This window comes from Saccharopolyspora sp. MMCC62 (assembly GCF_057736575.1).
The window spans coordinates 113,355-160,957 of the sequence record NZ_JBYKCM010000012.1 but is presented as its reverse complement, the minus strand read 5'-3'; the positions used below and the strand labels follow the sequence as shown (position 1 = coordinate 160,957).

The window sequence follows — 47,603 nt, the reverse complement described above, 5'->3', positions numbered from 1 at the left end:
AATACTCATGTGGGGCCGACCGGGCCTGGCCAGCCGGACGGGCCCGGTCGGCCCCTTTTTTGTGCTGCGCCTCGACTGGGAGCGCTGCGGCATCGCACACTCGGACGGCACCGGTAGACCGGTGGCGCCGAGGTCTACGCTGGTACTTAACCGAGTTTGCACGTCCAGGAGGTCTGGTGTCCGGGTCCGATGACACACGTGGCGGCGGCGACCGCCGCGGAGCCGATTCCGGCCGAAGCGGCCAGGCCGGCAAGAACGGATCGGCCGGGCGCGGGTTCGGCGGCCGGAACGACCGGGGCCGGGACAGTGGCCCCCGCGGCGGTTCCGGTAGCGACCGCGGCAAGCCGGCCCGTGGCGGCGACCGGTTCTCGAACAACCGCGACCGCAGCGGTGACCGTCGCGGCCCGCGCATCGAAGATCGCCGCGCGGACGGTGGACACCGCCAGCGCGCCTTCGGTCAGGGACGCGATGAGCAGACCTGGGGTCGGCCGGGGGACAAGGACGACTCCAAGTTCCGCAAGGACGGGCGTGGTCGCCCCGCGGACAAGGGCGGATTCCGCCGGGACTCCAAGTTCGACGACCGCAAGGGCGGACGCCCGGGTGAGCAGCGCCGGGGCGGGTTCCGCGACGATCGACGTGGGGACGATCGGCGCAACGACGGTGGTCGTGGCGGGTTCCGCGATGATCGGCGCGGAGACGACCGGCGCAACGACGGTGGCCGTGGTGGCCAAGGTGGTCCTCGGCGCTTCGACCGGCAGGACGACCGCGGGCGCAGCTTCAACCGGGACGACCGGCCCAATCGCCCGCACCGGGACGACCGGCGGCGGGACGACGACCGGCGCGGTGGCGATGACCGGAACCGTGGTGACTTCCGCGGCGGCGACCGGCGCGACAAGCCGCGGTTCGACGACCGCCGGGGCTCCCACTCCAACCGCGATGACCGACGCCCGGACAACGGGCGTCCCGAGCGGCGGGACGACGACCGGCGCAGTGGTGACCGCCAGGACGGCAACCGCTCCCAGGGTGGCAACCGCTTCCAGGGTGGTGGGCACCGCTCCGACGACCGTCCGCGGAACGACCGCCCGTGGCAGGACCGGAAGAACGACGGCCGGGATCGCGGCGACCGTCCCTGGGCGGACAAGCGCGACGATCGCGGGGGCGACCGGCGGCAGCGGGACGATCGCCGCGACGACCGTGGTGGCAAGCCCTCGTACGGCCGTCCGAAGGACGACCGCAGGGGCGGCGACCGTCCGCAGGGCAAGCGGGAGCGTTACGACAACGACCGTCCGCAGGGCAAGCGGGACCGCTATGACAACGACCGTCCGCGGCGCGATGACCGTCAGCGGGCGCACTCGGACAACCGCGGCGACAACCGCGGCCCGCGCCGCAACGACCGGGACGCGGGACCGCGTTTCGGTGCCGCGGCCGAGGAGAACGTCGACGCGAAGCCCGTAGAGATCGCCCCGGAACTGCCGGACGACGTCGACGCCTCCGAACTGCACGGCGAGATCCGCCGGGACATGCGCTCCCTGCCGAAGGGCCTCGCGGACAAGGTCGCTCTGCACTTGGTCGCGGCCGGGAAGCTGATGGACACCGATCCGGAGCAGGCCCTGGTGCACGCGCGCTACGCGCGGCACCGCGCCTCCCGCATCGGTGCCGCGCGCGAGGCGAACGGGCTGTGCGCCTACCAGATGGGCGAGTGGACCGAGGCCCTGTCCGAGCTTCGCGCCGCGCGCCGCATGGGCGGCGGGCCCGGGCACATCGCGATCATGGCGGACTGCGAGCGGGCGCTGGGCCGCGCGGAGCGGGCGCTGGAGCTGAGCCGGAGCGCCGAAGCCGCGGAGCTGACCGGGGGGGAAGCCGTGGAACTCCGCATCGTCGCCGCCGGTGCTCGCCGGGACCTCGGTGAGGTCGAAGCATCCGTGGTGAGCCTGCAGATCCCCGAGCTGGACCCGAAGGTCCAGGAACCGTGGAGCGCGCGGCTGTTCTACGCCTACGCGGACAACCTGCTCGCCGCCGACCGGGTGCAGGAGGCGTTCACGTGGTTCGTGCACGCCGCCCACGCCGACGACGACGGTGAAACCGACGCCCCGGAGCGCCTCGACGAACTGGTGGCGCTGCTCGGCGGTGACGCCGAAGCCGAAGAGCTCGTGGCCGAAGCCACCGCCGCCGGACCCGCCGTGCTCGATGAGGCGGACGACGTCGAAGTCACGCTGGAGGCGGAGGTGGACGCGGCAGACGTGGCGGCGGAAGCATCCGTGGACGCGGGCGACTCCGCCGTGGAACCGGACCCGGCCGACGAGGTCTCCGCGACTGACGAGGTCAGCAGCACCGAATCGGGCGTCACCGGATCCGACGAGGCTGCCGAAGCCGAACCGAAGCCGGAAGCGAACGAGCAGGCGGCCGCCCGAGCGGTGAAGGCGAGCGACCCGCGAGGGGACGAATCGCAGTGACCGAGACGCTGCTCGACCACCACGACGCGGTGCTGCTCGACCTCGACGGCACCGTGTACCGCGGCGGTCGGCTCGCCCCCGGGGCGGATGAGGCCATCGCCGAAGTGCGCCGCAACGGCGTGCAGGCGCGGTACGTGACGAACAACGCGTCCAAACCGGCGCAGGCCGTCGCCGACCACCTCAACGCGCTCGGCCTGCAGGCCACCGCGGACGAGGTCAGCACCAGCGCTCAAGCCGGGGCCGCACTGCTCGCCGAGCAGTTGCCCGCAGGTGCGAAAGTGCTGGTCGTCGGGTCGGAGGCCCTCGCGGCGGAGGTCGAGCAGCTCGGACTCACCCCGGTCCGGGAGAACGCGGACGAACCGGTCGCCGTGGTGCAGGGGCACTCGCCGGACACCGGGTGGTGGAACCTGGCGGAAGCGTGCCTGGCCATCCGGGCCGGAGCGACGTGGGTCGCCTGCAACGCGGACGCGACCTTGCCCACCGAACGCGGTGAACTGCCCGGCAACGGCTCGATGGTCGCGGCGCTGCGCGCGGCGACCGGGCAGGAGCCGCAGGTCGCGGGCAAACCGGAGCGTCCGCTGCTGGATCGTGCGGTGTCCTCGGCGCGGGCGAGCCGTCCGTTGATGGTCGGCGACCGGCTGGACACCGACATCAGCGGTGCCGTGCGGTCCGGGATGTCCTCGCTGATGGTGCTGACCGGGGTGAGCACTCCGGCGGACGCGCTGTTCGCACCGGTCGAACTCCGGCCCGAGCACATCGCGGACGACCTCCGCGGCCTGCACCTGCCGCATGCGGTGACCGCGGTCGGCGACCAGCCCGGCTGGAAGGTCCGCGTCGAAGATGGCGTCCTCGAACTGTCGGCCGCGTCGGACCAGGCGGCATCGGACCAGGCGGAGTCGGCTCGGGTGCGCGAGCGCGCGCTCGGTGCGCTGCGGGCGTTGTGCGCCGCGTGGTGGCCGGTCGGTACCGGCCAGGTCGCGGTCCGCCCGGCTGATTCCGCGTCCGCCGATGCGTTGCGCGAACTGGGCATCGCCTGAAGCGACCGGCTCCGCACGTCCGAGGTTCAGGTCGGATAGCGTTGATGTAGTCGCCGCGAGACGTCCGGCGATGTGGGCGAGAGAAGCGGGAGACGATGACCTCTCCAGGGCAGGACGGCTCGTTCGCACCGAACCCGTCGATGCTGGCGAAGCCCTCGGACGACGGCTCGGCGGCCGAGCACGCCATCGGTGAAGCCCTCGCGCGTCTCGACGAGGTGCGCGAGCTGCCGGTGGCCGAGCACGTCCAGCGGTTCGAGGCGGTGCACACGGCGTTGTCCGAAGCGTTGAGCAGAGCCGAGAACATGCTGTCCGGCTCGACCGGCGGCGGGTGATCGGTGTGCCGCGCAAAGCGCGTTTGGACGCCGAACTCGTGCGCCGCGGCCTCGCCAGGTCGCGGGAACAAGCCGCAGAACTGATCGCCGCCGGCCGGGTGACCGTGCGGGGCATGGTCGCCGGAAAACCAGCGACCGCCGTCGAGATCGATGCCCCGATCGTGGTGGCCGAAGACGTGGACGACCCGAAGTGGGCCTCCCGCGGAGCGCACAAGCTGCTGGGCGCCCTGGAGACCTTCGGGCCGGACGGGCTGACCGTCGACGGTCGCCGGTGCCTCGATGCCGGCGCGTCGACCGGTGGCTTCACCGACGTGCTGTTGCGGCAGGGTGCTCGCGAAGTGGTCGCCGTTGACGTCGGGTACGGCCAGCTGGTGTGGGCGTTGCAGACCGACGAGCGCGTGCGGGTGCACGACCGCACCAACGTGCGCGCCCTGGAACCCACCGACATCGGCGGGCCGGTCGACCTCGTGGTCGCCGACCTGTCGTTCATCTCGCTGAAGCTCGTGCTGCCCGCGCTGCTGGCGTGTTCCGGGCCGGAAGCCGACCTCGTCCCGATGATCAAACCGCAGTTCGAGGTCGGCAAGGAACGACTGGGTTCCGGTGGCGTGGTGCGCGACCCGGAGCTGCGTGCCGAAGCGGTCCTGGACGTGGTCCGCTTCGCCGCCGAATCCGGACTCGGGCTGCGCGGTGTCACCGCCAGCCCGCTGCCGGGCCCGTCCGGGAACGTCGAGTTCTTCGCCTGGCTGCGAGCCGGGGCGAGCACCGACCCGGCGGAAGCGGCGGAGCTCGTCGCGGAGGCGGTGCGCACCGGGCCGCAGACGACGGACAAGGGCAGCGGGAGCCAGAAGGCGACCGCAGGCACGACCGGACACCGACGAGGGGGCCGCAGTTGACCCGAGAGGTGCTGCTGGTGGTCCACACCGGTAAACAGCACAACCTGCGCACCGCGGAGAAGGTCGCCGGCCAGCTGGTGGGAGCCGGCGTGCGAGTCCGGGTGCTGGAGGACGAGGCACGCGACCTCAGCCCCGGTTGCTACACGCAGGCCGTCCCGTCCGGGCCGCACTCCGCCGCGGGCACCGAGCTGGTGTTCGTGCTCGGCGGCGATGGCACGCTGCTGCGCGCCGCCGAACTGGCCCGGCTGCCGGGGGTCCCCGTGTTCGGGGTCAACCTGGGACGGGTCGGATTCCTCGCCGGTGCCGACTCGGACGCGTTGGACCAAGCGGTGCTGGCCGTGGTCGAAGGCCGCTACCACGTCGAGGAGCGGATGACCGTCGACATCACCGCGATGCTCGACGGGCGGGTGCTCGCGACCACGTGGGCGCTGAACGAGGCCAGCGTGGAGAAGAGCAGCCGGGAACGCATCCTCGACGTGGTCGTCGAGGTCGACGGGCATCCGGTGTCCGCCTTCGGTTGCGACGGGGTGCTGTGCTCCACCCCGACGGGATCGACGGCCTACGCGTTCTCCGCGGGCGGCCCCGTGGTCTGGCCCGAGGTGGAGGCGCTGCTGGTGGTGCCGAGCAACGCGCACGCGCTGTTCGCCCGCCCGCTGGTGGTGTCGCGGAACTCCACGGTCGCGCTGGAGATCGATCACGGCGGGCACGACGCGGTGCTCTGCTGCGACGGGCAGCGGCATTTCGACCTGCCCGCGGGCGCCCGGGTCGAGGTCGTGGCCGGGGCGAACCCGCTGCGCCTGGTGCGGTTGTACGACGCCTCCTTCACCGACCGCCTGGTGCAGAAGTTCGAGCTCCCGGTCCAGGGCTGGCGCGGCCCGGCCGCCGACTGACCGGCCGGGAACCGGGCCGAGGCGCGGTCGCGCGTCCAAGGTGTGCGCGAATCGGCGGGATTGATCGGACTGGCGGGGGCCGAGCGGTCGGGGCCGCCCGCTAGGGTGCTGGATGTGTTGGCTGAGATGCGCATCCAGGGACTGGGAGTCATCGACGATGCCACGCTCGAGCTGCACCCAGGCCTGACCGTGGTGACCGGTGAGACCGGAGCTGGCAAGACGATGGTGGTCACGGGGCTGCACCTGCTCAGCGGTGGTCGCGCCGATGCTTCGCGAGTCCGATCGAACACTCCGCGGGCTCTGGTGGAGGGGCGGTTCGAGGTCGCCCCCGAATCTGGGGCGGCGCGGGTCGCGGGCGAAGCCGGTGCCGAACCGGACGACGACGGTAGCCTGATCGCGCTGCGCAGCGTGAACAGCGATGGCCGTTCGCGCGCGCACCTGGGCGGCCGGGCGGTGCCGAACGCGGTGCTCTCCGAGCTGTCGGAGCAGCTGCTCGCGGTGCACGGGCAGAACGACCAGCTGCGGCTGCTGCGCTCCGGCGAGCAGCGCGCGGTGCTGGACCGCTTCGCGGGTGAGTCGGTGGCCACCGTTCTCGAGCAGTACCAGCGGGTTCGCACCGAGTGGGCCGCCGTGGTGCGGGAGCTGGCGGAGCGCACCGACCGGGCCCGCGAGTGGGCCCGCGAGGCGGAGCTGCTCAAGCACGGCCTGGACGAGATCGAGGCCGTGGCGCCGGAGCAGGGCGAGGACACGGCCCTCGTCGACGAGGCGCGACGGCTGTCCGACGTCGACCAGCTGCGCGAGATCGCGGCCGGTGCCCAGCACGCGGTGAGCGGTGCGGCCGACGGCGACCCGGAATCCCCCGGCGCGATGGGGCTGCTCGGCGATGCCAGGCGCCGGCTCGGCGCCGCCGAGGACCCGGTACTGCTCGAGCTGGATTCGCGGGTCGCGGAGGCGACCGCGGTACTCTCCGACGTGGGCGCCGAACTGGGCGGATACCTGGATCGGCTGGACGCCGACCCCGGACGGCTGGAGCAGGTGCTCGCCAGGCAGGCCGAGCTGAAGAACCTCACCAAGAAGTACGCCGCGGACATCGACGGCGTGCTGGCGTGGGCCGCGGACGCGCGGGAGCGTCTGGCCGGGATGGACACCTCCGAGGAGGCGCTGTCCGCGCTGGCGCAGCAGCGGGACGAGCTCGCCGCCGAACTGGCTGAGCACGCCCAGGCACTCACCAAGGAACGGCAGGAGGCCGCCGTCGGGCTCGCCGCCGCGGTCTCCGAGGAACTCGCCGGACTGGCGATGGCCCAGGCCAAGCTGGAAGTCGTGGTCGAGCCCAAGCAGACCGACGAGGCGGACGGTTCGGCGCTGGTGGTGGGGGACCGGACGCTGTCCGCCGGCCCTGACGGCACCGACGAGGTGGAACTGCGGCTCATCGCGCACTCCGGTGCCCCGTCGCTGCCGATCCACAAGGGCGCGTCGGGCGGTGAGCTCTCGCGGGTGATGCTGGGCCTGGAAGTGGTGCTCGCCGACGCCGACACGGTGCCGACGCTGGTGTTCGACGAGGTCGACGCCGGTGTGGGCGGTCGGGCCGCCGTGGAGATCGGCCGCCGGCTCGCGCGGCTCGCCCGAACCCACCAGGTGATCGTGGTGACCCACCTGGCGCAGGTCGCCGCGTACGCGGACCGGCACCTCGTGGTGGACAAGGGCGCGAACGACACCGGGCTCACCCGGAGCGACGTGCGCACCGTCGCGGACGGCAAGCGGGTGGCGGAACTGGCCCGCATGCTCGCCGGGCTGGACTCCACCGCCACCGGTCGGGCGCACGCCGAGGAGCTGCTGGAGACCGCCGCGTCCGACAAGTCGAAGGCGGAACCGGCGAAGGGCGGGCGCGGTGGGAAGAACGCGGCTGCGGGGTCCCGCTGACCCGAATGATCCATTTGGATCAATCAAGTAGGTCCGATCGGGCGCAGGCGTACGGCGTGGCGACCTCGCGGGCGTTGATCCGTTTGCAACCATCGATGCATGAAGCTCAGTGGTCTGCTCACACGTCAGGAGGAGGAGCTGCCGGGAGTGACCGGTACGGCGCGCGTCCCGCGCCGCACCGGCGAGCTGCCGCCGCGGCTCGGCCCCGGTGACATCGTCCTGCTGGACCAGGTCGACCTCGATCGCCGGACGGCGGACGCCCTGGTGGCTGCGGGGGTCATCGCGGTGGTCAACGCCGCACCGTCGATCTCGGGGCGGTTCCCCAACCTGGGGCCGGAGGTGCTGTCCGCGGCCGGCGTCACCCTGATCGACCGCGTCGGCCGGGACGCGCTGCGCGCGGTCAAGGACGGCGCCAAGGTGCGGCTGCACCAGGGCACGATCTACTCGGGTGATCGCGAGATCGCCGCCGGTGTGGAGCAGGACGCCGACTCGATCGCGGATCAGCTGATCGAGGCCAAGACGGGCATGACCTCGCAGCTCGAAGCGTTCTCGGCGAACACCATCGAGTTCCTGCGCACCGAGCGGATGCTCATCCTCGACGGCGTCGGGGTGCCGGCCGTGACCGTGCCCATCGAGGATCGCCACGTCCTGGTGCTGGTGCCCGGTTACGGGCACGCCGACGACCTGAAGCGCCTGAAGCGCTACATCAAGCACTACCGGCCGGTGCTGATCGGCGTGGACGCCGGTGCGGACACCCTGCTGCGGGCCGGATACCACCCCGACGTGATCGTCGGTGACCCGAACGGCATCGAGAAGGACACCTTGAAGCGGGCCACCGAGGTCGTGGTGCCGGCGCACCTGGACGGGCACGCACCGGGGATCGAGCGCATCCAGGACCTCGGCATCGGCGCGCTGACCTTCCCGGCCTCCGGGAACCCGGAAGACCTGGCACTGCTGATCGCGGACGCTCACAACGCCCGCCTCGTGGTGACGGTGGGCTTCCAAGCGACCCTGCACGAGTTCCTGGACCGCGGCCGGTCCGGTTCGAACCCCTCCACGTTCCTGACCCGGCTGCGGCTGGGCAGCAGGCTCGTCGACGGGGCCGCGGTGTCCGCACTGCAGCGCAACGCCGGGTCGAACTGGGCGGTGGTCCTGCTGCTCGTGGCCGCGCTGCTGGTGCTGGGCGTGGCCTTGGCCGTGTCCGGGTTCGGGTCGTCCTTCCTCGCGGCGCTCGCCGACTTCGGCCGGTCCGCGTTCGGGAGCGTGCAGGAGTGGTTCGCATGATCTCGATGCGCCAACACGTGATCTCGCTGGCGGCGGTCCTGCTGGCCCTGGGGGTGGGGATCGTGCTCGGTTCGACCTCGCTCAGCGAGCGCGTGCTCTCGCACGTCGGCGAAGAGCGCGACTCGCTGAGCAACCAGGTCGACGAGCTCGGCGCGGAGCGCACCGCGCTCCGCAGCGAACTGGACGGGGTCAACCGGTTCAGCGCGGCGACGGCCCCGCTGACCGTGCGCGGGAGCCTGGCCGACCGCGGTGTCGTCCTCTACAGCACCTGGGACGTGTCGGAGCAGGACCGCGCCGGGATGCGCCGGCTGCTCGAGGAGTCCGGCGCGCAGGTGGCCGGTGAGGTGCAGCTGGACCGGGCGGTCGCCGAACCGGACCGGGCCGACCAGGTGCGGAAGCTGGTCACCCGGCTGCTCCCCGCCGGGGTGCAGCTGCCCACCGCCACCGACGTCGGGACGCTCACCGGTGGGCTGCTGGGGCCGCTGACCATGGCCGACCAGGGGGCCGGGGCGCCGCAGATCGCGCCCGAGGAACGCGCGGCCGCGCTGACCGGCCTGTCCGAAGGCGGTTTCGCCACAGTGGTGGGCGAGGTGCGCCCCGCCCCGCTCGCGCTGGTGATGACCGGTGGCGACCAGGCCGGGGGCGGCGCCGAGGCCGGTGGGGCGGCCGATCGGGCCGCCTTCCTGGCCCGCTTCGCCTCGCAGCTGGACCGTTCCGGAAGCGGCGCCGTCCTCGCGGGTGCGCGTGGTTCTGCCGACGGCGACGGCCCGGTCGGCGTCGCCCGAGCCGACCGGGCGGTGTCCTCGGTGCTCTCCACCGTGGACAACGCGGACACCCCGCAGGGCCGGGTGGCCGCGGTGCTGGCGCTGCGGGAACAGCTCGACGGCCGGGCCGGGCACTACGGCACGGCCAGCAGCGCGCAGGGAGCGGTTCCCGGCGTGCGCGACTGACCGGCGCGTCGCCCGGCCCGGCGGTGCGGCCATGCCGGGCGGCGCGGACGCGGGGGCGCCGCCCGGCTGGGCGGCTCGGCACGCGGTACCTCCGGGCCGCGCCTCGGGACGGGGGTGGACGCGGCGGTTCGGAGCGGTGCCGAGCCGGGTTCGGAGAGCCATGCCATCGATGATGTTCGAGAATTATTCGATCCGCGATAATTCGATGGGGTGATATTCCTGTGCTGCGCGCCGAAGCGCGGCCAGAATCGGAGCCATGGACGAGATGCGAAGCGCGAACCCCGCCCCGGCCGAGCCGGCGTCCCGGGAGCGAGCCGCCGAACCCAGCCCCGTGGTCCGGCGCCACCTGCTCGCGGGTGAACTCCGGCAGCTGCGGCACGCGGCGCGGCTGACCCACGCCGACGTCGCGCAGCGGTTGGGCTGGCCGCAGGCGAAGGTGAGCAAGATCGAAGGCGCCCGCCAGCAGGTCGGCGTGGAAGCGGTGATCGCGCTCGCCGACATCTGCCACGCCGGTTCCGAGCGGCGCGACCGGCTGGTCGAGCTGGCGCACTCCGCGCGCGGCCGCGGGTGGTGGGAGTCGTACCGGGACGTGCTGCCCGCCGACGTCCGCGCGCACGTGGGGTTCGAGGCCGAAGCGGCCGAAGTGCGGGAGTTCGCCGTCGAAGAGCTCCCCGACCTGGTGCGGACCGACGAGTACGCCGCAGCCGTCGACGCGGCTCGCGAGCCGGAGCGCTCGCCGGAGGAGGCCGCGCGCTCGCTGGAGGTGCTGCGCCGCAGGCGGCAGCGGGTCGAGGACGGCGCGATGCGGCTGGACCTGGTCCTGGCGGAATCGGCGCTGCGCCGCGAGGTGGGCGGTCCGGCGGTGCTGGCGCGCCAGCTGGCAGGGCTGCGCGACCTCGCGGAACGGCCGACGGTGACGGTGCGCGTGCTGCCGTTCAGCGCCGGTGCGGCGGCGGCCCGAACGCCGTTCGCGGTGCTGTCGTTCGAGCTCGACGTGCCGGAGGTCGTGGTGAGCTCGAACGCCGGGCTCGTCGACCTGGTCGACGACCCGCCGGTCGCGCGGACGCACCACGCATTGCTGGAACGCCTGCGCGCGGCGGCGCTGCCACCCGAGGACTCGGTCCGGCTGCTGCATCCAGCGGGGAGGCTCACGATGTCCGGGTGACCCGGCGGGACAGGTGCGGCGGGCGGGCGACCCGTCCGGATCGTGCCCCAACGGCGGTTGACCTGGAGCTCCGGGCCGTGTTCGAGGCCATGCGGGTCGCCGTGTACCCCCGGTTCATCGTGCGTTAGGCTGAAATCCCGTGGGAGCGACGGATTCAGCCGTCCTGCCAGCGCAGATTCACTCAGCCCGGCGACGGCTTGACCACGGGGAGCCTTCTTGGTGCCGCAAACACGCACGATCAAGCACGTGTTCGTCACGGGAGGTGTCGCCTCCTCACTCGGCAAGGGCCTGACCGCGTCGAGCCTCGGCGAACTCCTGACCTCCCGCGGCCTGCGGGTGACGATGCAGAAGCTCGATCCTTATCTCAACGTCGACCCCGGAACGATGAACCCGTTCCAGCACGGCGAGGTGTTCGTCACCGAAGACGGGGCGGAGACCGACCTCGACATCGGGCACTACGAGAGGTTCCTGGACCGGGACCTCACCAAGAACGCGAACGTCACCACCGGCCAGGTGTACTCGGCGGTCATCGCGAAGGAACGCCGCGGTGAGTACCTGGGCGACACCGTGCAGGTCATCCCGCACATCACCGACCAGATCATCGCCCGCATCCGCGCGATGTCCGAACCGGACGAGGACGGGCGCACGCCCGACGTCGTGATCACCGAGGTCGGCGGCACGGTCGGCGACATCGAGTCGCTGCCGTTCCTGGAGGCCTGCCGCCAGATGCGGCACGACGTGGGCCGGGACAACTGCTTCTTCCTGCACGTGTCGCTGGTGCCGTACCTGGCACCGTCGGGCGAGCTCAAGACGAAGCCGACCCAGCACTCGGTGGCCGCGCTGCGCAACATCGGCATCCAGCCCGACGCGCTGGTCTGCCGGGCCGACCGCGAGCTCCCCGAGGACCTCAAGCGCAAGATCGCGCTGATGTGCGATGTGGACTCCGACGGCGTCGTCGCCTGCCCGGACGCCCCGTCGATCTACGACATCCCGCGGGTGCTGCACGGCGAAGGACTGGACGCGTACCTGGTGCGGCGGCTCGGCCTGCCGTTCCGGGACGTCGACTGGACCGTGTGGGGCGACCTGCTCGACCGGGTGCACAAGCCGACCGAGCGGGTGCGGATCGCACTGGTCGGCAAGTACGTCGACCTGCCGGACGCGTACCTGTCGGTCACCGAGGCACTGCGCGCGGGCGGGTTCGCGCACCGCGCGAAGGTCGAGATCGCCTGGGTGCCCTCCGACGAGTGCGACACCGACGCGGGGGCGGCGCACGCGCTGGCCGGCATGGACGGCGTGCTGATCCCCGGAGGCTTCGGCGTGCGCGGCATCGAGGGCAAGCTGGGGGCGATCCGCTACGCCCGCACGCACGGGATCCCCACCCTCGGGCTGTGCCTCGGCCTGCAGTGCATGGTGATCGAGGCGGCCCGGTCGCTCGCCGACCTGAAGCGGGCGAACTCCGCCGAGTTCGAGGAGCCCTGCCAGCACCCGGTGATCAGCACCATGGCCGATCAGCGGGACGTGCTCTCCGGCGACCGGGACATGGGCGGCACGATGCGGCTCGGTTCCTACCCGGCGAAGCTGCTGGAGGGGTCGGTGGTCGCCGAGGCCTACGGCGAGACCGAGATCGCCGAACGCCACCGGCACCGCTACGAGGTGAACAACGCCTACCGCGACCGGCTGACCAAGGCCGGCCTGGTGTTCTCGGGAACCTCGCCCGACGACCGCCTGGTGGAGTTCGTGGAGCTGCCGCGCGAGCAGCACCCGTTCTTCGTCGGCACGCAGGCGCACCCGGAGCTCAAGAGCAGGCCGACGCGCCCGCACCCGCTGTTCGCCGCCTTCGTCCGGGCCGCCGTCGACTACCGCGCGGCGGAGCGGCTCCCGGTCGAGCTGCCGGACAACGTGGAAGCCGGCGTCTGAACCGGACCGTAGGGTGGCGCCGTGAGCGCAGCGAATACGAACGACACGGGTAGCGGCGAGGACGTCCAGCGGACCGACGGAACGCACGAGTTCAGCACCGTTGCGTCCCAGGACGTCTACGTGGGCAAGATCCTGGCGTTGCGGGCCGACGAGGTCGCGATGCCGGGCGGCGGGCAGGCGCGGCGCGAAGTCGTCGAGCACCTCGGCGCGGTGTCGATCGTCGCGCTCGACGCGGACGACCGGGTCGTGCTGATCCACCAGTACCGATACCCGGTGGGGCGGCGGCTCTGGGAGCTGCCCGCGGGACTGCTCGACGTCGCGGGGGAGGACCCGGTGCGCACTGCGCAGCGGGAACTCGCCGAAGAGGTCGGGCTCGCCGCCGAGGACTGGTCGGTGCTGGTGGACATCGCCTCGTCCCCGGGTTTCACCGACCAGAGCGAGCGCGTGTTCTTGGCGCGGTCGCTGACCGAGGTGGGACGGCCGCCCGCCGTGGGCGACGAGGAGGCGGACCTGGTGGTGCGCCGCGTCCCGTTCGACGAAGCACTGCGGATGGTGTTCGCGGGGGAGATCGTGAACGCCCCTGCGGTGTCCGGCCTGCTGGCGGCGGCCGCGGTGCGCTCGGGCCGCGCCGAGCCGCGGCCCGCGTCGGCGGAGTGGCTGGACCGCCCGCACCGGTTGGCCGAGCGCTTGCACGGCTGAACCGGAGCGCACCGGCATCCCCGGGCGGGGAGCGGAGGTACGAACGCCCCATCCGATCATCTGATCGGATGGGGCGTTCGGCTGTGCGCGGTCGAATTCGCGTCGAGCGGCCGGGAGCGGGAGACGGCCGCGCGTCGATCCGACCGCTGGGAGCGGTGAACCGGCCGCGCCGCGCAGATCACCAGGTCAGGACCTCAGCACGCGCCCGTTCGCATCGGTGCTCTCGGTGCTGAGCAGGACGATGCCGTCGACCACGCACCAGATGAGGGCGGCGAGGGTGCCCAGCCCGCAGGAGATCAACCCCCCGAAGGTGAACAGCAGCAGCTGCACGACCGCGATCCCGGTGTGCCCGGTGTAGAACCGCCCGATCCCGAACGGCAGCAGGATCTGCAGCAGTCCCGCCGCGAGCTTCGACTTGTCGGACGCCACGCCGTCCTCGTAGGGGTTCCGCGGCATCCCGTACGGCGTCGGCGTGCCCGGACCCCAGCCGGGCCCCGGTGGGGGCGGCGCCGTCGGGTAGGTGACCGGGCCTCCCGCGGGGCGCGGGGCGGGCAGGTCGGTGAACAGGGCGGTCAGGTCGTCGCCGGTGACCGCGCGGGTCGCCCGGTCGACGCGTTCCTCGTATTCGCCGAGGCTCAGCCTGCTCACGGAGTAGTGCTCGCCGAGCGCTTCGATCGCCTGCGCGCGCTCGTGGTCGCCGATGCGCATCCGGCCGGGTTCGTACGGGAAGTCCACGGTGCGCAGATTAGTCGAACCGGATCGCTCCGGAGGGGAATTCAGGGGTATGTGGCATGCTTTCGGACTAATCGTTCTTGCTCCGTTCTCTCGCTGGGGGATACGCACTGCCGGTCGCCGGAAGTCCTTCGGCACCATGGCGGGTGGCCGGAGTTCCGGCGGCGCGGCATCGAGGCTGCGACCTGTTCGTTTTCGCGCAGAGGAGTTCGGCCCGTGAAAGCCTTCGAGGACCTTCCCGAGGGATTGCGCACCGCCTGCTCCGGTTTCCTGGACCACTTGGCGGTGGAGCGGGGCAGCGCCCGCAGCACCCTGGATTCGTATTCGCGGGATCTGCGTCGGTACGGCGGGCACCTGGCCGAATCGGGAGTGCGGGTGCTGCGCGAGGTGACCTCGGCGCACTTGGCGGCGTTCGCCGCGGAATTGCGCGAGGGGACCGACGAGCACCCGCCGCTCGCCCCGTCGTCGGCGGCGCGGGCGCTGGTCGCGGTGCGCGGCCTGCACCGGTTCGCGCACGCCGAGGGCTGGGTCGACGCGGACGTGGCGCGGGAGGTGTCACCGCCCAGCCCGGCGCGCCGGTTGCCGAAAGCGCTGCCGGTGTCCGACGTGCTGCGGCTGCTGGACGGGGCGAACAGCCGGGACGTGCGCGGACTGCGGGATCGGGCGCTGCTGGAGCTGCTGTACTCCTCGGGGGCCCGCATCTCGGAGGCCGTGGGGTTGGACGTCGACGACCTGGACTCGGCGGAGCGCACGGTGCTGCTCAACGGCAAGGGCGGCCGGCAGCGGCTGGTCCCGATCGGGCGTCCCGCGTTGGAGGCGCTGGACGCCTACCTGGTGCGGGCGCGACCGGTGCTGGCGGCGCGCGGCAAGGGCGATGCGGCGGTGTTCCTGAATTCGCACGGCGGCAGGTTGTCCCGGCAGAGCGCGTGGAACGCGTTGAAATCCGCGGCGGACCGGGCGGGCATCACCAGTGCGGTATCGCCGCACGTGCTGCGCCATTCGTTCGCCACCCACCTGCTGGAAGGCGGCGCGGACGTGCGGGTGGTGCAGGAATTGCTCGGGCATGCCTCGGTGACGACCACGCAGGTGTACACGCTGGTCACGGTGAACACGTTGCGCGAGGTGTACGCCACCGCCCATCCGAGGGCGTTGCAGCGGGACGCGTGAACCCGATGGAGTGGGGTGGGACGCATTTCGCCGGTGCTCGGCGAGGCGCGTTGCCGCTGGTCGCGAATGCCACTTAGGCTGCGTTCGATCGGTATGATCGTCGCCGGCAGACAAGGAGTCCTAGCGCCATGTCGACACCGCAGCCCTCCGCCGATGGGCGGTCCCGGGGCGCGGTCGACCTGAGCATCGCCCCGCACAAGCCCTCGGCTTCGGGTGGTGAGGCCGAGTTGTCACCGGACGCGAACGTCGGCCCGACCGGCCGCCCGCGCAGGCACATCCCGGAACCGCCGCTGCTGGACCGGCACGGTCCGGCCTCGGTGCTGGCCATGTGCAACCAGAAGGGCGGCGTCGGCAAGACGACGTCGACGATCAACCTGGGCGCCGCGCTCGCCGAGTACGGGCGCCGGGTGCTGCTGGTGGACTTCGATCCGCAGGGTGCGCTCTCGGTCGGCCTGGGGGTGCAGCCGCACCAGCTGGACCAGACGATCTACAACGTGATCATGGAGCGGTCCGTCGACGTCCGGGACGTGGTGATGTCCACGACCGTCGAGGGCATGGACCTGCTGCCGAGCAACATCGACCTGTCGGCCGCCGAAGTGCAGCTGGTCGCCGAGGTCGGTCGCGAGCAGACCCTGCAGCGCGTGCTGTTCCCGGCGATGAAGGAGTACGACTTCATCCTGGTGGACTGCCAGCCGTCGCTGGGCCTGCTGACGGTGAACGCGCTCGCCGCCGCCGACGGCGTGATCATCCCGCTGGAGTGCGAGTTCTTCAGCCTGCGCGGGGTGGCGCTGCTGATCGACACGATCGAGAAGGTGCAGGAGCGGCTGAACCCGAAGCTGGAGATCAGCGGCATCCTGGCGACCATGTTCGACCCGCGGACGCTGCACTCCCGCGAGGTGATGGCGCGCGTGGTGGAGGCGTTCGGCGACGTCGTCTTCGACAGCGTGATCAACCGGACGGTGCGCTTCCCGGAGACGACGGTGGCCGGTGAGCCGATCACCCGCTGGGCACCGCGGTCCGCCGGTGCGCAGGCCTACCGCTCGCTGGCGCGCGAGGTGATCGCGCGGTGACGGTTCCCGTGCGGCCCGGTGTCGGGGAGGGCGCGTGAGGCGTCGTGCCGAGCTGCCCGGTGCGTCCGAGCTGTTCCGGACCACGACGCGCGGCTCCGAGCCGCCGGAACCGCCCGCCGCACCGCGGTCCGTGGATTCCGCTGGTCAGCGAACTGCCGAGCCTGCCGCCGAGGGGGTGCAGGGCAGGTCGGGGTCGGGACGTCGCAAGCACGATGCGAAAATCACCGTGTACGTCTCCGATGAGGAGTTGCTGGCGTTGGAACAGGCCCGGCTCGCGCTGCGCGCTGAGCACGGCATCGCGGTGGATCGCGGCAGGGTCGTGCGTGAAGGGGTGGCGATGCTGCTCGCTGATCTTGAGGCGCGGGGCGCGGATTCGGTGCTGGTGCGCGAATTGCGGCGGGAGTCCGGCGAGTGACCGACTCCGTTCCCGGCGGGGTCGATGCTGTTGAGGTGCAGGACCGGGCCGATGCCGAGGCCCCGGGCGGCGACGCCCAGGGGGAGTCCTCCTCGACGGGCCGCTTCACGGTGCGGCTGGACAACTTCGAGGGCCCGTTCGACCTGCTGCTGCAGCTGATCTCGCAGCACCAGCTGGACGTCACCGAGGTGGCGCTGCACAAGGTCACCGACGAGTTCATCGCCTACACCAAGGCGCTGGGCGAGCACTGGAACCTGGACGAGACCACCGAGTTCCTGGTGGTCGCCGCGACGCTGCTCGACCTGAAGGCGGCCCGGTTGCTGCCCGCCGCCGACGTGGAGGACGAGGACGACCTGGCGCTGCTGGAGGCGCGGGACCTGCTGTTCGCGCGGCTGTTGCAGTACCGGGCGTACAAGCAGGTCGCGGCGCTGTTCGGCGAGCTGGAGGCGGGGGCGCTGCGCCGCTACCCGCGATCGGTGGCCGTCGAACCGCGCTACGAGAACCTGCTGCCCGAGGTGATGATCGGGGTCGGACCGCAGCGGCTCGCGGAGATCGCGGCCGCGGTGTTCCGGCCGAAGCCGCCGCCATCGGTGTCGCTGGACCACATCCACCAGCACCAGGTGTCGGTGCGCGAGCACGCGGCGCTGCTGCGGGTGCGGCTGGCCGAGTGGGGGGCCGCGGACTTCTCGGCGCTGGTCGCCGACTGCGAGCACACCGTGGAGATCGTCGCCCGGTTCTTGGCCCTGCTGGAGCTGTTCCGGGAGAAGGTGCTCGTGTTCGAGCAGGAGGATCCGCTGGGGGACCTGGTGGTGCGCTGGGTCGGCGGCAGCCTGGAGGACGCGCGGGTGGCGGCCGATGCCGACCGGCGCAGCGCGAACGAAGAGGAATACGGGTGAGCGCAGTGCACGACGATGCGTCCGGTGCGGGCGAGGCCGAGCAGGTGGCGGACGCGGTGGCGCCGGAGGCCGTGGCGGGCGGGCCGGATCGGCTCGCCGAGCGGGGCGACGGGCGGGCCGGTGCCGAGTCCTCGGCCGGGGCTCGCGTTGCGAGCGGCGAGCCGGCGGCGGGGACGGCCACCGACGGCTCGCTTGCCGACGGTGAACCCGTCGGTGCCGAGCTCCCTGAGGCTGAGCCCGCCGGTGCCGAGTCCGCCTCTGTGGAGCCGACGGCTGCTGGGCCGACCGCTGTCGAGGCCGCTGATGACGAGCCGGTCGCCGTCGAGTCGACTGCTGTCGAGAAGACTGCGGCTGAGACGGCCCACGAGGAGCCGACCGCTGTCGAGCCGGGCGCTGTCGAGCCGGGCGACGATGAGACGGCCGACGAGACGGCTGACGAGACGGCCGACGAGCCGAACGACGACGAATCGACTGAGGGGTCCGCGGCCGACGAGCCTCCCGCCGTCGAGTCCGCTAGCGACGAGCAGCCCGGCACCGACCCCCTCGACGCCCTGCTCGCCGGAACCGAAGTTCCGGGTGAGGATCCGCCCGAGGCCGAGGCCGAGGCCGAGGCCGAGCCCGGACCCGGCCGGACCGACGACGGACGATCCGCGGATCCCGACCCCGCGGACTCCGACCCGCAAGGCTCCGGCCTCGGAGACTCCGACCCGAGAGGCCCCGACCCCGCGAATTCCGACCCCGCGGACGACTCCCCGTCCCAGTCCGACGCCGCCGTCCCCGTTTCGCGCACCCCGCCGGACCTGACCGAGGACGACGCCCTGGATTCCGCGCTGGAGGCGCTGCTGCTGGTGGTGGACGTCCCGGCGGGGGAGGAGCTGCTGGCCGACACCCTGGACCAGCCGGTCGCCCGCATCCGGTCCGCGTTGCAGCGGCTGGCCCGCGGTTACGAGGAGGCCGGGCGCGGCATCGACCTGCGGCGGGTCGGCGAGGGCTGGCGGTTCTACACCCGGGAGACCTACGCGCCGTACGTGGAGCGCTACCTGCTCGACGGGCAGCGCGCGAAGCTGACCAGAGCCGCGCTGGAGACGCTCGCGGTCATCTCCTACCGGCAGCCGGTGACCCGCGCGCGGGTGGCGGCGGTACGCGGTGTCAACGTCGATGGCGTCATCCGTACCCTGGTGGGGCGCGGCCTTGTCGAGGAGGCCGGTACCGACCCGGAGACCGGCGGGTTCCTGTACTGCACGACGGAGCTGTTCCTGGAACGGCTCGGCCTGTCGTCGCTGAAGGACCTTCCGCCGCTGGCTCCCCTGCTGCCTGAAGTGGATACGATCGACGATGTCTGAACACCGTGCCCCGGCTTCTTCCTCCGCTGCGGAGTCGCAGCCGGAGGGAATCCGCCTGCAGAAGGTGCTGTCCCGCGCGGGGGTGGCTTCGCGCCGCGCCGCCGAGGGCATGATCACCGAGGGCCGCATCGAGGTGGACGGCGAGGTCGTCACCGAGCTCGGCAGGCGGGTGGACCCGGAGAACTCGGTGATCCACGTGGACGGCACCCGCGTGAACGTGAACGAGGACGTGCAGCACCTGCTGCTGAACAAGCCCCAGGGCATCCTCTGCTCGATGTCCGACGACCAGGGGCGCCCGTGCATCGGTGACTACCTGCGGGAGCGGGACGGCAAGCTGTTCCACGTGGGCCGGCTGGACGTGGACACCGAGGGCCTGCTGCTGATCACGAACGACGGCGAGCTGGCGCACCGGTTGATGCACCCGTCCTACCAGGTGCTCAAGACGTACCTGGCCGAGGTGCCGGGGCCGATCGCGAAGGACCTGGGCAAGCGGCTGCGCGCCGGGGTGACCCTGGACGACGGCCCGGTGAAGCTGGACAAGTTCCGGCTGGTCGACGTGAACGAGGGGCGCGCGCTGGTCGAGGTCGTGCTGCACGAGGGCCGCAAGCACGTGGTCCGCCGGATGCTGGAGCACGTGGGGCACCCGGTGAAGCGGCTGGTGCGCACCGCGATCGACGAAGTGCGGCTGGGCAACGAGCGCCCGGGCGCGATCCGGAAGCTGGACCGCAAGGAGGTCGGCGCGCTCTACCGGGCCGTCGGCATGTGATCTTCTCGGCGGGACCCGCCTCGTTCGTCGGGGCGGGTTCTTCTTCGCTCCACCTGTTCGGTAGCTGCGATCGTCTCAGTGTCAGGTGAAATTAATCCGATGAACCGCGAAGACGAAACAGGCCGGGGAGGCGTGGCGACCACGTGGTCGTCCTGCCTCCCCGGCCTGAACCGCGCGGCGGCGTCCTGCCGCCCCGGAGATCTCAGCGCGCCGAGCTCACGCCGTCGCGTCCTTCTTCCGCGAGACGAACTTCCGCGCCACGGGCTCCACCACGCGCGCCGCGACCGGCCCGAGGATCGCCATCAGCAGCACGTAGGCGGTGGCCAGCGCGGCCAGCTCGCCCGAGACCGCGCCCGAAGCGACCGCGAGCCCGGCAATGACGATGGAGAACTCGCCGCGAGCCACCAGCGCGGCGCCCGCGCGCGCCCGGCCCATCTTGCCGATGCCCTGCGAACGGGCCGCGAACCAGCCCGTGCCGATCTTCGTGACCGCGGTGACCACCGCCAGCAGCAGCGCGAAGCCCAGCACCGGCGGGATCTTCGACGGATCGGTGTTCAGCCCGAACACCACGAAGAACACCGCGGCGAACAGGTCGCGCAGCGGCTCCAGCATCCGCGTCGCGTTCTGCGCCGTGGAGCCGGAGATCGCGATGCCCAGCAAGAACGACCCGACCGCCGCCGACACCTGCAGTTCCGAGGCGATCCCGGCGACGAGCAGGGCCGAACCCAGCAGCCGCAGCAGGAAGACCTCGGGATCCGGGCTGTCGATCAGCGCCGAGACGTAGCGCCCGAACTTCAGCGCCACCACCAGCACGATCGAGATCACGATCAGCGACACGCCCACGGCGGTCAACCCGCCCAGCAGGCTCACCCCGCCGAGCACCGCCGTGAGGATCGGCAGGTACAGCGCCATCGCCAGGTCTTCGAAGACCAGGATCGACAGCACCACCGGTGTTTCGCGGTTACCGAGTCTGCCCAGGTCGCCGAGGACCTTCGCGATGATGCCGGAGGAGGAGATGTACGTGACGCCTGCCATCGTCAGCGCGCCGATCGGGCCCCAGCCCAGCAGCAGCGCGACGATCGCGCCGGGGGCCGAATTGAGCACCAGGTCCACCAGACCTGCCAGCCAGGAACGCCGGAGCCCCGTGACGAGTTCGCCAGCCGAGTACTCCAGCCCGAGTAGGAGCAAGAGCAGCACCACGCCTATTTCGGAGGCTAGATGCGTGAACGGCTCGATCCCGTGCAGCGGGATTAAGCCGCCGGTTCCGAAAGCGATTCCGCCGATGAGGTAAAGCGGGATCGGTGAAATGCCGATCTTCCAGGCGAGGCGGCCGAGAACTCCGAGACCGAAGAACACCGCTCCCAGTTCGATGAGGGAGATCGCCGTGTCGTGCACCAGTTTCCTCTCGCCCTGTCCGAGTACCTGTTCAGTTGTCCCGTGCCCAGAGCGCACGGGGTTCCCGCCCGAGAGCGCGGTGCTCTCGGGCGGTGCGGACGACCTTCACCTCTCGGCGATCGGCGCTGGAGCGCCTAGCCGCGTTCGAGGATCTCGCCTGCGGCCCGCAGGCCGTCGGCGGTGCCGACCACGACCACGAGGTCGCCGGCACTGAATTCGAAATCGGGACGCGGTGACGGGTGCACGGTTCCGCCGCGTACTACGGCGACGATCGAGGCCGAGGTGCGGGTGCGCATCTCGGTCTCGCCGAGGGTGCGCCCGTCGTAGGGCGAGCCTTGATCGACAGCGAGCTGCCAGGTGTTGATCCCGGCGACTTCGCGCTGCTGCTCGCTCAGGCGGGCCACCAGCTGGGGGGCGCCGAGCAAGTTGGCGAGGGTGTTGGTCTCCTCGGCGGTCAGACCGGCCGAGGCGGCTACCTTGTCCGGGTCGTCATGACCGGAGACGATCAGCTCGAAGCGTCCGTCTCGATACGTGATCACACCGATCCTGTGCCCGGAACGAGTAACGAAGTCCTGCTGGGTCCCGAGTCCCGGAAGCGGGGTCACTGTGACGTCCACGTGTTCGATCCTAGTACAGGAACCTGCGCGTTCGTGCGTCCCCCACGCGGAACCGGGGCGAAACGGACCGCGCGAACGGGCGGTGGGCGTGGCGGGCGTCCGATCCGGACGCAAGTGGGGAACGGCTCGGACCAGCGGGCACAATGGGTGGTTGGTCCGGCGTTTCCTCGGCCGGCGGCGATGAAGGAGGAGACTCGACGTGGCACACGCCGAGCTTCGTGGGGTGGTGGCCCTCGACGGTCCCTCGGGCACTGGGAAGTCCACGGTGGCCCGCAAGCTGGCCGCGGCGCTGTCGGCGTCGTACCTCGACACGGGCGCGATGTACCGGGCGGTGACGCTCGCGGTGCTGCGCGCCGGGGTCCCGGTCGCGGACGGGGACGCGGTGGCGGAGGTCGCGGCGGCCTCGCTGCCCGCGATGGGCTCCGACCCGCGCGACCCGGCGGTCTCGCTGGCCGGGGAGGACGTGGCGCTGGAGATCCGCGGTGCGGAGGTCACCGGCGCGGTCTCCGCGGTCTCGGCGGTCGCGCGGGTGCGCGACCTGCTCGTCGCCGAGCAGCGCCGGATCATCGCGGACGCGCTGGTCGCGCCGGGCGGTGTGGTGGTGGAAGGCCGCGACATCGGCACGGTGGTCGCGCGCGACGCCGCGCTGAAGGTGTACCTGACCGCGTCCTCGCAGGCCAGGGCGCGCCGCCGCAGCGACCAGGACGTGGCGGCCGGGCGGCTCGCCGACCTGGAGCGCACCCACGCGGACGTGCAGCGCCGGGACGCGTTCGACTCCGGCCGCGCCGTGTCGCCGCTGCGGATGGCGGAGGACGCGGTGGAGCTGGACACCACCGAGCTGGACGTGGCCGGGGTGCTGGACCGGTTGCTGGGGTTGGCGGAGGCCCGCGGGCTGTTCGCCGGAGTGGGGACGATCCGATGAGCGAGCAGGCCGGAGCGGACCTGCCGGAGGGCACGTCGCGGCGGATGCACCGCTTCGGGCGGTGGATCGGCCGGACCTTCGTGCCGCTGCCGTATCGCATGCGCGTCCACCACCTGGAGCGGGTGCCGCGGACCGGTCCGCTGGTGCTGGTGGCGAACCACAGCTCGCTGATCGACGGTCCGCTGCTGTTCGGAATGCTGCCCCGCGATTCGGTGTTCCTGGTCAAGCACGAGATGTTCAAGGGCCCGCTGGGCTGGTTCCTCCGCCGCATCGGGCAGATCCCGGTGCGCCGCGGGGAACCGGACCGCACCCCGCTGCTGGCGGCGGTGCGGGTGCTGCGCGCGGGCGGGCTCGTCGCGGTGTTCCCGGAGGGGACCCGCAGCGGCGGTGGCGACGTGGCCAACGCCGAGCACGGGGCGGCGTGGCTGGCGCGGACCTCCGGGGCGCGGATGCTGCCGGTGGCCTGCCGGGGCACGCGCCGTCCGGAGGGACGGGGCCGTAGGCTGCTGCCCAGGGTGGATGTGCTGTTCGGCGAGCCGGTCACGTTGCCGGTAGCCAAGGGGCGCGCCGGGTTGACGGCAGCGACCGAGCAGGTCCGCGACGAACTGGTCGGGCTGATCGCCGAATTGGACGGGCTGATCGCCGGGACCTCCGACAGCGACGATGCGAGAGGGAAACAAGCGTGACCGAAGAGTCGGTGGGCGGCCCGGACGTGGGTGCGCCGCTCGACGGCGGCCTGGACGGGACGTGGTCGGACGAGGCCGAGTGGGCCGAGTTCGACGGAGTCGAAGGCGCCGAGGACGACGCCGAAGGTGGACCGCAGCCGGTGCTGGCGGTGGTCGGCAGGCCCAACGTGGGCAAGTCGACGCTGGTGAACCGGTTGCTGGGCCGCCGCGAGGCGGTGGTGCAGGACAAGCCGGGCGTGACCAGGGACCGGGTGTCCTACGACGCGCTGTGGAACGGCAGGCGCTTCACCGTGGTCGACACGGGCGGCTGGGAGCCGGGTGCGAAGGGCTTGCAGGCCGCCGTGGCCCAGCAGGCCGAGATGGCGATGTCGACGGCGGACGCGGTGCTGCTCGTGGTGGACGCCCAGGTCGGGGCGACCGCGACGGAAGAGGCGGTGGCGCGGGTGCTGCGGCGTTCCAAGCGGCCGGTGCTGGTGGCGGCGAACAAGGTCGACGACGAGCGGACCGCGGCGGACGCGGCGTCGCTGTGGTCGCTGGGCCTGGGCGAGCCGCGGCCGATCAGCGGGTTGCACGGGCGCGGTTCCGGTGACCTGCTGGACGCGATCCTGGACGTGTTCCCGGACGTGCCGCACGAGCAGTTCGGCGCCACCGGTGGCCCGCGGCGGATCGCGCTGGTGGGCAAGCCGAACGTGGGCAAGTCGAGCCTGCTGAACCGGCTCACCGGTGAGCAGCGCGCGGTCGTCGACGACGTCGCGGGCACCACGGTGGACCCGGTGGACTCGCTGGTGCAGCTGGACGGCGAGGTGTGGCGGTTCGTCGACACCGCCGGGCTGCGCAAGCGGGTCCGCACCGCCAGCGGTACCGAGTACTACGCGTCGCTGCGCACCAAGGCCGCGATCGAGGCGGCGGAGGTGGCGGTCGTGCTGATCGACGCCTCGGAGCCGCTGACCGAGCAGGACCTGCGGGTGATCGGCATGGTCATCGAGGCGGGCCGGGCGCTGGTGCTGGTGTGCAACAAGTGGGACCTGGTCGACGAGGACCGCAGGCACCGGCTGGACAAGGAGCTGGACCGCGAGATGGTGCGCGCCCGCTGGGCGGAGCGCGTGAACGTCTCGGCGGAGACGGGGCGTTCGGTGGCGAAGCTGGCGCCCGCGCTGCGCACGGCGCTGGAGTCCTGGGACACCCGGATTCCGACCGGGCGGCTCAACTCGTGGCTGTCGGACCTGGTGGCGGCGAGCCCGCCGCCGGTGCGCGGCGGCAAGCAGCCGAAGATCCTGTTCGCGACGCAGGCGCACCCGCGGCCGCCGACACTGGTGCTGTTCACCACCGGGTTCCTGGAGGCCGGTTACCGGCGGTTCGTGGAGCGCAGGTTCCGCGAGGAGTTCGGCTTCACCGGCAGCCCGATCCGGATCTCGGTGCGGGTGCGGGAACGCCGGGACGGACGCAAGGCGCGCGGCTGATCGGACCAGTGGTCGGGTACTGCACGCAGACCAAGATTGCCTTGCCGATAACCTTCGGTCGGCCCTTTGTACCGGGGAGGTGACCCAGGGTGCGTGCTGATTCCGCCGCGGACGGTTCCGCGGCGCGGCCGATCCGCTTGGTCCTGGCCGACGACGAGGTGATGTTGCGGCGCGGCCTGCGGGTCCTGCTGGAGCACGACGGCCTGATCCGGGTCGTCGCCGAGGCCGGTACCGGTGATGAGCTGTTGTCGATGGCGCGGACGCACCAGCCGGACGTGGCGCTGATCGACGTGCAGATGCCGGGCAAGGACGGGCTGGCGGCGTTGCGGGAGCTGCGCGGCCTGCCCCGTCCTCCGGTGTGCGCGATGTTGACGACCTTCGACCTGGACGATTACGTCGCGGAGGCGTTGCGGCTGGGAGCGCACGGGTTCCTGCTGAAGGACGCGGAACCGGATGCGCTGGTGCGGGCGGTGCAGGACCTGGCCGCGGGTGGTGCGGTGCTCGATCCGCGGATCGTGGTGCGGTTGCTGCCGCGGTTCCGCTCGCTGGGGGATTCGGCGCACGAGGTGCGGTTGGTGCGGAGCCTGTCCGCGCGGGAGCGGCAGGTGCTGGAGCTGCTCGGCGCGGGTCGTTCCAATGCGCACATCGGCGACCGGCTGGGGTTGACCGAGGCGACCGTGAAGAGCTATGTCTCCACGGTGTTGAGCAAGCTGGGTGCGGAGAACCGGGTGCAGGCGGCGCTGATCGCGCAGCGCGTCGCGGGGACGGGTGAGGGCGAGCTGCGTTGAGCGGGCCGGCCGGGCTCGGCCGCAAGCGCCTGCTGTGGGACGTGCTCGCGGTGCTGCTGCCGGTGGCGGTGGTGCTGCTGTCGGAGTCCGGCAAGCCGTGGGCCTTGCCCGCGGCGCTGGTCGCGTGCGCCGGTCTGGTGCTGCGGCACCGCTTCCCGCTGGTGTCGTTGCTGCTGTGCCTGCCGGGATTGGCGGGCGGGCTCGCGTGGGCGCCGACGTGCGTGGCGCTGTTCCGGTTGGGCCGCGCCCGCTCGAACACGTGGTGGTTGCTCTGCTGGGCGCTGCTGGCGGCGTCGTCCGCGTTCGTGCCGGTGGCGGTCGAGCAGTGGCGGTGGTTGTCCGCGTCGAGCCTGACGATGGCGGCGGTGGCGGTGCTGGTGTGCGCGGGCGTGCCGACGGTGATGGGCACGTTGCTGGCGACGCGGGCGCAGTTGACGGCGAGCCTGGACCGGTTGCGGGCGGCGATCGAGTCGGAGCTGCTGGCCAAGGAGGGTGCGGCGCGCGCGGAGGAGCGGTCCCGGATCGCCCGCGAGATCCACGACGCGGTCGGGCACCACGTCACGTTGATCGCGGTGGAGGCCGCGGCGCTGGGTGCGAGCAGCGAGCAGGCCGAGGTGCGTGCGTCGGCGACCCGGGTGCGGGCGCTGGCGAAGGAGGCGATGGGCGAGATGCGCTCGACGCTGGGCTTGGCGGCCGATGAGCGGGACACCCCGGGGGCGTCGGCGGTGCCGGATCTGGTGGCGCGGGCGCGGGAATCCGGCATCCGGGTGCGGTTCAGCGACGGGTGCGCGGCCATGCCCGCCGCGGGTGTGGGGCGCGCGGTGTACCGGGTGGTGCAGGAGGCGTTGACGAACGCGTCGAAGCACGCGCCGGGCGCGGAGGTCGTGGTGGACCTGTCGGGCGACGAGGAACGGCTGCGGATCGAGGTGCGCAACGGTCCGCCGCGCGAGCAGCCGGTCGTCGACGGCGCGCCGGACGTGGGGTGCGGCGGTGCGGGGCTGGCCGGGCTGGCCGAGCGGGTGCGGATGCTGGGCGGTTCGCTGGAGGCGGCGCCGGTCGACGGCGGTTTCCTGCTGCGCGCGGAACTTCCGCTGGACCCGGCCTAGCCGGTTGCGGGAGGAGGCCGCGCGACCTCCTCCCGCCCGATCAGTTCCGCCGGTCGCCGCCGAGGGCGGCGCGGAGGAATTCGACCTGGATGAGCAGCAGGTTCTCCGAGGTGGTCTCGTCGGTCGGCATGTGGCTGACGCCGGGCAGCGACAGCATGGTGTGCGGCCGGGCCGCGGCCTGCAGGGCCGCGGACAGCCGCAGCGAGTGCGCCGGGAACACGTTGTCGTCGACCGTGCCGTGCAGCAGCAGCAACGGCCTGCGCAGGCCGGGGGCGTCGTCGGCGAGGGAGCTCGCCGCGTAGGCCGCCGGGTTCCGCGCGGGGTCGCCGAGGTAGCGCTCGGTGTAGTGGGTGTCGTAGAGGCGCCAGTCGGTGACGGGTGCGCCGGCGATGGCGGCGTGGAACACATCGGGGCGGCGGAGCACGGCGAGCGCGGCGAGGTAGCCGCCGAAGGACCAGCCGCGGATCGCGACCCGGCCCAGGTCGATCTCGGGGTGCTCGTCGGCGAGCGCGTGCAGCGCGTCCACCTGGTCCTGCAGCGGCGGTCCGGCGAGGTCGCCGCTGATCGCGCGGTCCCAGGCGGGGCCGCGGCCGGTCATGCCGCGGCCGTCGACGACGACGACCGCGTAGCCCTGGTCGGCGAACCACTGCGAGGTGAGGAAGCCCTGGCGCCGGGCCAGCACGCGCTGCGCCTGCGGACCGCCGTAGGGGTCGAGCAGCACCGGCAGCGGCCCGTCGTCCGGGGTGTGGCCGGTGGGCAGCAGCAGCGCGGTCCGCAGCCGCCGTGCGCCGAGGCGCAGCAGCTGCACGTTCGGCACGATCGACGGGTCCTCGGGGTGGCCGGCGATCTCGCCGAGGCTGCGGTGCCCGTCGGTGACCTGGAACCGGGTGTGCTGGGCGTCGAGCCCGGAGTGCGCGTGCACCAGGGTGCCGCCGGTGCGGGTCGCGCCGTGCACGCCGGGTTCGGTGCTGAGGCGTTCGGCGCCGTCGGCGGTGCACCGGTAGAGGTGGACTTCGGCGGGGTCGTCGGCGGAGGCGGTGATGAGCACGTCCTCGTCGATGTCGACGAGGGAGCGCACCTGCAGGCCTTCGGGGGTCCACGGGGTGTCGCCGACGAACAGCCGGTAGCTGTCGCCGTCGACGCCGATGCGCACCAGGTCGCCGCCGGGATGCCAGGCGGGCCAGCCGGGTTTGATCTCGATCCAGTGCTCGTCGGTGTCGCGGTGCACTTCGCGGGTGGCGCCGGTGGCGGGGTCGACGGCGAGCACCAGCTGTTCGCGCTGGTCCCGGGTCTGCACCGCGATCAGCGGCGGGCCGTGCGGCGTCCAGTGCGCGGTGACCAGGTAGGGGTGGGTGGTGCGGTCCCAGCGGACTTCCACGGGTGCGGTGTCGATGCCGAGCACGGTGAGCCCGACGTCGGCGTTCGCGGTGCCCGCGGCGGGGTAGCGGAGTTCGCGCGGCGGGGTGGCCGGGTCGGCGGGGTCGGCGAGGTACCAGTGCTGCACGGGTTCTTCATCGACGTGGGCGGCGAGCACGGCGGTGCCTTCGGGGGACCACCAGTAGCCGCGGTAGCGGGCCATCTCCTCGGCGGCGATGAACTCGGCGGCGCCCCAGGTGGTGGTGCCGTCGCCGGGTTCGGCGAGGGCCCGGTCACCGGTGCCGTCGGTGCCGATCAGCCGCAGGGCGCCGCCGGCGAGGTAGGCGATCCAGCGCCCGTGCGGGTCCGGCCGCGGGTCGGCGGCGGGTTCGAGCGCGGGCAGCTGCTGCACGGCGCCGGTGCCGAGGTCGGCGTGGAACAGCTTGCCGGACAGGGTGAACGCGACGTGGGTGCCCGCCCCGTCGGTGGCGTAGCCGGTGATGCCGGTGGCGCGTTCCCGGGACCGCTCCCGCCGGGCCTGCTCTTCGGCGGAGACCTCGTCGTCGACCAGCAGCGCGGCCGGGTCGGCGATGCACGTCTCGGTGCCGGCGTCCCAGCGCCACAGGGCGTTGCTGCGATCGGTTCCGCTGCCGGAACGCAGGAACAGCACGGTCTTCCCATCGGGGGTGATGGTGAAGGTGCGCGGCACGCCGAGGGTGAAGCCCTGGGTGCGCGCGCTGTGGCGGGGGAACGAGGGAACGGTGGGCATACCTGCACTTTGCCAGCTTCGGCGGTGCGCGCGGCAGCCAGGTGGCGCGGGCGTGTCGGCCCTTGACAACCGGTGTTGATCAGAGGAAGTGTTCACCGCTGGTGTCCGGTCGGGGCCGGTGCGTGACGAGGAGGACCTACGTGTCCGTCAGGTGGTCTCGAGTTCGCGGCATCCTGTTCGCGTTGCCGATCCTGCTGGCGTGGGCCGCGCACGGCGCGGCCGCGGAGCCGCGTCCGGTGAGCGACGCGACCTACTTCAACGATGCGGCGCTGCCCGCCGCCGACCCGTTCGTGCTGCGCGACGAGGGCAGCGGCGACTACTTCGCCTACTCGACCGATGGGGCCGATCCGGGGTTCGCGTTCGCGATCTACCGCTCGCCGGACCTGGTGACGTGGCAGCGGATTCCGGGCGGGGCGCTGGACCTGGGCGACGGCACCCAGTGGGGGCGGGACTGGTTCTGGGCGCCGGAGGTCTACCACAACCCGGTGACCGGCCGGTACTTCCTGTTCTACTCGGCGCGGTTGCGGGACGGGATCGCCGAGCAGTTCGGGTTCGCGGACTTCGAGGAACCCAGCAAGGTCGGCGTGGCGGTGGCCGACTCGCCCGCGGGGCCGTTCCGCAACATCGCGCCGGGGCCGATCGACTACCACCCGTACGACCCGGACTACCACGACGTGAACCTGCTGATGGACGCCGAGCAGAAGAAACCGCCGGAGACCCTGGAGGAGGGGTTGACGGCGCCGCTGGGCACCTACATCCCGTTCATCGATCCGAACGTGTTCTTCGACGACGGGCGGATCATCCTGTTCTACTCCCGCAACGCCTACCGGAACTGGGTGTGGGACCACGACCTCGGCAAGTACGTGGAGGAGTCCAACGTGCTCGCCGTGGAGCTCACCTCGGAGTGGTGGGACGACCCGGCCGGGAGCACGATGCCGCGGGTCGCTCCGGGGTACGTGGACGCGAACCGCGATCCGGCCGATCCGCCGGGAGTGCGCAAGGACGGCTACCGCTCGATCATCGACTACGGCTCGGACCCGCAGCAGTGGGAGAACGCGCACGTCGACGACTACGCGAAGACCCGGGGCAGGGAGAAGAACCGGCGCTGGTCGGAGGGTTCCACGGTGGTGCGCGCGACCACGCGGGAGGGGAAGGCGCGGTACTTCCTGACGTATTCGGCGAACAACTTCGCGAACTCGTTCTACGGGGTCGGTTACGCGGTGGCGGACGATCCGCTGGGGCCGTGGCGCAAGAGCCCGGCGAACCCGGTGCTGGCGCAGGACGCGACGCAGGGGCTGTTCTCCACGGGGCACGGCAGCGTGATCGCCTCGCCGGATTCGTCCGAGCTGTACTACGTGCACCACGGGCGGCCGTCGCCGGAGGTGGAGCGCAGGCTCTACACCTCGCGGCTGCGCCTCGACGCGGACCGGGATGCGCTGCGCATCGACGGGACGACCGCGGACCGGCCGGTGCCGTCCGGGGTGGCGCCGTACGCGGTGCGCGCGGATCGCCCGGTGGTGGAGGTGCGCGACGGGGTGGGCGAGGTCGGCTGGCGGGTGGACACCGCGTCGGGTTCGCCGATGCCGCTTGGGAATCCGCTGAACCGGGTGCTGCCGCAGCCGGACCCGGGCAGCGCGTTGCAGGTGGAGGCGTCCGCGGACGGCGCGGTGCTGCGCGGCGCGCCGCGCGGGGTGGAGGCGCTGCGACTGACCTACCAGCGGGCGCGGGCCGGTGCGGGCCAGGTGGACGTGCACCAGGGCGGTGTTCCGGTGCGGGCGGTGGTGCCGGTGGCGGCGTGCACGCGGACGCTGTCCGGGCCGCAGGACGAGCTGGTGGTCTCGGAGGGCGTGACCTGCCTGCGCGGCGCCCAGGTGCGGGGTTCGGTGCGGGTGGCGCCCGGGGCGTCGTTGCTGGTGCTGGATTCGGCCGTGGAGGGTGCGGTGCTGGCGGACGCGCCGGGTTCGGTGTGGGTGTCCGGCGGCCGGATCGCCGGTTCGGTGCGGGTGCGCGGCTCGGCCGGGGTGGTGCGGCTGGACGGGACCGAGGTGGGCGCGTCGGTGGTGCTGCTCGGCAACGCCGCGCCGGTAGTGGCGGGCACGTCGATCGGTGGCGGGGTGCGGTGCCGCGGCAACGCGGTGGCGCCGGTGGACGAGGGCCGGGCGAACTCGGTGACCGGGTCGAAGCTGGGGGAGTGCGGCGAGCTGTAGCCCGGCGATATCAACACCGGTGTTAAACCGACCAGGAAGCCTGTGATATCGGAGGGCGGCGGGTCAGCCGACCGGGACCAGCTGCACCTCGGAGTGCTCGCGCATCGAGTCGACCAGCGCGGCGTCGAGGTCCCCGGCCAGCAGCACGTGGTCGAAGTCGGCGACCGGCGCGAGCCGGTGCAGCGCGGCGCGCCCGACCTTGCTGGCGTCCATCATGAGCACCCGCGTCGTCGCGCAGTGGATCATCGCGCGCTTCACCAGCACGATCTCCTGCTCCTGGTGGAAGGTCATCTGCGCGTTCATCGCCGAGGTGGACAGGAACATCAGGTCCACCGACAGCCCGTTGATCATCTCCTGGCAGGGCAGGCCGATGTAGGAGTCGTGGGTCCGGGAGTACTCGCCGCCGATGCAGATCAGCCGCACGTCCGGGGCTTCGCGCAGCACTTCGTGCACCTGCCGGTAGTTGCTGACCACGGTCAGCGGGCCGACGTCCGGCAGCAGCCGGGCGAGGGTGAGCGCGGTGGTCGAGTCGTCGAGCAGCACCGACATGCCGGGCGCGATCAGCGGGAGCGCGGCGGCGGCCAGTGCCTCCTTCTCCCGGGTGTGGGTGTGCAGCCGGAAGTCGGAGCTGCTCTCGAACACGGTGGACGGTTGGGCGGAGACGCCGCCGTGGAACTTGCGCAGCAGCCCGCGGGCGGCGAGGTCGTCGATGTCGCGGTGCACCGTCATGAGGCTGACGCCGGTGAGCGTGGCGAGTTCCGCCGCGCTGGCGAAGCCGCCCTGCACGACGTGGTCGATGATCCGCTGCTGGCGCAGGAGCCGGGGGGACTGCTTCTTCGGTGCGGACGCCATGACCGACATCTTGCCTCCTCGAGGTGCGCGGCCGAGCGTGGCGGGGCCGGGAACGAGCACTTCATATCACCGCAGTGGTGACATTTAACTATCTCACTGTTAATTTGAACGTCAACGTTGCACAGGTGGGAGGTACACCGATGACGCAGCCCGACGGTTCGCCGGGTGCGCACCGCGCAGTCGTGTTCGACATGGACGGGGTCCTGGTCGAGAGCGAACACCTGTGGGAGCGGATGTGGGCGCGGTTCGCGGCCGCCCGCGGCCGGGGCTGGACCGCCGCGGAGACCGCCCAGGTGCAGGGCATGAGCGCCCCGGAGTGGGCCGCGTTCCTCGCCGCGCACAGCGGTGCCGCGGAATCCGTCGCGGAGACCGAGCGGATCGTCGTCGACGACATGATCGCCGCCCTCGACGCGGGCGAGGTCCAACTTCTGCCCGGCGCCGAGCGGATGGTGCTGGAGATCTCGGCCCGGGCACCCGTCGGGCTGGCCTCGTCCGCGCCGCGCCGGGTCATCGACGCCGTGCTCGACCGGCACGCGCTCGTCGAGCACTTCGCCGCCACCGTCTCCAGCGCCGAGGTTCCCCGCGGCAAACCCAGCCCCGACGTGTACCAGCAGGCCGCGCGCGAGCTGGGCATCGACCCGGCGCTGTGCCTGGCGGTGGAGGACTCCAGCAACGGGCTGCGCGCCGCCGCGGCCGCCGGGATGACCGTGCTGGCCATCCCCAGCCCCGACTACCCGCCGGCCGCCGATGCGCTGGCCGCGGCGTCGTTCGTGGCATCGGACCTCGACGAGGTGCGGGTCCGGCTGCTCGAATCGTTGACGACGCCCGTAGCGGGCTGACCGCCTCGGACAAAGGAGTCTGCAGCAATGACCAAGGTCCTGGCCGCGGGGGACCGCTTCGTCGACCCGCAGCTGTTCGTCGACGCGCTGACCGCGCAGGCGCCCGGGCACGACCTGAGCTTCCGCACCCTCGCCACCGGCTGGCCGGTGGAACCGTTCGGCCCGGTCGGCGGGGTGCGTGAGGCCAGCGGGACCGAGCAGCAGGTGCTCGAGGCCCTCGGTGACGCCGAAGTGCTGCTGACCCAGATGGCGCCGGTGACGGCCGGGGTGCTGGCGAAGAGCCCGGACCTGCGGTTCGTGGGCGTCGCCCGCGGCGGACCGGTGAACGTGGACCTGGCCGCGGCCACCGAGGCCGGGGTCATCGTCGGTTTCACCCCGGCCCGCAACGCGGCCGCCGCCGCCGAGTTCGCCGTCGGGCTGATCCTGGCTTCGATGCGCCGCATCGTCGACTCGGACGCGGAGTTGAAGAGCGGCCACTGGCGCGGCGACTACTACGCCTACGAGAACGCGGGGCTCGAACTGGAAGGCGCCACCGCCGGACTGGTCGGCTACGGCGCGATCGGGCGGATCGTGGCGCGGGTGCTGGCCGCGTTCGGTGCGGACGTGCTGGTCGCCGATCCGTTCGCGGATCCGGTGCAGGCGACCGCGGACGGCGTGCGGCTGGTCGAGCTGGACGAGCTGCTGCGCGCCAGTTCGGTGGTGAGCCTGCACGCCCGGCTCACCCCGGAGACCGAGCACCTGCTCAACGCGGAGAACCTGGCGCTGCTGCCGAAGGGCGCGGTGCTGGTGAACTCGGCGCGCGGCGGGCTGCTGGACTACGCGCCGCTGCCGGAGATGCTGCGCTCCGGGCATCTGGCCGGGCTGGCGCTGGACGTCTACGACGAGGAGCCGCCGCCGGCGGACTGGCCGCTGTTCGACGCGCCCAACGTGATCACCACGCCGCACCTGGCGGGCGCGACCCGGCAGACCGCGGACCGGGCGGCATCGATCGTGGCCGCCGACGCGGCCCGCTACCTCGCGGGCAGGCGGCCGCGGCACGTGGCGAACCCGGAGGTGCTGGATCGGCTGGAGGAGCTGGGTCGGCTGGAGGGCCCGGACCGTCCGGAAGAGCCGGGCAGTCCGGAAGAGCCGGGGCGGCCGGCGGAGTCGGGGCGGCTGGAGGACCTGCGGCCATGATCGTCGGAGTCGATGTCGGCACCTCGGTGACGAAGGCGTCGCTGCTGGGCCGGGACGGCTCCGCGCGAGTCACCCGCAGCACCCGCAGCACCCTGCACCGCTCGCCCGGCGGGCGGGTGGAGCAGGACCTCGACGAGGTCGTGGACTCGGTCATCACCGTGGTGCGCTCGGTCGCCGCCGAAGCGGACGTACCGGTGCAGGCGCTGGCGATCACCGGTCAGGGCGACGGGTTGTGGCTGCGCGACGCGGCCGGACGGCAGGTCGGACCCGGGCTGTCCTGGTTGGACGCGCGGGCGGCACCGGTGCTGGACCGCTGGGAGGCGCGGGGCGTGCTGCGCGAGGTGCACGCGCTGACCGGCTCGGGCATGTTCCCCGGTTCGGCGGGCCCGCTGCTGGCGCACGTCGCCGAGCACGAGCCGGAGCGGCTGGCGCGCGCGGAGGTCGCCGGGTACTGCGTGGACGCGATAGTGCAACGGCTCACCGGCGAGATCACGGTGGACGCCTCGGACGCCTCGCAACCGTTCCTGGACGTGCCCACCCGCAGCTACAGCACCGCGGCGCTGCAGGCCTGCGGGCTCGCCGAGTTCCGCGGGCTGCTGGCCGAACCCGCGCCGCCCGGGAAGTTGTTCGCGCTGGACGCGCGCAGCGCCGCCGAGCTCGGCCTGCCCGCGGGTCTGCCGGTCTCGGCGGGCCCGTTCGACCTGCCCGCCTGCGCGTTCGGGTCCGGGATGCGGGAGCTGGGCGACGGGGCGCTGGTGATCGGCACGACGCTGGGCTGCCAGGTGCTGGGCGAGCAGGTCACGATCGACCCGGCCGGGGACGCCGCGGGCATGTGGCTCGCCACGCCCAGCCCGGACCGGGTGCTGCGGGTGATGCCCGCGATGGTCGGCACCGCGAACCTGGACTGGGGGCTGCGGATGGTCGGCGCGAGCGTGGCCGACCTGGAGGACCTGCTGGCGGCGAGCCCGCCGGGGGCCGGTGGGGTCGCCGCGCTGTCCTTCCTGTCCTCCTCGGGCGAGCGGGCCCCGTTCGTGGAGCCCCGCGCCAGCGGCCAGTTCACCGGGCTGTCGCTGGAGACCTCGCCCGCGGACCTGGTGCGCGCGCTGTGCGAGGCGGTGGCCTACGCGGCGCGGCACAACCTGGAGGCGGCCGGGCTGACCGGTGAGGTCGCGGCCTGCGGCGGCGGGGCGCGGTCGGCGTCCTGGAGCCGGATCTTCGCGAGCGTGCTCGGCAGACCGCTGCACGTCCCGAAGGAGGAGGGCGTCGGCGCGCGCGGCGCGGCGATGACGGCGTGGGATTCGCTGGGTGAACCGGTGGATCGCGAGGAGTGGGCCACCGCCCGGCACGTGGTCGAGCCGGACCCCGCGGTGGCGGAGATCTACGAGCGCGGATATCGCGCATACCTGGAATCGATAGAGCGGGCCCGGCCGGTGTGGCGGTCGGGGGGAGGAGTGACCCGATGACTCGTCTGTACGACGATCCGGCGACGTTCACCGAGGACGCGGTGGCGGGGTTCGTCGCCGCGAACCCCGGCTACGTGCGCGAGGTGCGCGGCGGGGTGGTGCGGGCGCGCCGCGCCCGCCGGGGCAAGGTCGCGGTGGTCACCGGCGGCGGATCCGGGCACTACCCGGCGTTCTGCGGCGTGGTGGGACCGGGTTTCGCCGACGGTGCGGTGGTGGGCAACATCTTCACCTCGCCGTCCGCGGAGGACGCCTACTCGGTGGCGAAGGCCGCCGACACCGGTGCGGGCGTGGTGTTCTCGTTCGGGAACTACGCCGGGGACAACATGAACTTCGGCCTGGCCGTGGAGCGGCTGCGGCGGGAGGGCGTCTCGGCGCACAACGTGGTGGTCACCGATGACGTGGCCAGCGCCCCGGCCGACGAGGCGGGCAAGCGGCGCGGTGTGGTGGGCGACTTCGTGGTGTTCAAGGTCGCCTCGGCCGCGGCGGAGGAGGGCTACTCGTTCGACGAGGTGGTGCGGGTCGCCGAGCACGCCAACGACCGCACCCGCAGCCTCGGCGTGGCGTTCGCGGGCTGCACCCTGCCGGGCAGCGGGCAGCCGCTGTTCGAGGTGCCCGCGGGCCGGATGGGCCTGGGACTGGGCATCCACGGCGAACCCGGTGTGTCCGAAGTGGACATGCCGTCGGCGTCGGAGCTGGCGCGCGAGCTCGTCGACGGGGTGCTCGCCGAAGCGCCGGAGCGGACCGGGGAGAAGCCGCGGGTCGCGGCGATCCTCAACGGTCTCGGCTCGACCAAGTACGAAGAGCTGTTCGTGGTCTGGAAGACCGCGTCCCGGCTGCTGGCCGAGGCGGGCGTGGAGGTCGTGGAGCCGGAGGTCGGCGAGCTGGTCACCAGCCTCGACATGGCCGGGTGCTCGCTCACCCTGACCTGGCTGGACCCGGAGCTGGAGCGGCTCTGGCACGCGCCGGCCGATTCCCCCGCCTACCGCAAGGGGAGCATCGTCGAGTCCGATGTGGACGACGAGGTCGTGGCGGAGGCCGCCGAGGTCGTGGAAGCGGCCACCGCGGTCGCCCCGCAGGCCGGGCAGGACACCGCGAAGCTCGTGGTGCGCGGCCTGCGCGCGATCAGCGACCTGCTGCACGAGCACGAGGACGAGCTGGGCAGGCTCGACGCGGTGGCCGGCGACGGCGACCACGGCCGCGGCATGTCCCGCGGCAGCGGCGCCGCGATCGAGGCGGCCGAGCGGGTCGCCGCCGAGGGAGCCGGACCGGCCGCGGTGCTGGTCGCCGCCGGGGACGAGTGGGCGGCGAAGGCCGGCGGCACCTCGGGTGCGCTGTGGGGCGCGGGACTGCGCTCCTTCGGCGACCTGCTGCCCGACGACCGGGAGCCCACCGCCGAGGACCTGCTGGCGGGCGCCCGCGCCGCGCTCGAATCGGTGCAGCGGCTGGGCCGCGCCGAAGCGGGCGACAAGACGCTGGTGGACGCGCTGATCCCGTTCGTGGACGTGTTCGCGGCCGCGGTCGGCGACGGCGCCGGGACCGCCGACGCGGTGGGCCGCGCGGCCCGGGAGGCCACGGCCGCCGCCGAGCGCACGGCCGAACTGACCCCGCGCACCGGGCGGGCGCGCCCGCTCGCCGAGCGCAGCGTCGGCACCCCCGACCCGGGTGCCACCTCGCTGGCGATGGCGCTGAACCGGGCACTGGACGTCCTCAGCGGACGTGAAGTCGAACTCGACGCGACAGAGGTGAAGTGACGATGACCGAGAACACGAGCGGCTGGCGCATCGTCGTCGGTTCCGACGACGCGGGCATGGACTACAAGGACGTGCTCAAGGCCGATCTGGAGCAGGACCCGCGGGTCGCCTCCGTGGTCGACGTGGGTGTCGGCTCCGACGAGCACACCGACTACCCGCACGTGGCGGTGAACGCGGCCCGCAAGGTCGCCGCGGGCGAGGCGGACCGGGCGCTGCTGGTGTGCGGCACCGGGCTCGGCGTGGCGATCAGCGCGAACAAGGTGCCGGGCGTGCGGGCGGTGACCGCGCACGACAGCTACTCGGTGCAGCGGTCGGTGCTGAGCAACGACGCGCAGGTGCTGTGCTTCGGGCAGCGCGTCATCGGGCTGGAGCTGGCGCGGCTGCTGGCCGGGCAGTGGCTCGACCTGCACTTCGACGAGACCTCGGCCTCGGCGAAGAAGGTCGCCGCGATCGGGGAGTACGAGTCCGGGACGGCGTGTTGAGCCCAGTCCTCGAAGCCGAGCGCGCCGAGGTCATCCGCATCGCGCGGAAGATGGTCGACGACGGCCTCGTGGTGGGCACGTCGGGCAACGTGTCGGTGCGCAGCGGTGAGCTGGTCGCGGTGACACCGTCCGGAGTGGACTACGACGTGCTGACCGTCGCCGACGTCCCGGTGGTGCGGCTGGACGGCGCGGTCGTGGACGGCGAGCGGGCGCCCAGCTCCGAGCTGCCCATGCACCTGACCGCCTACGCCGACCACGGCGCCGACGCGGTGGTGCACACGCACTCGCTGCACGCCACCGCGCTGTCGCTGCTGCGCGACGACGTGCCCGCGGTGCACTACCAGCTCGCCGAGATGGGCGGGGTGGTGCGCGTCGCCGAGTACGCCACGTTCGGCACCGACCGGCTGGCGGCGAACATGTCGGCGGCGCTGGAGGGGCGCGGGGCGTGCGTGCTGCGCAACCACGGGACGGTGGCGATCGGCTCCACCCTGGCGGCGGCCTACAACCGGGCTCGGCAGCTGGAGTGGCTGTGCCGGTTGTGGCTCACCGCCCAGCAGGCCGGGCAGCCGCGCGTGCTGGACGACGACGAGCTGAACCGCTGTGCGGAGCAGTTCGCGTACTTCGCGGGGCGCTGAACCGCTTCCGCGTCAGGTGAATGGCCCATTCGACCGGGTTTCCGGGGTGGGCCGTTCACCTGCTCAGCCGCGGAAGGAGGCGTAGTAGGCGGCCGCCATGTCCTGCGCGCCGTGGCCCGCCTCGGCGGCGCGGGTGAAGCGGGCGCGCACCGCCTCGGCCACGTCCAGGCGCAGCTCGCCCGCGGCCTCGGCGATCAGCCCGGCGTCCTTGCGGGCACCGTCCACTGTGAACGCCGGGGTGAAATCGCCGTCGAGGATGGCGGAACCCTTCAGGTGCGCGTACGGCGAATCGACCGCGCCGCCCTCGATGGCCTCCAGGAACCGGTGCGGGTCCACGCCCAGCGCCTCGGCGAGCGCGATCGACTCGCCGACCGCGTTCGTCAGCGACAGCACCCAGTTGTTGGCCGCGAGCTTCACCCGCGTCCCGTCGCCGCGCGCCGCATCGGTGCCCAGCCACAGGGTGCGCCCGCCGACCGCGTCGAACACCGGCCGCACCCGGTCCCGCACCTCCTCCGGTCCGGCGGCGAGCACGGTCAGCGTGCCCTGCTCGGCGGGCGCGCGGGTGCCCAGCACCGGGGCGTCCACCAGCGTCGTGCCACCCGCGACGGCGGTGACCTTCGCCAGCCCCTCCAGGCCGATCGTGGCCATCTGCACCCAGGGCGTCCCGGCCGGGAGCGCGGCCGCGGCGGCACCGCCCGCCTCCACCGTGGCGTCCGCGTCCAGCAGCATCGTCACGAGCAGGTCCGCGCCGTCGGCTGCCTCGGCCGGGGTGCCGGTGACGGTGGCGCCGTCGGCGGCGAGCTCGTCGGCGCGGGCCCGGGTGCGGTTCCACGCGCGCACCGCGAACCCGTGCGCGAGCAGGTTGCGCGCCATCGGTGCGCCCATCGTGCCGGTTCCGAGGAAGGCCACGGTCGTCATCGCTGCATCCCAACATCTCGCGGATCGTGTTCCGGGGCGGTCGCGGCCGTCCCGGCGCCGATTCTCCTCGCCGGTGCCGCCGCCGTCCGCGCGGGCGCCGCGAGCGGTGGCGGGATCTTGTCGAGATCTGGCGTTGCCGCCACTCGAATCGGCGGGCGCCGCGCTCCATGCTGGTGGCAACCCCACCGACCAGGACTCGACAAGGAGCCCGTCATGCGCGCACTTCTCCTCGCCTGCTGGAACATCGCCCGCGACGTCGCCTACGGCGTCGATGCCGGTCACGCGATCAAGCACGGCGCGACCCCGGCGCCGCAGCCCGCGCCGCTGGTGGCGCGCGACCGCCGCCCGCGGCTGGAAGTCCGTCCCCGGGTGCGCCGCCCGGTCGGCGGCGGGTTGAGCATGGCCCGCTGATCCGGGCGGCTCGCGGAATGGTCCGCCCGATTTCCGCAGGAATCCGCGGTCCGATCGTGGTCGAGACCATTCCGGTGCGCCGTTCGCCGGTTCTCGGATGCGGCTGATCGGCGCCGTTCCGCACACCCGGACGGACTTGGCGCGACCGCCGTGGAACGAGCGGAAATCACCGTCCACTGCACCACCCGCATCCCTCTCACCAGTACCGATGTCCCTGATTCCGTGCAATAGCGTTCTCCGTCGCCCGCGCGGGCAACCGAATCGGAGCGAGACCGGAATGCGTTCTGCGACCCGGATGCGCACGCATCCGGGCCGTTAGAATGAGTCGATTCTCTCCGGTTCTACGGATCGGGCTGCCGATCCGGCCGCTCCGCGCGGTCCGCGCAACTGCCAGGAGGCGACGGAGGATGCAGGCACGCTTGTCCCCGGAGGCGGTCGCCCTGTACAAGTTCGCGGTATCCACTCCACTGTGGACAAATGGCGAGGCCGCCGCGGAGCTGGGCCTGACCGAGCACCAGGTGGCCGACGCCGAGAGCACGTTGCTGCGGCTGCGGTTGCTGCGCGTCTCCCCGGACGGCGATCGGGACCACGACGCGGTCGGCCCGGAGACGGCCCTCGCCGAGCTGCTGTTCGACGACGAGGCCGAGATCCGCCGCAAGCAGGTCGAACTGGCCAGGGTGCGCGGCGAGGTGATGTGCCTGCTGCCCACCTACTACGAGGGCCGCCGCGCGCAGCGCAGGCACGAGGCGATCGACGTGATCGAGGACGTCGGCACCATCAACCAGCTCATCGCCGACAGCGCCCGGCAGGCCACCCAGCAGGTGCTCATCGCGCACCCCGGCGGCGGGATGGACGCCGACAGCATCGACCGGATCCTCAAGGTGGACCTGGACATCCTGGCGCGCGGCATCGAGCTGCGGATCCTGCTGCAGCACTCCACCCGCTCGCACCCGCCGTCGCAGGAGCACGCCCGGCAGGTCTCGCACGGCGGCGGCATGATCAAGACGGTGCCGATCGTGCCGCGCAGGCTGCTGGTCTACGACCGGGAGGTCGCCTACATCCCGCTGGACGGCGAGGACGTCTCCAAGGGCGCGCTGCGCATCAAGGAGCCCGCCGTGGTCGACTTCGTCACGGCCACGTTCAGCTCGATGTGGGATTCGGGGCGGCCGATGGGCATCGGCGCCGACGACGAGGTCGACGACATCCGCTCCGAGCTCACCCAGGCCATCCTGGGCCAGCTGGCGACCGGCGCGAAGGACGAGCTCATCGCCCGCAGGCTGGGCATGTCGGTGCGGACCTGCCGCAGGCACATCGCCGCGATCATGCTGCACCTGCGCGCGGAGAGCCGGTTCCAGGCCGGCGCGCTGGCCGCCCAGCTGGGCCTGCTGCCGGACGAGGGATACCGCTGATCAGGCAGCGCGCGGCCGGGCGGAACTGCGAGATGTGGTAGTTCGCTGCCAGTCAGGAAGCTGACAGCGGGCACTTCTGGACTTCGTTGTGAAGCACCGACGATGATTGTTCCAACAGGGCGAGAGCGAATACCGAAGCGAATCGCCCGGAACCATTCGGACTTCATGAATTGAGGGATCGCAGTGAACGCCAAGACCACTTCCATGTTCGTCCTCGCCGGTGCGCTCGTCTTTCCCCACGCCGTCGAAGGAGCGTGGGCCGAGACCGGAGCGGACCCGGCGGTCGCGTTCGAATCCGCGCTCGGATTCGAGGCCCGCGACGGCAACGGGAACGGGTGGCGGCTGACCGACATCGCCGTGTGAGCGGCGCTCGACGAAACGGCCCCGGCGACGCTGCCGGGGCGTGGGAATGGGGATGCGGTGAATCCGGACAAGGTGCGCGGCCACGTGGAGATCGACCACGTCGTGGGGCCGTCGGACACCGCCGACCACTGGGGCGGTGACCTCCCGGTGCTGGCCACGCCGGTGCTGGTGTGGCTCAGCGAGCTGGCCGCCGTCGAAGCGCTGCAAGGGGCGCTGGACGACGACGAGTCGAGCGTGAGCGTGCAGCACGACGCCAAGCAGCTGACCACCGTCCTGGAAGGCAGCGTGATCGTCGTCCGGGTCACCTCCGTCGGCGCCTCGCACCAGGTGGCCGTGTTCGACGTCGAGGCCAGCGACCACAACGGCATCATGTTCCGCTCCATGCACGTCCGGGAGATCGTCAAGCTGCGCAGCACCCCCGCGCGCCACGGCGGGTACCACCGGTACCTCGACCTCGGCTAGTCCGCCGGGTCCTCCTGCTCCTCCCGCCCCGTTCCGGGGAGTTCGACCGCAATGCGCCCGGGATGCCGCACGCCCGGGAACACCCGATCAACCCATTTGATTTCCGCTGCCGCGAATATCGCGCTCCACGTCGGATCGCGGGAACGGCAGACGCATTCGCCAAGCCATTCGTGCTATTCGGAAAGTGGGCGTCATGGACGTGGAACTGCTCGTGTTCGATTGCGACGGGGTGCTCGTGGACAGCGAGCGGCTCAGCGCGCTGGTGCTGCGGGAGATGGCCGCGGAACTCGGTCTCGCCCTCACCGCGGCCGACGCGCTGGAGCGCCTCCGCGGCCGCAAGGTCGCGGACTGGGTCGCCGAGCTCGCCGCCCTGATCCCCGGTGGCCTGCCCGCGGACTTCACCGAGCGGTTCCGGGCCCGCACGGCGGAGGCGTTCGACGCGCACCTCACCGAGATCCCCGGGGTCCGCCGCGTGCTGGACACCGTCGAGGTGCCGTACTGCGTCGCCTCCAGCGCCCCGCTCGCGAAGATCCGGCACACGCTCGGGATCACCGGCCTGCTGCCGTACTTCGGCGACCGCATCCACAGCGCCTACGAGGTCGGTTCCTGGAAACCGGACCCGGGCCTGTTCCAGCACGCCGCCCGGCACGCCGGTGCCGCGCCGGAGCGGTGCGTGGTCGTGGAGGACAGCCTGCCCGGGGTGCAGGCCGGGGTCGCCGCCGGGATGGCGGTCCTCGGCTACGCCCCGCCCGGGAGCGGAACGGCCCCGGTGCTCGCCGAGGCGGGCGCCCGCACCTTCACCGCGATGTCCGAACTCCCGCTGCTGCTGGACCGGGTGCGGGAGCCCGGCGGCACCGTTCGCCCGCTGATGCCCCTGCACGCCCGCTGACGCGTCCTCGGACGCCCGGAAAACCCTGTCACGGCACGAGAAGCGAGGTTGATCCTGTTGTCACGCGTACTGGAGCAGTTGCAGCGAACCCACGAATCGGCCGAGATCTGGTGGGACTCCTCACCGCTCGACTTCCCCGCCTGGCGCGACGGCCTGCTCGCCGGCGCCCCCGACAGCACCACCCGGCAGCGCTGGGCGTCCCGCCTCGACGGGTTCCTGGACCCGGGCAGAGCCGACCGGGCGCTGGTGCGCGGGGTGACGACCAACCCGTCGCTGGTCGCCGCCAGCGTCCTCGCCGACGTCCCGCGCTGGGAGTCGTGGCTGCGCGCCGCGATCCGCGACGACGAGATCACCGACCCGGAGGACGCGTTCGGCACCGTCTACGAGGAGGTGCTGCGCCGGGCCGCGAACTTCATGCGCCCGCAGTGGAACGCGACCGCCGGCCGCTACGGCTGGGTGTCCGGCCAGCTCGACCCGCGGCTGATGTTCGAGCCGGAGCGGATGCGCGACCAGGGCAGGCGGTTCGCCGCGATCGCCCCGAACCTGATGGTCAAGGTGCCGGGCAGCGCGCAGGGCTACCAGGTGGTGCGGGCGCTGGTCGCCGAAGGCATCTCGATCAACGGAACGCTGTCCTACACGGTGCCGCAGTTCGCGGCCTGCGCCCGCGCCGTCGAGGACGGCCTCGCCGAAGCGCACGCGAAGGGCCGCGACCTGTCGCGCTGGCGGGCCGTGTTCACGCACATGGTGGGCCGGTTCGGCGCGAACGTGGACCTGCGGATGGAGGCCGCCGCCCGCGGGATCTCGCTGGAGACCAGCGACCTGCGGTGGGCGGAGCTGGCGATCCTCAAGCGCATCCACGGGCTCATCCAGGAGCGTTCGCTGCCGGTGAAGCTGCTGCTGTCCAGCCTGCAGACCGACGAGCCCGCCGACGGGTGGTTCAGCGCGCACCTGGAGCAGAGCTCCGGTGCCGACGTCGCCTACACCTGCAAGCCGAGCTTCATCGCCGAGCTGATCCGGCGCGAGGACGAGTTCGGCGGGTTCCGCCCCGACGGCATCGACCAGGAGGTCCCGCCGGAGGTGCTGACCAAGCTGCTGCGGCTGCCCTCGTTCCGGGACGCCTACGCCGAGGACGGCATGGCACCGCCGGAGTTCGCGCACTACGGCTGCTTCATCTCCACCTACGCCGAGGTGATGCAGAACAACCGCGCGCTGCTCGACTTCGCCTCCCGCCAGCTGCACCACGCCGAGCGGAGCCGGACGCCGCTGCTGGCGACCTCCCGCTGATCCCCGGGAACCGAACAGGAGGAAACAGGAACATGCACCGGTCGATCGCGCTGTGGAGCCATCCCCGTTCGATGTCCACCGCACTGGAGCGGTCCTTCATCGAACGGGGGGACTTCACGGTCTTCCACGAAGAGTTCGCCTACGTCTTCTTCATGCACGAGCAGCGGGCCGACATCCCGCACAAGAACACCGACCCGGACCACCCGCTGACCTACCCGGAGATCCGGGACCGGATGGAGGCCGCCCGGGACGGGAACCCGGTGTTCCACAAGGACTTCCCGTACCACGCGCTGGACCACCTGCTGGCCGACCCGGGCTACCTGCTGGCGCAGACGAACACGTTCCTGATCCGCGACCCGGCGGAGGCGGTGCTCTCGCACGCCACCGTGCACCCCGGGCTGACCCGCGAGGTCCTCGGCTACGCGGAGCTGGCGCGTCTGTTCGACGAGGTCCGGGAGCTCACCGGGCGGATCCCGCCGCTGATCGACGCCGCGGACCTGGCGGCCGACCCGGCGGGCACCCTCGCCGCCTACTGCGCGGCGGCCGGCATCGACTTCCGGCCGGAGGCGCTCAACTGGTCCAGCGGCGAGGCCCCGGAGTGGAAGACGTGGAGCGGCTGGCACACCGACGTCGCCGCCAGCAGCGGAATCGCCCGCCCGGCCCGGAAGTACCGGGCCACCGCGGAGGACGACCCGCGGCTGCGGGAGTTCGTCGAGCACTGCCGCCCCTACTACGAGCACCTCCACCAGCACCGCATCCGACCGGCCGCGGTCCCGCAGCAGGGCCCGGGACCGGAACCGATCGACATCCTGCACCGGCCCGGCATCCCGCAGCAGCAGCGGACGGAGACGACGGCATGAGCATCCAGAAGGTCATCATCACCGGCGGCGCCAACGGCGTCGGACGCGCCCTGGTGCGGCGCTGCCTGGACGACGGGCAGACCGTGATCGCCTGCGACATCGACGAACCCGCCCTCAAGGAGCTCGCCGCCGAGCACGAGGGCAGGCCGCTGGAGGTGCACACCTGCGACGTCGGCTCGCACGAGTCCGTCGACGCGTTCCTCGACGTGGTCCTCGCCGAACACCCCGACGTCCGCGGCCTGGTCAACAACGCCGGCCTCTACCTGGGGCAGCCGGTGGCGGCCTACGACGACGCCACCATCGACCGGGTCATCGACGTCAACGTCAAGGGACCGGTGTGGCTGTCCCGGCGGTTCGCCGAGCACGTGATCGCGGCGGGGGAGCGGGGCGCGATCGTCAACCTCGCCTCCGTCGCCGGTGAGGTCGGCAGCTCCGACGCGCTGTACGGCACCGTCAAGGCCGGTGTCATCGGGCTGACCAAGTCGAACGCGATGAACTTCGCGCCGCTGGTGCGGGTCAACGTGGTCTCGCCCGGGCTGATCATCCGCACCGCCATCGCGGACCGCATCCCGGACTACCGGTACGCCGAGTACAAGCGGCAGGAGCAGCTCGACGGGGACATCACCCCGGAGGCGGTGGCCGCCGTGTGCGCCTACCTGCTCGACGATGACTCCGCGCTGATGACCGGCGCCGTCCTGCGCGCCGACAACGGCTGCTACCCGCGCTGACCCCCGCTCCCGGCCCGCGCCGGCGGGCCGGGAGCACTTCCCCCAGGAGGCGGACATGACCGACGAACGGCATCCGGAGAAACCGCTCATCATGCTGGTGGGCATGGGAGACCTGTCCTCCCGCGTGCTCACCATGCTGCTGAACGACCCGGCGACCTCCCGCATCGTCGTCGCCGGGCGCGACGTCGAAGCGCTGCGCCGCCGCGCGAACCTGGCCCGGTTTACCGCCGCGAACCTCGGCACCCACGGCAGCGTCGACGCCGTGCACCTGGACCTGCACGACGTCGACGCCACCGCGGAGACCATCGCCCGGGTGCGGCCGGACATCGTGTTCATGGGCGCCTCGTTGCAGTCCTGGCGGATCATCACCCAGCTGCCCCCGGCGGTGTTCGCCGAGCTGGACCAGGCGCAGTTCGGCCCGTGGCTGCCGATGCACCTCACGCTCAACCACCTGCTGATGCGGGCGGCGCGCGATTCCGGGGTGCGGCCGGTGGTGGTGAACGCCGCGTTCCCGGACGCGGTGGGTCCGGTGCTGGACGCGGTCGGGCTCGCCCCGACCATCGGCGTCGGCAACGTCGCCAACATCATCCCGGCGCTGACCTACGGGTTCGCCCACGAGCTCGACGTGGACCCGGCGGCGGTGCGGCTGCGGCTGGTCGCCCAGCACTACTTCAGCCACTACGTCCCGCGGGCCGGGGACGCCGGCGACGGCGCCTACCACCTGGACGTCGAGGTGGACGGCGCACCGCCGAGCCGGGAGGTGCCGCACGAGGCGGTGTTCCGCCAGCTCGACGGGCGGCTCAAGCGCCTCGGCGGGGTCGACGGGCAGCTGCTCACCGCGTCCTCCGCGGTGCGGGTGCTGACCGGCATCGCCACCGACAGCGGCGTCCACGCGCACGCCCCGGCACCGGGCGGCCTGCCCGGCGGCTACCCGGTGCGGGTGGGCCGCACCGGCGGGGAGCTCGACCTCGGCGACCTGCCCCGGGACGAGGCGGTGCGCATCAACGAGCGGTGCCAGGCCGCGGACGGCATCGAGCACATCGACGCCGACGGCACCGTCACCTTCACCGAGCCCGAGATGGCGATCATGCGGCGGTTGCTGGGCTACGAGTGCAAGACGATGAAGCTCGCCGACTCCGCCGCGCACGCCGACGAGCTCGCCGCGAAGTACCGCGCCTTCGCCGAATCCCACGCGTGAACCCGGTGGCGGCCTCCTCCGGGAGGCCGCCGCGGGACCCGAACCCACCAGCGAACGGAGGACATCATGACCGCGCAGATCCCCGCGAACCCGGCGTCCGTCGAGGACGGTGCCGCCCAGTACGTCCAGTCCTTGGTGGACCACTGGGACGAGCTGATCGACTGGGAGCGGCGCAAGGCGGGCGAAGGCGGTTTCTTCGACGCCCTGCTCTCCGGCACCGGTGCCCGCCGCGTGCTCGATGCGGCGGCGGGCACCGGATTCCACGCCGTCACCCTCGCCGAAGCCGGCTACGACGTGACGGCCGCGGACGGCAGCCTGGCGATGATCGAGCAGACCGCCCGCAACGCCGCCGCCCGCGGCGTGGAACTGCCGACGGTGTGCGCCGACTGGACCGAGCTGCGCTCGCACCTCGACGGCCGGTTCGACGCGATCGTCTGCCTGGGCAGCTCGTTCCCGCACCTGTTCGACGCGGCGGAGCGCGCCACTGTGCTCCGCGAGTTCTACGAAGCCCTCGAACCCGGCGGCGTGCTCGTGCTGGACCACCGCAACTTCGACGCCATCCGCGCGCACCGCTACCGCAGCAGCGGGAACTTCTACTACTGCGGCGGGGTGCAGGTGTCGGTCGCGCACGTCGACGCGGAGCGCTGC

At 72.5% G+C, this 47,603-nt stretch carries 46 protein-coding genes (1 of these 46 only partly in view); 39 read left to right on the top strand and 7 right to left on the bottom strand.

Going from position 1 to position 47,603, the window contains the following annotated elements:
• Positions 1-146: 146 nt before the first annotated feature.
• A complete protein-coding gene (locus AC29IT_RS25235; RefSeq protein ID WP_488220329.1) occupies positions 147-1,502 on the bottom strand; it encodes a hypothetical protein in 1,356 nt (451 codons plus the stop codon).
• An 18-nt stretch (positions 1,503-1,520) separates the two neighbouring features.
• On the opposite strand from AC29IT_RS25235, the gene AC29IT_RS25230 reads away from it, so the two are divergent.
• The 11 genes from AC29IT_RS25230 (at position 1,521) to AC29IT_RS25180 (ending at position 13,540) form a co-directional block, all read left to right on the top strand.
• Positions 1,521-2,453, top strand: coding sequence for a hypothetical protein (locus AC29IT_RS25230; RefSeq protein ID WP_488220328.1), 933 nt, complete (start codon positions 1,521-1,523; stop codon positions 2,451-2,453).
• Positions 2,450-3,490: an HAD-IIA family hydrolase gene (locus AC29IT_RS25225; protein ID WP_488220327.1), complete on the top strand. Its 1,041-nt coding sequence runs from the start codon at positions 2,450-2,452 to the stop codon at positions 3,488-3,490. Before AC29IT_RS25230 ends, AC29IT_RS25225 begins: the two co-directional genes overlap by 4 nt.
• Positions 3,491-3,585: 95 nt before the next feature.
• Entirely contained in the window at positions 3,586-3,822 is a 237-nt protein-coding gene (locus AC29IT_RS25220; protein ID WP_358441516.1) for a hypothetical protein, read from the top strand.
• 5 nt (positions 3,823-3,827) lie between these two features.
• Positions 3,828-4,715, top strand: a complete 888-nt coding sequence (locus AC29IT_RS25215) for a TlyA family RNA methyltransferase (RefSeq protein WP_358441513.1) — start codon at positions 3,828-3,830, stop codon at positions 4,713-4,715.
• Positions 4,712-5,605 (top strand): NAD kinase, encoded by an 894-nt coding sequence (locus tag AC29IT_RS25210; RefSeq protein WP_358441511.1) that lies wholly within the window; start codon positions 4,712-4,714, stop codon positions 5,603-5,605. Before AC29IT_RS25215 ends, AC29IT_RS25210 begins: the two co-directional genes overlap by 4 nt.
• A 114-nt stretch (positions 5,606-5,719) precedes the next feature.
• Positions 5,720-7,525 (top strand): DNA repair protein RecN, encoded by a 1,806-nt coding sequence (gene recN, locus AC29IT_RS25205; RefSeq protein ID WP_488220326.1) that lies wholly within the window; start codon positions 5,720-5,722, stop codon positions 7,523-7,525.
• A gap of 99 nt (positions 7,526-7,624) precedes the next feature.
• Positions 7,625-8,809, top strand: a complete 1,185-nt coding sequence (steA, locus tag AC29IT_RS25200) for a putative cytokinetic ring protein SteA (protein WP_488220325.1) — start codon at positions 7,625-7,627, stop codon at positions 8,807-8,809.
• Positions 8,806-9,759, top strand: coding sequence for a copper transporter (locus AC29IT_RS25195; RefSeq protein WP_488220324.1), 954 nt, complete (start codon positions 8,806-8,808; stop codon positions 9,757-9,759). Before steA ends, AC29IT_RS25195 begins: the two co-directional genes overlap by 4 nt.
• A gap of 256 nt (positions 9,760-10,015) precedes the next feature.
• Positions 10,016-10,924, top strand: a complete 909-nt coding sequence (locus AC29IT_RS25190; RefSeq protein WP_488220323.1) for a helix-turn-helix domain-containing protein — start codon at positions 10,016-10,018, stop codon at positions 10,922-10,924.
• Between the two features lie 219 nt (positions 10,925-11,143).
• Positions 11,144-12,841, top strand: coding sequence for a CTP synthase (gene pyrG, locus AC29IT_RS25185; protein WP_488220322.1), 1,698 nt, complete (start codon positions 11,144-11,146; stop codon positions 12,839-12,841).
• Positions 12,842-12,862: 21 nt separating this feature from the next.
• Entirely contained in the window at positions 12,863-13,540 is a 678-nt protein-coding gene (locus tag AC29IT_RS25180) for an NUDIX domain-containing protein (protein WP_358441497.1), read from the top strand.
• Positions 13,541-13,726: 186 nt separating this feature from the next.
• Here the strand turns inward: AC29IT_RS25180 and AC29IT_RS25175 are convergent, their stop codons facing one another.
• Complete coding sequence (locus AC29IT_RS25175; RefSeq protein WP_358441495.1) at positions 13,727-14,275, bottom strand: DUF1707 domain-containing protein; 549 nt, start codon at positions 14,273-14,275, stop codon at positions 13,727-13,729.
• Positions 14,276-14,488: 213 nt separating this feature from the next.
• On the opposite strand from AC29IT_RS25175, the gene xerD reads away from it, so the two are divergent.
• The 6 genes from xerD to AC29IT_RS25145 all read left to right on the top strand — a co-directional run bounded on the left by xerD (position 14,489) and on the right by AC29IT_RS25145 (position 19,929).
• Positions 14,489-15,439 (top strand): site-specific tyrosine recombinase XerD, encoded by a 951-nt coding sequence (gene xerD / locus AC29IT_RS25170; protein ID WP_358441493.1) that lies wholly within the window; start codon positions 14,489-14,491, stop codon positions 15,437-15,439.
• Positions 15,440-15,567: 128 nt separating this feature from the next.
• Positions 15,568-16,509 (top strand): ParA family protein, encoded by a 942-nt coding sequence (locus AC29IT_RS25165; RefSeq protein WP_358441490.1) that lies wholly within the window; start codon positions 15,568-15,570, stop codon positions 16,507-16,509.
• A gap of 34 nt (positions 16,510-16,543) precedes the next feature.
• Complete coding sequence (locus tag AC29IT_RS25160; RefSeq protein ID WP_358441487.1) at positions 16,544-16,924, top strand: hypothetical protein; 381 nt, start codon at positions 16,544-16,546, stop codon at positions 16,922-16,924.
• Between the two features lie 35 nt (positions 16,925-16,959).
• Entirely contained in the window at positions 16,960-17,820 is an 861-nt protein-coding gene (locus tag AC29IT_RS25155; protein ID WP_358441535.1) for a segregation and condensation protein A, read from the top strand.
• A gap of 71 nt (positions 17,821-17,891) precedes the next feature.
• The gene (gene scpB / locus AC29IT_RS25150; protein ID WP_488220321.1) at positions 17,892-19,163 is read left to right on the top strand and encodes an SMC-Scp complex subunit ScpB; all 1,272 of its coding nucleotides are present in this window, start codon (positions 17,892-17,894) and stop codon (positions 19,161-19,163) included.
• Positions 19,156-19,929, top strand: coding sequence for a pseudouridine synthase (locus tag AC29IT_RS25145; RefSeq protein ID WP_358441484.1), 774 nt, complete (start codon positions 19,156-19,158; stop codon positions 19,927-19,929). The genes scpB and AC29IT_RS25145 overlap by 8 nt, the downstream gene beginning before the upstream one ends.
• Before the next feature lie 216 nt (positions 19,930-20,145).
• Here AC29IT_RS25145 and AC29IT_RS25140 read toward each other — a convergent pair whose 3' ends face one another.
• Both AC29IT_RS25140 and AC29IT_RS25135 read right to left on the bottom strand, forming a co-directional pair.
• Entirely contained in the window at positions 20,146-21,324 is a 1,179-nt protein-coding gene (locus tag AC29IT_RS25140; RefSeq protein WP_358441481.1) for a cation:proton antiporter, read from the bottom strand.
• A gap of 134 nt (positions 21,325-21,458) precedes the next feature.
• Entirely contained in the window at positions 21,459-21,941 is a 483-nt protein-coding gene (locus AC29IT_RS25135; RefSeq protein WP_358441479.1) for a cation:proton antiporter regulatory subunit, read from the bottom strand.
• 199 nt (positions 21,942-22,140) lie between these two features.
• On the opposite strand from AC29IT_RS25135, the gene cmk reads away from it, so the two are divergent.
• From cmk to AC29IT_RS25110, 5 genes are all read left to right on the top strand, one after another.
• A complete protein-coding gene (cmk, locus tag AC29IT_RS25130) occupies positions 22,141-22,863 on the top strand; it encodes a (d)CMP kinase (RefSeq protein WP_358441475.1) in 723 nt (240 codons plus the stop codon).
• Positions 22,860-23,549: a lysophospholipid acyltransferase family protein gene (locus AC29IT_RS25125; protein ID WP_358441472.1), complete on the top strand. Its 690-nt coding sequence runs from the start codon at positions 22,860-22,862 to the stop codon at positions 23,547-23,549. The genes cmk and AC29IT_RS25125 overlap by 4 nt, the downstream gene beginning before the upstream one ends.
• Positions 23,546-25,009, top strand: a complete 1,464-nt coding sequence (gene der / locus AC29IT_RS25120; protein ID WP_358441469.1) for a ribosome biogenesis GTPase Der — start codon at positions 23,546-23,548, stop codon at positions 25,007-25,009. The genes AC29IT_RS25125 and der overlap by 4 nt, the downstream gene beginning before the upstream one ends.
• Before the next feature lie 89 nt (positions 25,010-25,098).
• Entirely contained in the window at positions 25,099-25,797 is a 699-nt protein-coding gene (locus AC29IT_RS25115) for a response regulator (protein WP_358441467.1), read from the top strand.
• The gene (locus AC29IT_RS25110; RefSeq protein ID WP_488220320.1) at positions 25,794-26,903 is read left to right on the top strand and encodes a sensor histidine kinase; all 1,110 of its coding nucleotides are present in this window, start codon (positions 25,794-25,796) and stop codon (positions 26,901-26,903) included. The genes AC29IT_RS25115 and AC29IT_RS25110 overlap by 4 nt, the downstream gene beginning before the upstream one ends.
• Positions 26,904-26,943: 40 nt before the next feature.
• On the opposite strand, the gene AC29IT_RS25105 is transcribed toward AC29IT_RS25110, so the two are convergent.
• Entirely contained in the window at positions 26,944-29,028 is a 2,085-nt protein-coding gene (locus tag AC29IT_RS25105) for a prolyl oligopeptidase family serine peptidase (protein WP_488220319.1), read from the bottom strand.
• 140 nt (positions 29,029-29,168) lie between these two features.
• Here AC29IT_RS25105 and AC29IT_RS25100 point away from each other — a divergent pair, with 140 nt between their 5' ends.
• Complete coding sequence (locus AC29IT_RS25100; RefSeq protein WP_488220318.1) at positions 29,169-31,235, top strand: glycoside hydrolase family 43 protein; 2,067 nt, start codon at positions 29,169-29,171, stop codon at positions 31,233-31,235.
• A 63-nt stretch (positions 31,236-31,298) separates the two neighbouring features.
• Here the strand turns inward: AC29IT_RS25100 and AC29IT_RS25095 are convergent, their stop codons facing one another.
• Positions 31,299-32,087, bottom strand: coding sequence for a DeoR/GlpR family DNA-binding transcription regulator (locus tag AC29IT_RS25095; protein WP_488220333.1), 789 nt, complete (start codon positions 32,085-32,087; stop codon positions 31,299-31,301).
• A 140-nt stretch (positions 32,088-32,227) separates the two neighbouring features.
• On the opposite strand from AC29IT_RS25095, the gene AC29IT_RS25090 reads away from it, so the two are divergent.
• Genes AC29IT_RS25090 through AC29IT_RS25065 form a run of 6 tightly spaced genes read left to right on the top strand, consistent with a single transcriptional unit; the run spans position 32,228 to position 38,433 of the window.
• A complete protein-coding gene (locus AC29IT_RS25090) occupies positions 32,228-32,926 on the top strand; it encodes an HAD family hydrolase (protein ID WP_358441458.1) in 699 nt (232 codons plus the stop codon).
• Between the two features lie 27 nt (positions 32,927-32,953).
• Positions 32,954-34,102 (top strand): NAD(P)-dependent oxidoreductase, encoded by a 1,149-nt coding sequence (locus AC29IT_RS25085; protein ID WP_488220317.1) that lies wholly within the window; start codon positions 32,954-32,956, stop codon positions 34,100-34,102.
• Entirely contained in the window at positions 34,099-35,565 is a 1,467-nt protein-coding gene (locus AC29IT_RS25080) for an FGGY family carbohydrate kinase (RefSeq protein ID WP_358441453.1), read from the top strand. The genes AC29IT_RS25085 and AC29IT_RS25080 overlap by 4 nt, the downstream gene beginning before the upstream one ends.
• Positions 35,562-37,316 carry a dihydroxyacetone kinase family protein gene (locus tag AC29IT_RS25075; protein ID WP_488220316.1) on the top strand — a complete coding sequence of 585 codons (1,755 nt, stop codon included), beginning with the start codon at positions 35,562-35,564 and terminating at the stop codon, positions 37,314-37,316. Before AC29IT_RS25080 ends, AC29IT_RS25075 begins: the two co-directional genes overlap by 4 nt.
• A 2-nt stretch (positions 37,317-37,318) precedes the next feature.
• Complete coding sequence (locus AC29IT_RS25070; RefSeq protein ID WP_358441447.1) at positions 37,319-37,798, top strand: ribose-5-phosphate isomerase; 480 nt, start codon at positions 37,319-37,321, stop codon at positions 37,796-37,798.
• Positions 37,792-38,433, top strand: a complete 642-nt coding sequence (locus tag AC29IT_RS25065) for a class II aldolase/adducin family protein (RefSeq protein ID WP_488220315.1) — start codon at positions 37,792-37,794, stop codon at positions 38,431-38,433. Before AC29IT_RS25070 ends, AC29IT_RS25065 begins: the two co-directional genes overlap by 7 nt.
• A gap of 63 nt (positions 38,434-38,496) precedes the next feature.
• Here AC29IT_RS25065 and AC29IT_RS25060 read toward each other — a convergent pair whose 3' ends face one another.
• Entirely contained in the window at positions 38,497-39,351 is an 855-nt protein-coding gene (locus tag AC29IT_RS25060; RefSeq protein WP_358441445.1) for an NAD(P)-dependent oxidoreductase, read from the bottom strand.
• Between the two features lie 213 nt (positions 39,352-39,564).
• Here AC29IT_RS25060 and AC29IT_RS25055 point away from each other — a divergent pair, with 213 nt between their 5' ends.
• From AC29IT_RS25055 to AC29IT_RS25010, 10 genes are all read left to right on the top strand, one after another.
• Positions 39,565-39,762, top strand: a complete 198-nt coding sequence (locus AC29IT_RS25055; protein WP_358441442.1) for a hypothetical protein — start codon at positions 39,565-39,567, stop codon at positions 39,760-39,762.
• A gap of 407 nt (positions 39,763-40,169) precedes the next feature.
• Positions 40,170-41,171 carry a LuxR C-terminal-related transcriptional regulator gene (locus tag AC29IT_RS25050; RefSeq protein WP_488220314.1) on the top strand — a complete coding sequence of 334 codons (1,002 nt, stop codon included), beginning with the start codon at positions 40,170-40,172 and terminating at the stop codon, positions 41,169-41,171.
• Positions 41,172-41,354: 183 nt separating this feature from the next.
• Positions 41,355-41,534: a hypothetical protein gene (locus AC29IT_RS25045; RefSeq protein WP_358441436.1), complete on the top strand. Its 180-nt coding sequence runs from the start codon at positions 41,355-41,357 to the stop codon at positions 41,532-41,534.
• A gap of 57 nt (positions 41,535-41,591) precedes the next feature.
• Complete coding sequence (locus AC29IT_RS25040; protein ID WP_358441433.1) at positions 41,592-41,996, top strand: thioesterase family protein; 405 nt, start codon at positions 41,592-41,594, stop codon at positions 41,994-41,996.
• 193 nt (positions 41,997-42,189) lie between these two features.
• Positions 42,190-42,885, top strand: a complete 696-nt coding sequence (locus AC29IT_RS25035; RefSeq protein ID WP_488220313.1) for an HAD-IA family hydrolase — start codon at positions 42,190-42,192, stop codon at positions 42,883-42,885.
• Positions 42,886-42,942: 57 nt separating this feature from the next.
• Positions 42,943-44,169, top strand: a complete 1,227-nt coding sequence (locus AC29IT_RS25030; RefSeq protein ID WP_488220312.1) for a transaldolase family protein — start codon at positions 42,943-42,945, stop codon at positions 44,167-44,169.
• Positions 44,170-44,201: 32 nt separating this feature from the next.
• On the top strand, positions 44,202-45,029 hold the full coding sequence (locus AC29IT_RS25025; RefSeq protein WP_358441425.1) for a sulfotransferase-like domain-containing protein: 828 nt from the start codon (positions 44,202-44,204) through the stop codon (positions 45,027-45,029).
• The gene (locus tag AC29IT_RS25020) at positions 45,026-45,757 is read left to right on the top strand and encodes an SDR family NAD(P)-dependent oxidoreductase (RefSeq protein ID WP_358441422.1); all 732 of its coding nucleotides are present in this window, start codon (positions 45,026-45,028) and stop codon (positions 45,755-45,757) included. Before AC29IT_RS25025 ends, AC29IT_RS25020 begins: the two co-directional genes overlap by 4 nt.
• A 55-nt stretch (positions 45,758-45,812) precedes the next feature.
• The gene (locus AC29IT_RS25015; protein WP_488220311.1) at positions 45,813-46,955 is read left to right on the top strand and encodes a hypothetical protein; all 1,143 of its coding nucleotides are present in this window, start codon (positions 45,813-45,815) and stop codon (positions 46,953-46,955) included.
• A 66-nt stretch (positions 46,956-47,021) separates the two neighbouring features.
• On the top strand, positions 47,022-47,603 hold the 5' portion of the coding sequence (locus AC29IT_RS25010; RefSeq protein WP_358441417.1) for a class I SAM-dependent methyltransferase. The gene runs 186 nt beyond the window's last position; the window shows 582 of its 768 coding nt (coding positions 1-582); it begins with the start codon at positions 47,022-47,024; its stop codon lies beyond the right edge, outside the window.

Coding starts and splice junctions, on each gene's coding strand:
- AC29IT_RS25230 (WP_488220328.1), top strand. CDS start 1,521: ATGCGCTCCCTGCCGAAGGGCCTCGCGGACAAGGTCGCTCTGCACTTG.
- AC29IT_RS25220 (WP_358441516.1), top strand. CDS start 3,586: ATGACCTCTCCAGGGCAGGACGGCTCGTTCGCACCGAACCCGTCGATG.
- AC29IT_RS25080 (WP_358441453.1), top strand. CDS start 34,099: ATGATCGTCGGAGTCGATGTCGGCACCTCGGTGACGAAGGCGTCGCTG.
- AC29IT_RS25085 (WP_488220317.1), top strand. CDS start 32,954: ATGACCAAGGTCCTGGCCGCGGGGGACCGCTTCGTCGACCCGCAGCTG.
- AC29IT_RS25025 (WP_358441425.1), top strand. CDS start 44,202: ATGCACCGGTCGATCGCGCTGTGGAGCCATCCCCGTTCGATGTCCACC.
- AC29IT_RS25090 (WP_358441458.1), top strand. CDS start 32,228: ATGACGCAGCCCGACGGTTCGCCGGGTGCGCACCGCGCAGTCGTGTTC.
- AC29IT_RS25105 (WP_488220319.1), bottom strand. CDS start 29,028: ATGCCCACCGTTCCCTCGTTCCCCCGCCACAGCGCGCGCACCCAGGGC.
- AC29IT_RS25190 (WP_488220323.1), top strand. CDS start 10,016: ATGGACGAGATGCGAAGCGCGAACCCCGCCCCGGCCGAGCCGGCGTCC.
- AC29IT_RS25195 (WP_488220324.1), top strand. CDS start 8,806: ATGATCTCGATGCGCCAACACGTGATCTCGCTGGCGGCGGTCCTGCTG.
- AC29IT_RS25145 (WP_358441484.1), top strand. CDS start 19,156: ATGTCTGAACACCGTGCCCCGGCTTCTTCCTCCGCTGCGGAGTCGCAG.
- AC29IT_RS25095 (WP_488220333.1), bottom strand. CDS start 32,087: ATGGCGTCCGCACCGAAGAAGCAGTCCCCCCGGCTCCTGCGCCAGCAG.
- AC29IT_RS25020 (WP_358441422.1), top strand. CDS start 45,026: ATGAGCATCCAGAAGGTCATCATCACCGGCGGCGCCAACGGCGTCGGA.
- AC29IT_RS25125 (WP_358441472.1), top strand. CDS start 22,860: ATGAGCGAGCAGGCCGGAGCGGACCTGCCGGAGGGCACGTCGCGGCGG.
- AC29IT_RS25165 (WP_358441490.1), top strand. CDS start 15,568: ATGTCGACACCGCAGCCCTCCGCCGATGGGCGGTCCCGGGGCGCGGTC.
- AC29IT_RS25070 (WP_358441447.1), top strand. CDS start 37,319: ATGACCGAGAACACGAGCGGCTGGCGCATCGTCGTCGGTTCCGACGAC.
- AC29IT_RS25015 (WP_488220311.1), top strand. CDS start 45,813: ATGACCGACGAACGGCATCCGGAGAAACCGCTCATCATGCTGGTGGGC.
- AC29IT_RS25060 (WP_358441445.1), bottom strand. CDS start 39,351: ATGACGACCGTGGCCTTCCTCGGAACCGGCACGATGGGCGCACCGATG.
- AC29IT_RS25050 (WP_488220314.1), top strand. CDS start 40,170: ATGCAGGCACGCTTGTCCCCGGAGGCGGTCGCCCTGTACAAGTTCGCG.
- AC29IT_RS25075 (WP_488220316.1), top strand. CDS start 35,562: ATGACTCGTCTGTACGACGATCCGGCGACGTTCACCGAGGACGCGGTG.
- AC29IT_RS25055 (WP_358441442.1), top strand. CDS start 39,565: ATGCGCGCACTTCTCCTCGCCTGCTGGAACATCGCCCGCGACGTCGCC.
- AC29IT_RS25035 (WP_488220313.1), top strand. CDS start 42,190: ATGGACGTGGAACTGCTCGTGTTCGATTGCGACGGGGTGCTCGTGGAC.
- steA (WP_488220325.1), top strand. CDS start 7,625: ATGAAGCTCAGTGGTCTGCTCACACGTCAGGAGGAGGAGCTGCCGGGA.